Genomic DNA, 57,671 nt, shown 5'->3' on the forward strand with positions numbered 1-57,671 from the left:
CATAGACTGAATATCAAAACGGAGAGCCGGATACGCTGGAAGGTGTACGTCCGGTTCGGAGGCGAGTATTTGGAAACCGGTCATGATTATATGACACGGCGCCGGGTGCTTAGCCTACACTACCACCACCGAGTCATCGACCACAGTGCCGATGACGAGTACGAGTGCAAACAGTGTGAGCATATTGAGTGTAAACCCTACCGCGTAAATGAAGGCAAATGTGCCGGTGAGTGATGCCATAATCGACAGGGCGGGGATGAGGGTGGCGCGCAGATCGTGTAGAAATAGATAGACTATCAGCACTACCAGTATCAAAGCTATGACAAGAGTCTCGATTACTTTGCCGATAGATGCGTCGAGAAAATCTTTGGTGCTTGATATGTCGGTCAGCACCATGCCGGGAGGCAGCTTGCCGCGTATATCCTCAAGGGTCTTGTCGATTTCGGTGATGACTTCGTTGGCGTTGGAGCCTGCTGTCTGGGCTATCATTGCGTTAGCTCCCGGATGGCCCGAGGTCTCGCTGAGCATTGCATAGTTGACCGATCCGAGTTCGACGGTTGCCACGTCTTTGAGCCGAAGAAGGTTGCCGTCGGGGAGGGCTTTGATTACCATGTTTTCGTAGTCGGTGGCTTCTTCATAGCGTCCTCGATATTTTAGAACGTATTGAAACGTGTTCATCGACTCGGCTCCGAGTGTGCCTGTCGGTGATTCGAGGTTCTGTTGGGCGAGCACCTGGTTGATATCGGCCGGAGTGAGTCCATACTGTGACATTTTTGCTGGATCAAGCCATATGCGCATGGCATATTCGGCACTGAATATGTTGACCTCGCCTACGCCTGCGATACGTGAGATCTGCGGCTCGATGTTGATTTTCATGTAGTTGGTGAGAAAACTCGCGTCGAATGAGTCGTCGGGACTATAGAGGGTGATGGATTTGAGCGTACTGTTCTGACGTTTGCGTACGGTGACACCGCTTTTGGTCACTTCGGCCGGGAGGAGTCCCTGGGCCGACGCCACACGGTTCTGAACATTCACCACCGCCATGTCGGCATCGGTCCCCTGCTTGAAATAGATGGTTATCGAGGCGGTGCCGGTATTGGTGGCTGTAGATGTCATATACATCATATCCTCAACTCCGTTGAGCGACTCCTCAAGCGGCACGATCACACTCTTGAGCACAGTCTCGGCATTGGCTCCCGTGTAGGATGCGGATACTCTTACTGTCGGAGGAGCGATGTTGGGGAATTGTTCGATAGGTAATTGCACCAGTCCGATTACTCCGAGGATTACTATGAGCACTGATATGACTCCGGCCAGAATAGGGCGGTCAATGAATGTCTTTACTGTCATCACACGTTATGTTTTTTGGAGCAAAATTACATGATTAAACCTTTTGGCAATACAGCCGTCTATCATATATTGGCCAACTGCTCTTGAGTGATGGCTAACGACTCAGAACTTTGTAGGACGCTAATTATAAAATATTTAACTTTGTATCCGCAATCAGTTGTCACAGGACGAATGAAGAATGTATCGCTATATATCGACCTCGCTTTCTGCATAATCGTATTGCCGGTCATGGCAATGATTTTCCCTATAGAGCGATGGTGTCACAACTTTCCCTGGTATATTTTTACCGTGGGCGTGTGGTTGTATGCGGTATATTTCTTCAACCGTTTTCTGACGGTCCCGGCATTGTTTCGCGGAGGGCGTCTCATGGCGTTTGGCATTGTTATGATACTGGTGTCGGCTGCGGGCACTTTCGCACTAGCCCAAGTCAGTCTCTACAATCCCAAGCCCAATATACATGACGTCGGCATCACAAGAGTGTTTCCCAACATTCAGCAATATCAGCAGGCCGTGTGGTCGCTATTCATGATAGTCGAGGCGTTCAGTTTTGCAGTCGGGCTGCTGACTCAGGCCAATCTTCAGAAAGCCAGGCGTCGTGCAGTGGAAGCGGAGCGCGAAAAGGCCGAGATAGCTCTCTACAAGGCTCAGATAAAGCCACACTTCATGTTTAATACACTCAACTCGCTCTACGGGCTGTTTCTAACTCATAATGAAAAGGCTCTGGAGTCGCTTGAGAAGTTTATATCCATGATGCGCTATGTCCACACCACTTCGCAGCGTGATCTTGTGCCGCTGTCCGACGAGGCCGATTACATCAGACAATATGTTGGTCTTCAGTCGCTACGGCTTAATGAAATGACCGAAGTGTCGCTCGACATTGATGTGGCCCATGACGACCTTAAAGTGCCGCCGATGCTTCTTGTGACTTTTGTCGAGAACTGTTTCAAACACGGAGTCTCGCCGGTGGAGAAGAGTGTCATCACCATCGTGTTGAGAGAGTGTGACGGACGGCTCGAATTTGCCACTCGCAACCGCATATTTCCCGTAAGGCGCATAGGCGAACATATGGGCATTGAGAATTGCCGTAGACGGCTCGAACTGTTGTATCCGTCAGCCCATAAGATAAACATAGATAATGACGGCACCTTTTATCAAGTAAAATTAAGCATAGAACTGACCAGATGATCAAGTGTGTAGCCATAGATGACGAGCCGATAGCTCTGAGCATAATCGAGGAATACTGCAAGCGTTATGGCGATGTCGAGCTTCGGTGTTTCACATCGCCCGTCTCGGGTATGGAATGTGTGCGTGCCACGCGGCCCGATATAGTGTTTCTGGACATAGAGATGAACTCTCACAATGGCATTGAGCTGGCCGCCGAGCTGCCTCAAGGCACATGTCTGATATTCACGACTGCATTTTCGCAATACGCACTCGACGGCTTTAATGTCGATGCTGTCGATTTTCTCCACAAGCCTATTTTCTATCCCCGGTTTGAACGGGCTATGGAGAAAGCCGGAAAATTTATCCGTCCTGCATGGCAGGACGATGACCCCGGCAGTCTGACTCTGAAAGCGGAGCACAAGACTGTAATAGTCGGTCTCAAAGACATAATACTAATCGAAGCGATGGACAATTACGTGAAGGTCTACCGTAAGGACATGCCGATGCTGATGTCACAGATTACGATGAAGGAGATGGAGTCAGTGTTGCCGTCCGACAGATTTGTGAGGGTACATCGCTCATATATAGTATCGACCGCCGCCATCGAGCGGTTTTCCAACCGCACCATCTATCTGCGCAATCATCCTCGCCCCATCCCCGTAGGGCGCAAATACATCCAGGCGTTCAATAATCTCAGTAATATTTTTCAACCCAAATAAACAAACAAAAACGATGAAAAAATTCATGACACTGATGCTCGTGGCAATCGCAGCATCTGTAAGTTCGGCCATGTATGCCGGCTCACCGATCAATCAGTCTGAACTTCCCAAGGCGGCTCAGGCCTTTATCTCCAAGTATTTTCCCAAGGACCAGGTGAAAAAGGCCGAGAAGGACAATGGCCGTCGCGGCACCGAGTATGAGGTAGATCTTGTGAGCGGAGCCGAGATTGACTTCATGTCGGACGGACAGTGGAAGGAAGTCAAGGCCGCCCGCGGCACGGCTGTACCCTCCGAAATTATTCCTTCGGCTATCGTGAAATATGTCGATACCAACTTTAAAGGCCAGACCATCGTGGAAATATCGCGCAAGCGTGGCGGATATGAAGTGGAGCTTTCAAACGGATCGGAGCTCAAACTCACTGAGGATGCCAAGCCTCTGCCAGCACGCAAGGACCGTCAGGGTGGTCGTCAGGGCGACCGTCCGAGCGGCAAGTGATAAGAAATAAATAACGGCAAAAGCCGCAAGAGAGACACACGTCTTTAGTCAGTCGAGGATTAAAGGCTTGTGTCTCTCTTGCGGCTTTTTCTTGAAAATTTCATGGCCTGGAAACAAAAATAAGTCATAGAATGTTTATAATTTTGTGGACTATTTATTGTGAAGTATGACATCGCGAGAGAAGGAGATTTATAAAGTGACATTGATAGGGACTGTTGTAAATGCCCTGCTTATAGTATTGAAACTTGTTGCCGGAATCATCGGACGCAGTTCGGCGATGGTTGCCGATGCCGTTCATTCGCTCAGCGACTTTGTCACTGATGCGATAGTGCTTATATTTGTCAGGATAGCCGGATTGCCTTCCGACAAAGGTCACGATTATGGTCATGGAAAATACGAGACACTTGCCACGCTGATTATAGGTTGTATACTTGCCATGGCCGGCATAGGCCTGTTGATAAGCGGCATAGAGCAGGTGGTGCGTAGTTTTAACGGCGAACTGCTTCCGCGTCCTCGCATGGTGGCTCTGATTGTAGCCGTTTTGTCGATAGCATCAAAGGAGTGGCTTTACCGTTATACGGTCAAGGTGGGTCGGGCCACAGAGTCGCAGGCTGTGATAGCCAATGCATGGCATCATCGCAGCGACGCCATTTCGTCGGGAGGCACTTTGGTCGGTATAGCCGGAGCAATGTTTCTCGGAGAGCAGTGGCGTATTCTCGACCCGTTGGCTGCGGTGATGGTGAGCATGTTTATTATCAAAAGCGGTTATGACATCATACGCCCTTCGGTGGGCGAATTGCTTGAGGCGTCGCTGCCCGATAGCCAGGAACGTGAAATCAGGACTCTTGTGATGTCGATTGACGGTATCAAAAACGTGCACAATCTCCGCACTCGCCGCATCGGTTGCACCATTGCGGCCGACATGCACGTCAAGATGGATGGCGACATGAGCCTGTCGGAAGCCCATGCTCTTGCATCGCGGGCTGAACGGGCCATAAAAAGCCAGTTTGGCGAAAATTCCATTGTCACAATCCACATGGAGCCAATTTCAGAGCCTCAGTCACAGATGTAGCTCCGCTAGGTCAAACGGATCTCTTTTGTGAGTGATACGATTACGGGATCATGGCATGAGTTTATGATACGGTCGGCAGTCTCAGTAGCCTCTTCGGGCATAATCTCATGGAATAATTTTGCCGCCCAATACATTGACTCTTCGCGAGTGTTCATGAGACTTCTGATCATATCCGTTTCGTTATTGGCTATGAGCCACGCGGCCGCATTGTGGATGTCGTTGCTGCTGTGCAACTCTTCTTTCTTATTGCCGGAGGTCAATGCCGCAAAATATGACAGGGATGAACAGTCAAACACTGTAAACGCTTCGTCTTTGCTGTGATAATACGAACGCTGTTCCCACCGTGAATAAAAGGCTTCTTCGCTAATCAGAGTGTATGTACCCTCGGTCCAGTCGGGGTATCGTTCAAAGAAATAGTAGGCCTCATCGGAATAAAATCCGCAATCCGGGTCAATATGATATTCCTCACGGGGGGAGGTCCTGACAGCCCGCAGTATACCTCCGTGATTACATTCTACAAGTATTGAGCCCGATTCACCTTGATATTCGACATAATATTCTCCTTCGTAATTCATTTTGTCGAGTCGGGTAAAAGCCTCGCGAAATGCCGATAGTTTCGTTTTGTTCATCGTCTTGTAATCGGTTTCGGCAATGATGTCGGCATAGATGCATCCAGGTCTGTGCTCCAGAGTGCACTTCGCCTTGATACCAAGGCTCTCCAGTAGAGATTTAAAAGCTGTCAGGCGTCGTGACGCATCGGCTGCTATATCGGAAGGTTCAAACCATACTTTTGCACGTCCCTCAAATATTCGGTCAGCCGGGCGCAAACCATATTGGGCATTGGACTCATAATTATAGACCCAATAATACTTTTCCCGCAGTCCCCAGTCGGCGGGACGCACTGTTTCCCCGGGCATGAAAGATCTGAGAAATCTTACCCACCATCTCCGCCACCTTGCCGTATACCACGAAATGCCACCTATAATACCGGCTGATGTAAGCATGATTATACCCTGTAGATTACCCTCTGTGATGACTTGACAGATTGAATATCCAGCCAGCATCACAATATAAGCAATGCAGACAGTCACGATTATAGCAGTGCCTATTTTTTTCAGTATCGTAATCCGATTCATCCTGTCAGGTCTTCTTGTGTTTGAACTTGATGGTTTTCTTTGCATTGCGTTTGGGATATTTGACCTTGATTGTTATGGAATCGTCATAGCCCTCTGCCTCTATGCGGAGTGTCGCTTCTTTAAGAGGATTGCCGTCTTCATCTTGTAAGCCGCTTTGGTAATCCCAATAAATGCGACATGGGTGTTTTTCGTCAAAGTATTCAGGTGAAATATATTCCGAGTATTCATCTCCATCTTCGTCAATCCATATACGCTCGATATAAAGGTCTTCAGGGACAATTACGTTGCCTTTTCCATCATTTACATCAAGATTAAGATAGTGATTTTCTTTGCGAACTGGCATAGCCCCGACAAATACTACTTCACCCTGTAATGCTGATCGATCTTCAGTCAATACGATTTGAACTGTATCTGAGGGAGATTTTACGCAGATTGTTTCAGGAAAATAGCCAATAAATGAAATCCGTATCGAATCACCCTTGCAAGCTTCTATCTCAAATTTACCATCAATATCTGTTGCCGTACCTTTGCCGCTTGTAAGGTTTACTACTGTCGCACCAATTAGCTTTTCTGTAACGATTGAGTCGCTATCAGTCGTGTATTTAACCGTTCCTTTGACTTTTAAGGAATCGCTACGAGTCACGACAGTGCTATCACCCGGCAAGGCCTTAATATCTTTCAGTGTCTGTGCTCCGGAAGTCATCGGCATGAGCATGGCGAGGGATGCCGCCGAGATCCCGGCGAGGGCAATGGCTTTTCCGGCGAGAGAGCGGTCGCGTAGCTGCTGCTCAAGGTAGCGCACCTCGGACTCGCATTTGGGGCATGTGCCGAGGCAGTCGCCCTTATAGCGACACTCCGACGTGGCAAACTCGATGCCGTTAGCCTCGGCTATCTGCCGACGTATCTCTTTCAATATTTTGCAGGTCTGCTTTCCTCGTGCCATAGTGTCAGTGTTTTTGTGGATTGTCAAAAAGAAAATCGTCAACGTGCGAGCGGATATACGCCATCTGAATCTCTGCAATATTTTCGCCGTATTCATCCAGCGAATAAATGGCATCATCCGCACTCTCAAAATCAAGACTAGACTCGTTGATTATATCGACACGTTGCTCCAAGTTATATGCGGGTCTGTTAATCCCATCAAACTCAGAGCCCGCACTCTTGAGAATGTCAGCATATTTATTGGCACCTATAGCCTTGAGCCCCTCGATGGCATCAAGATACAACATGCCCACCGAGTCCGTAAAATAACCATAGTGGCCATCACCATACACTTCAGAGATATATAGGTTTACCGCGAGAATATGGCGTTGCGCGGTACTGAACTGCGATATGTCTTTAAGATAGTCATCATGACTACCCGATATATTCACATAAGGTCTTATGGGATCAATCACATGCTCCGGGGTTGTATCAGCCGTATTGATGAGTTGGACGGTCACATCATAACGGCACACGTCAATATCTCCGGATTGTTCAAGTATAACTTTTCCCAGAGTATTCTGAGCATCATTCAGACGTATATAACGTGTGAGTAAAAAGCCTTTAATCACAATCGTCACAATAAGTAAAATCCAGAAATAGATTGTGAATTTAGGACTGAAATATACCATGCCGACCCATAGTAAACAAAGGATAAACAATGAACCCACAGTGCGAAACCGCATGGCAAATGGGTTGAAAAAATCTTTTATGACTTTCCCATTGGAAATTGGAGTGACATTGTACTTCACTCCTTCAAACGTAGGACTTGGTTTGTTGTCCGGTTTGGAGAATAGGTGCATTAATCCACGATATATGCCGAATATCATCCATGCAGCGAAACCGGCAAAAACTATCTTTGTCGCCTCGCTATCCTTTCCCGAAGTGATGAAAATGAGAATGACAGTAATTATAGCCAGAATTGAGCATAAGATAGTTCCAATTATGTAAGTCGGTTTCTTGTTCATAGTCAGTGTTTGCGGATTTGGTAGGTGAATAAATCAAATCGGGTAAAGCCGAGGGCTTCAAGCGCAGAGCGGCTGTTCTCTCGGTCGGCATCGGTGTTGTAGCCGGGGATCAGCGGTATGCGGACGATGCAATCGATTTGCCGTCCGGCTTCTGCTATCAGGCGGAGATTTTCGAGTACAAGAGCGTTGCTCTGACCCGTGTAGTCGCGGTAAATGTCGGGGTTCATGTCCTTGATGTCGATAATCAGGGTGTTGACCACCGGGAGCAATGCCTCGATGTTGGCGGTCGGCACGTTGAGCGACGTTTCCAAGTTGATGCGCCACTCCGGACCGCACAACTCGCGGAACTCACTGATAAACTGCGGGCGCAGGCAAGGCTCTCCACCACCAAAAGTGATGCCTCCGTTTGTCGCTATGAAATAAAGCTCGTCAATGCGTGTCTCGGCATACAGCTTCTCCGGCGAATACTCGCGGAAACGCTCGGCATCGCCGAGCGACTGCGGGTTTAGGCAATAGCGGCAACGTAGCGGACAGCCATGAAAAGCCACAAGCGTTGTGACACCATCGCCGTCGGTCGAGAGACGATGTCGCGCAATACCTATTATCTTGGCTCGCGTAGTGTCCATGAAAGTCGTGAATTAATGTGTTGGCATGGTTGTACGCAAATATAATCAATTCAGGCGATTAATCCAAATGGCAGTCAAGTAAAATGTGATAAAATGATGTGTATTGGCGAAAAAATCGGAGATATAGGACAATATAAAACCATATCGGGCTATAATTTGTTAATATACAAATGAATGAGACGTGACAAATCTCAAAATGAAAAAGTTATGAAAAAGATTATTCTTATTTTGATGGCGGTGTTGGGACTCTCGGCTACCGCAATGGCTCGCGACACGTATGCTCATGATGCATCTGTGCTCCCTCAGTCGGCGCAGACAATGTTGTCATCCAATTTCAAGGCCAAAGTGAGTGTGGTAAAGATTGACAAGACTCTTGGCAGGATAGATGACTATGAGGTGATTTTGACTGACGGCACAGAAATCTCTTTTGACCGTAACGGCAATTGGGATAATGTGGAGACATCAAATGCCAAATCTGTACCCGCCGGCCTTGTACCGGAGATTATCCGTAGTTATGTGTCCCGAAATCATTCCGGGGTGCATATCGTTGGTATTGACAAGGAACATCATGGATATGATGTAGAATTGTCGGACGGCATTGATATGAAATTTGACAAAGACGGTCGTTTTTTACGTTACGACGATTAGTCAGATGTAGAGCATAAACAATAAAAACGAGGGCCATGTCGCAGATTTAACCGACATGGCCCTCGTTTTTATTGTTTATGCTCTCTGCTAACCATGGTTTACCAGCCTTCATTTTGGGTGAGGTTGGTGTTGCGTTCCATTTCGACGAGCGGAATCGGCCACATCTCGTGGCGAGGCTGGTAGGTGCGGGTATACATCAGGTCACCGAATATGTCGGTCGCATTTTTGACGGTCGACTCAAGCAGGCCCCAACGACGCAGATCCCAGTAGCGTTGACCCTCGCCTGCAAGCTCGAATGCACGTTCGCGCTGTATTCTCACCGCCATTTCCTCTTTGCTGCCGACAGCCAGCCATTCCGGGCCGGAATTAAGTCCTGGCATATTTACGCGGGCTCGTATTTTGTTGACTTCGGCTACGGCCTTGTCGGTGTCGCCGTTCTCGTTATAGGCCTCGGCCAGCATGAGGATTACATCGCCCAGACGTATTAGCGGAAATTCGTAGGGTGTGCGGTTATACTCTCCCCAATAGCCGTCGAGATTGCCTGTCGGTATCCATTTGCGCCAGAAGTAAGAGTTCCAGCCTTCGGAATTGCGTATGAATGCCATCGCTTCCATCGGAGCTCCTCCCTGTGAGGCATCGGCAAGCACAAATTGTTTATCCATAGGGTTGGAGCCGGCATCGGTGCCGAGATAGTGAGAGTAGGGGGTAATGACATTGAGACACAGACGCGGGTCGCGCAGACGGTAAGCGTCCATTACCAGAGAGGTGTCGCAGTCGAGAGTCGATGTGACCCTGGTGCTACCCTGGTCGATGGCCACGCTCATGTATTTGCGCCGCAACTGTGAGTCACCGTCGTTGAATCCGGGGAAGAGCTCGTCCCAGTCAAAAGGCGATCCGTCAAGCCGTTCATACATGTCTACGAGAGTGGTGGATGGCACTATACAGTTGCTTGCGATGAGGCGCATGGTGGATTTGTTGCCGAAATACGACACGATGTCAAGCGCGTAGCCGGCTGTGTTGCCGTCGATTGACTGTATGGAAAATATCATCTCCGGACTGTGGTTGCCGTTATAGAGACGAAACAGCTCGTTATAGTCGGGATGGAGCGCGTAGCCGTAATTAGCGGTCTTGTTATAGACTATCTCCTCAAAATCTTCGATAGCCTTGTCCCATTGGCGGTCATAAAGGTATACCTTGCCGCGCAGGGCGTAGGCCGCTCCTTTGGTGGCGCGTCCGAGGTCGGCTGCGTCCCAACTGACGGGGAGGGCGGCGATGGCGTCGGTCAGGTCGTCGATGATGTGGGCGCGTATTTCGTCGGGAGTGCTGCGGGGTGCATTGAGGGTGGCAAACTGCTCGTTGATGTCGCAGGTCTCGTCATAATAGGGCACTCCGCCCCAGCAGTTGAGCATGCGGAAATAGGCCATGGCGCGGAGAAATTTGGCCTCGCCTGTCACTCGGTCGATGGTCTCGGCACTGATGGGCATTGTAGAGACATTGCGTATGACTGTGTTACAGCGGTGTACGAGTTCGTAGAGATATTGCCAGTGGTTCTGCACGCCGCTGCTGTTGGATGCGAAAGTGGAACCTCGCGAGATGTCGGCCCAGGGACTTGTGCCGTCGGCTATGTCGCTGCACATGTCGAATGTAAATTCCAGTCCGAAACACCAGCTTGATTTCATAGCGGCATACATGCCCACAGCAGCCTGTCGGGCATGGTCTTCGGTCTGCCAGAATGTCTGGCCCGACATCTGGTCGCCGGGTGTATAGTCGAGGCTTTCGCAGCCACCGAGCATCAGCGCACATGCGGCAAAGAGGGTGGCGTATATTTTAGCTGTCTTGTTCATTTTATTGTCGGGTTTAGAAAGAAACGTTAATGCCTACGGAATATTGGCGTATGGCCGGATAGCCGACCGTTGCTCCGATCTCAGGGTCGAGTCCTGGAAATTTTGTTATGGTGAAAAGATTGTCGATGCTGCCGTAGATTTTAAGATTTTCCACAAAGAACCGGCGGGAGATGTCGCTTGGCACAGTGTAGCCGAGCTGTATGTTTTTGCATCTCAGATAGGCGGCGTTGTGTATGAAGGCATCGCTGGCGATGTTGTTCTGGCTATTGGAACTGTTGCGGAGTATGGGATATTTCGAGTCGTAAGGATTGTCAAGAGTCCATGCGTTATCGGTGATGTCCTTAATCAGAGACTGGCCCATTACGGTAACGAAGCGGAAGGCCTGGTTGTTATAGTAGACCTGGTGGTTGCCGACACCCTGGAAGAGCATGCTGAAATCGAAGTTGTTCCAACTCAGGCCGATGTTGGCACCGAATGTGAGACGTGGCAATGTGCCGTGGCCGATCTCCACACGGTCGTTTGTGTCGAGGCGTCCGTCGCCGTTGGCATCACGGTAGAGGAAGTCGCCGAGGCCGGGCCGCTGGTAGGTGGCGAAGTAGTCGGGATTTTTGTCGACAAGTGACTGCACGTAATCGAGGTCGGCCTGGTCGCGTACTATACGGTCGACTGTTATGACGTAGAGCTGATTGATGGGTTTCCCTTCCTGTGTTTTGTAGACGCCGTTGATTGAAGAGACGTCGCCTTGAAATTTTGTCACTTTGTTGTTGACAAAACCCATATTAAAGCCTATGTCATATCTTACTTTGCCTATGCGGTCGTTCCAGTGGATGTCAAATTCAAATCCCTTGTTGTTGACCTCGCCGGCGTTCTGGTTGGGGACCGTGCTTGTGCCGTGCTCCAGAGGGGCTGGCAGAGAGATGAGTATGCCTTTGGTGTTTTTGTTATAGATGTCGATTGAGCCGTTGAGCCGGCTGTTGAAGAAGGCATAGTCGATGCCGATATTAGTCATATAGGTCTTCTCCCAGGTAAGGTCCTTGTTGGCAAGAACTGTCTGGGCCATGCCGCCGGCAATGTTGCCGTTGAGTATGTAGTTGGCTGTTGTGAAGAGTGTCTGATACATGTAATAGCTTGTTGTCGCGTTATTGCCCAGCGAGCCGTATGATGCGCGTAGCTTCAGATTGTCGAGCCAGGCAGCCGCGTCCAGGAAATGCTCTTCCGAGATTCGCCATCCGGCCGAGACCGAGGGAAAGTAGCCCCAGCGGTGTTCGGGCGCGAATTTTGACGAACCGTCGGCGCGCAGATTGGCCTCGAGGAGATATTTGTCATCCCAGTTGAGATTGATGCGGCCGAAATAGGACCGCATGGCCCATTCATTATAGTTGCCTGTGATGCTCCCGTTGGTCATGCCGGCGTCGATAGCTCCGAGAGAGGGGTCGACGAGGTCATATTTGATGTAATAGTCCTGGTCATATTTATTATATTCCTGGCTCATGCCGGCAAAGATGCTTGTCTCGAGTTTTCCGATAGTGAAATCATATTTGGCGGTCAGCTCGGATGAACGGAAGCTGTTTTTGTAATTGTAGCGGCGGATGTAGGTGCGCACCACGCCTTCTCTTATCAGCACGGGACCTTCGGTGGTAAAGCGGAAGAGATCACGGTCGGTGAGATGGTGCTCTATGTTGCGTTCCCAATAGTTCATCGAGAAGGCTCCCTGTATGGTCAGACCTTTGACGGGTTTGAGGCGTGCATATATCTTTCCGACCATACGCTTGGTCTTGGTAGGATATTTGTCGTCATAGAACCATTGGCGACGGTAGGGGTTGGCATTGCTGACATTCTCCTCTTCAGGATTCTGAATGCCGCCGTAGAGGCCTGTGGCCGGGTCGTAGAGAGTCATGCCAGGCACGGTATTGAACGCTCCGTAACCGAATATCACGTCACCGCCGGCGGCTGCATTCTCGGCTGAAGGATTGTTGGTGTCATAGTAGCCAAACAGGTTGGTGCCAACAGTAATCCACGGCTTGATGTTGATGTCGAGATTGGTGCGTAGCTGATAACGCCGGTAGTCGGTGTTGTAGACCATGCCCGGATTGTTGATGTAGCCCAGCGAGATGTTGTATTGGGCCATCTGAGAGCCACCGCTTATGGCGAGGTTGTGATTCTGTACCACCGAAGGGTTGCGATATATGTGGTCTTGCCAGTCAGTGTTGGGATAGACGGTCGGATTGCGTCCGGCGTCATTGCGCCACTCGTCGATTTTGCCCTGCGAGAAGCGCGGAGCCTGACCGTTGGCGATGAGACCGGCGTTATGAATCTCCATGAAATCGGCATAGTCGGTCACAAGATTAAGGCGTTTGGCTACGGTCTCGAATGAAACGTTGCCGCTGTAAGTCACTCTCGGTGCACGTTCGGCCCCCTGGCGTGTAGTGACGAGTATGACACCGTTGGCTGCCCGTGAGCCGTAAATCGCAGCAGAGGCGGCATCCTTGAGCACGGAGATGTTTTCGATATCCTGCGGATTGATGTCGCTGAGTGCGATGCCTGTCATGCCGTCGACCACTACGAGCGGAGCGGCATTGTTGAGAGTGCCGAGACCTCTCACGGTGATGCTTTGCGACTCATAGCCCGGAGTGTTGCCGCCCGAGTTGGTCACCGTGAGTCCGGCTGCAAGTCCGGCGAGGGCGTTGGTGGCGTTGGTGACGGGACGGTCGGCAAGAGCCGACGCGCTGATTGAGGCTACCGAGCCGGTGAGGTCGGCTTTGCGTTGGGTGGCATAGCCCACGACCACGACTTCGTCAAGATTTGCAGTGACGGGCCGGAGTGTGACCGTGAGGTCGGAGGCGTTTTCGGCCGTAACGTTGATTACTGACGGGAGCGAGCCTACGGATGTAATCCTCAGTTTGCAGGGGATATTTATGCCGGAGATTGAGAAGTGGCCGTCAAGATCGGTCACAGTCATGTTTTTACGTTTGCCGGCTTGTGCTACTGTCGCTCCGATTACAGGTTCGCCACTTTCGTCAATGACGGTGCCTGTCGCGATGAAACTTTGGTTTGTAGATAACTGTACACCGACAGAGTCAGCCGGGGTCTGAGCCATCACGGCCGATGTAGTCAGGCAGAGCAGGGTGAATACGGTGTGTGATATTTTCATCAGATCAATGATTATTTTTCACACAAATTTATCATCATTTACCAATGCTTCAAAATGAGTGTAAACAGACAGCGTAAATCTGACAATGAACGCGGGACGGCCTGTGAGAGTGCCGTCCCGCGCGGGGCTACGAATATACTAATAAAGCAGGTTAAAGTGTCAGTCGGTTTGTATGACGAGATAATTTGTCAGACTCCAGAATTTTTCCGGGTCTAATATCACTAATATCTTTTTATTGTTTTCTTTTCGGATCGCATAGGAGTCCTCGGGATGATTGGTGTGTACGCGGGCTTTGTCGGAATTAAGCTCGATGGTGTGCATGTTGCGTTTGTCGCCTATCACGAAAAAGCCTTTGTCAAAGTCACCTTTGAGGAGCTTGGATTTGCGCAGAAAACCGGTCTCGAGTATCTGATGTTTCTTGAGCTCCGATTTGGATGTCACTATATAATAACAGGTGTTGAGCTCGTCCTCAAGCCGTATCGATGCGGCATTGGCCATGTCAAGATTGTCGTTTATAGTTGCCACGGTCGTGTTGAGCGAGTCGACAGCATTATTAAGCGAATCTATTCGGGCATTGGCCATGGTCAGTTGGCCGCGCAGATTCTCGATTTCGCGTGTCTGGGTGTCTATCTGGTTATAGAGCACTTTGACTGTGCTTTTGAGCTCATCGGTGTAGAGCGAAGATTCCTCGAGCCGGGTCTCGAGCTGCGCCAATTGTTCGCGACGCTGCTTTAGCGTGCGCTTGAGCGACGAGATGTCAGAGAGTATGCGTGTGCGCTGCGACGGGTTTTCCTTGGCGTGTGTGCCGGAGACTGTCATGATGTTCTCAAGATGTCTTATCTGATCCATGCTGACTGAAATCTCTTTGACAAGACACAGCAACTGGTCGCGCTCTTCGAGGGCTGTGGCAAGCTCCTGACGGGACGCCTCCATGAGCGATATCTGCTCGGTAGGGTCCTGCTTACCGGTGCAAGCCGAGAATAGTGCTGAAAGCGTGATGATGGTGACAATCAGATGTTTCATGGAGTCGGTTAAAAAACACAATGCAAATATAACATTTTTTATCGAGATTCGCACCATTTGTAAATGGAAGATGCAAATGTGTAAATGAACGTCATAGTCATGGCTTGTGGGAATTGATTGAGAGTGCTAACTTTGCAATATGAAATCCATCGAAAACAAGACATCACTTATTCTGGACCTGTTTTTCTGTCTGGTGTTTATGCCCATACTTGTCATTTTGGGCCCTGCGCACCACTGGCTGACACAGTGGCCTCTCTTCTTTATTCTTACGTGTGTCTATATGTATGGATGTTATTTCACGTTGCTGCATATCAATATCCCGAAGCTGCTGATTGACCGTCGTTATAAGAGAATAGGGGGGATAATCGCTGTGCTGGTGGCTTTGAACTATGTACTTTCGCTATACCCTCTACCCGACATGGATTTTGTCACTCCGGCATTGAGTGAATATCAGACGAAAGTGCGTAATTTTGGAGTCTCGGTCTCGCTCTGGCTGATGTTCTCGCTGGTGATGGGCTATTCGCTTTCCATAACTTTTGTAAAGGAGCTTTATGAACAGTTGTTGCTAAGACGTAAGATAGAGGCTCAGCGCGATAAGGCCGAACTGGCGGTGTTTAAGGCTCAGATAAGCCCTCATTTCCTGTTTAATACGCTCAATTCGTTGTATAGTCTGGTTATCGGGACTTCGGAAAAGGCCGAGGATGCGTTCATAAAGTTTACAGAGATACTTAAATATACCTATGTGACTATCGAAAAAGAGACTGTGCCGCTGGGCGATGAGGCTGCATATATACAGAATTATATCGACCTGCAGGCGATACGTCTCAACGGTCATACTCATGTAGAGTGGGTGTATGACGTTGATAACGGAGGGGTGATGGTGCCTCCGATGCTTATGCTTACATTTGTTGAGAATGCGTTCAAGTATGGAGCGTCGACAAGTAAGGACTGCCATATCTATATACGTCTCAGCCTGCATGACGGCAATCTTGAGTTTGAGACCCGCAACAGTATCATGAAGCATGCCGACGAGTTTCGTAAGGATATGCCCGTGGGCATAGAGAACTGTCGAGCGCGACTGGGCGGTCTGTTTCCTCAGCGTCACTCGCTCACGACGATAGAGGAGGACGGGATGTTTAGAGTGGTCTTAAACATCCGGCTTAACTGAAATAATGTATCAGGATGAATAACAATACAATCAAGTGTGTAGCAATTGATGACGAGCCGTTGGCTCTCGAGGTGATACGTAAGTTTTGTGAACGTATCGGAGGCATTGATGTCCAGACATTCTCTGACCCGGCAGCCGGGCTTGACGTGATAAAGAGAGAGAAGCCATCGATAGCGTTTCTTGATATAGAGATGGAAAATATCAGTGGGCTCACTATCGCGTCACAGTTGCCGCCGGAGACATGCTTTATTTTTACTACCGCTTATCTCAACTATGCGATGGACGGATTTGAGCTCGATGCGGTCGACTATCTTCATAAACCGTTTGCATTCTCACGTTTCCAGACCGCTTTTGCCAAGGCTGTGAGGCGTATAGAGGGAGCTTCCCGACCGCGTGAGGACAATCGCAGTCTGATGGTAAAGCAGGAATACAATACAGTAAACGTACCCCTGCGCAGCATCCTTTATATAGAGGCTATGGAGGGGTACGTAAAGATATTTCGTGAGGACGGCATCTGCACCGTGTCGCGTATCATATTGAAGAATGTAGGCTCGCAGTTGCCCGAGGAGGATTTCCTGCGCATCCATAGGTCGTTTATCGTCTCGAAGTCAAAAATCAAGAGTTTCAACCGACAGTCGGTCACTCTGAGTTCGGGGGTGACACTCCCGATAGGGCGTCAGTATGTCAACGATATGATGAGGATGCTTAATTGCTGAGTCCGGCCATCTGTTCGCGTATGAATGGTGCGGTGGGAGAGTCGGTTTTGGCTATCTGGGCCGGAGTGCCGGTCACGATGATGTTTCCACCGTTTTTGCCTCCGCCGGGTCCCATGTCAATCACATGGTCGGCCGCACATATTACGTCGAGGTTATGCTCGATGACCAATACGGTGTTGCCTTTGTCGACCAAGCGGTTGAGCACACCGAGCAGCACCCGTATGTCGTCGAAGTGCAGACCGGTGGTAGGCTCGTCGAGAATGAAGAGCGTATTGCCAGTGTCGCGGCGGGAGAGTTCTGCGGCGAGTTTGACGCGTTGGTTTTCACCACCCGAGAGGGTTGATGAGGGCTGACCGAGTTTTATGTAGCCGAGACCTATGTCCTGCAATACTTTGATCTTGCTGATAATCGACGGGATGTTTTGGAAGAATTCCACGGCCTGGTTGATGGTCATGTCAAGGACATCAGCTATTGATTTGCCCTTATAGCGCACTTCGAGAGTCTCGCGGTTATAGCGTTTGCCCCCGCAAGTCTCGCAAGGCACGAGCACATCGGGCAGAAAGTTCATTTCGATAGTCTTATAGCCGTTGCCGCTGCATGTCTCGCATCGTCCGCCTGACACATTGAATGAGAAACGCCCCGGACGATAACCTCGTATCTTGGCTTCGGATAGCGAAGCGAACAGGTCGCGGATGGCGGTGAATATTCCTGTGTAGGTAGCCGGATTGGAACGCGGCGATCGTCCGAGCGGTGACTGGTCGACGCGCACGGCCTTGTCGATATTCTCGATGCCTTCGATTGACTTGTAGGGAAGCGGCGGTGTGAGCGAACGATACAGCTTCTGACTGAGTATCGGCTGGAGAGTGGCGTTGACAAGTGTCGACTTGCCGCTGCCCGACACTCCCGCGACGCAGACGAGTTTGCCGAGCGGAAGGGTGAGCGTGACGTCACGAAGATTGTTGCCTGTGGCTCCGCGCAGCACAATCTTTTTGCCGTTGCCTTTGCGCGGACTGTTGTTGAAGGGCAATGAGAGTGTGCCGTTGAGATATTGCGCCGTGAGGGTGGTTGTGGCAAGCATCTCGGACGGAGAGCCTGAAAACACTACTTCGCCACCCTTGCGTCCCGCTTTGGGGCCTATGTCAACTATGTGGTCGGCCTCAAGCATGATGTCTTTGTCATGCTCTACGACAAGGATGGAGTTGGAAGCGTCGCGCAGACTTTTGAGCGAGTCGATGAGTCGTCGGTTGTCGCGCTGATGGAGTCCAATCGACGGTTCGTCGAGAATATAGAGGACATTGACCAACTGGCTGCCGAGCTGTGTGGCCAGGCGTATGCGCTGGCTCTCGCCGCCTGACAGTGTGGCGGATGCGCGTGACAGTTGGAGATAGTCGAGACCTACGTCAATGAGAAATCTCAGACGGCTTCGGACTTCTTTCATGATTTCGGCCGCAATGACCCTCGATGTTGGCGACAGGCGGTCTTCAAGCCCGTCACACCATTGATACAGGTCAGAGATGTCCATGCGGCAGAGGTCGGCTATGTTTTTGCCGTCGACAAAGAAGTGGAGAGCCTCTTTGTTGAGACGGTCACCGTTACATTCAGGGCATACACCGCGTGTAAAGAACCCTTCGCTCCATTTTTTAGCCGAAGCCGAAGCGTCGTCGGCCTGCTGCATCTCGATATATTTGACCAGTCCGTCATAACTCTGGAAGTAGTTGTTGGTGGCCATGGTCTCATTCTCGATTACGAGACGCTCGTTTGTGCCGTTGAGTATGTCGCCCAATGCTTCCTCGCATAAATCCTTGACAGGAGTCTTGAGCGTGTGGCCATACTTCTTGCATATGGCGTCAATCTGCCAGAATATCATCGAATTGCGATATTTGCCTAACGGGACAATGGCACCGTTGTAGATAGAAAGCGACGCGTCGGGTATAATCTTGTCGCGGTCGATGAGATTGACATATCCGAGTCCTTTGCAGCACGGGCAGGCTCCAAGGGGGGAATTGAAAGAGAAGTTGTGGGGTGCCGGTTCGCGGTATGATAGCCCGCCGTCCGGATCCATGAGTGTCTGGGAGAAGTAAGAGGCCTTGTCGCTGTCCACGTCATAGACCATCACCTGCTTGTCGCCCTGCTGGAGCGCGTCGGCCACTGTGGCCTCGAGTCGTGTCATGTCTTTGGGCGAGACTTTAAGGCGGTCGATTACAAGTTCAATGTCATGATTGCGGTATCGGTCTACCTTCATGCCGAGGGTGAGTTCGCGCAACTGGCCGTCAACCCGCGCTGTGAGAAACCCTTTTTTGCGCATCTGCTCGAAGAGCTCCTTGTAATGGCCTTTGCGGTTGCGCACCACAGGTGCGAGGATGTACACTTTTTTGCCATCGTAACGCTGCAATATCAGGTTGACTATCTGCTCACGGGTATATTTGACCATCGGCTCGCCTGTGATGTAGCTCACGGCTGTGCCGGCACGAGCATAGAGCAGTCGCAGGAAGTCATAGACCTCTGTGACTGTGCCTATAGTGGAGCGCGGGTTGCGGTTGATGGTCTTTTGCTCGATGGCTATCACGGGCGAGAGTCCTGTGATTTTGTCGACATCGGGACGCTCGAGGTTGCCAAGCATGTTGCGTGCATATGCCGAGAATGTCTCTATGTAACGACGCTGCCCCTCGGCATAGATGGTGTCGAAGGCGAGCGACGACTTGCCGCTTCCGCTCAGTCCGGTGACCACCGTGAGGGTGCCGTGAGGTATGCTGACGTCAATGTTTTTGAGGTTGTGCACGCGTGCGCCCATGACTTCGAGGGTCGGGGCGGCGACTGACTGCTGTATTGAAGGATTGCTTTTACATTCGGATGTACTGTTCATTGCATTAGGTGATTAGTCGGAAATCCATGCAGGATTGTAGACTTTGGTCTTTTGCTTTGAGCGTGAGAGTGAATCGGGTGTCGGAATACGCACGGTGTATGATTTGCCGGTCTTGTTGGTCAGAGATTTGGTGCGTATCCATGGGTTGTGCTCGCGTAGGGTCAGATAGTCGATGCCCTGGTTTTTGGCCCATTTTGACCAGTCGTCAACAGGGCCGTTGACCTTGACTGTAGTATATTCAATCGGCTGATAGAGCTGAGAGGCGGAGAGTATGAAACCATATTGTTGCGGTGACTCCATAATCATTTTCATGGCAAGCAGACGAAACATGTAACGCATCGTCTCTTCGGCAAGCCACAGATCGTAGGCCGATGTGGCCTGCTGGTCGGCAAGCTCCTTGGTGACACGTGCCATGCCTCCGTTGTAGCTTGCGGCTACCGACTCCCAGTTGCCATATTTTGCATATGCGTCTTTGAGGTATCGGCATGCGGCACGAGTGGATTTTTCGACATCGTAGCGTTCGTCGACTTCTGTGCCTACCTCGAGTCCGTATTCTTTGCCGGTGGTGGGCATGAACTGCCACATTCCGGCGGCTTTGGCGGGAGAAAGAGCCCGCGGATTAAGGGTCGATTCGATAGCTGCGAGATACATCATGTCGGCCGGAATACCCTGCTCCTTGAGTATCGGGGCTATGACGGGAAAATATCGGTTGGCGCGTTTAAGAGCCAGGAGCGTATTGCCATGGGTGTAACTCATGGCCGAAAGCTCGCGGTCGAGCCGTTCCCACATGTCGGTGTCGTCAAGCGAAATCTTTTTGCCTGCAAATGTCACGTGCTCAGGTATGACGGGTGATATGACAGGTGACAGTGGTGTGGGTTGTCGTGTGGACTCTTCGGCAGAAGCCGACGCGCTTTGTGAGGCTGTTGCGGTCTCGGTGGGGGCAAACATGGCCAGAAGGGCAAGGGCCGCAGCCGAGCCGAGAAATGATATGTGGTTGAGTTTCATTGTCGTTGCTTTATGATGATGTAAATGTGTGTATATTGTCGTTATTTGTAGTCAATGAGATTGATGTCGCCCGACAGCTTGTAGTCTTTGCCGTCAGCTCCGCGGGCCTTTATTACATAATAATAGGCTCCCGCAGGGACAAATTTGCCTCCGAAACGGCCGTCCCAGCCTTGTGACGGGTCGGTGAACGATATGATTTTTCGTCCGCTGCGGTTGAAGATGTGACATTCAAACTCGATGATCGACGAGTAGCTCACTTTCCAAATGTCGTTTACTCCATCCTGGTTGAAGGGGGTGAATGCGTTGGGACATTTGAGCATCGACTCGCCTATTGATATTTCATAGGTCGGGCCGTAGTATTCGCATGATGCGTCACTATTGGCACAGTATAAACGCACATACACGGTGCCGTGTTCGGTGAACGTGTAAGTAAAATCAAGTTCGGAAGCACGCATGGTTATGTCGTCAAAATCGGCATAGCGTGACATCTGCCATTCGTGAAAGATGGCTGCGTCGGTCACACTGGCCGAGAATGTGACGGTCTGCGGAGCCGAGCCTCCTAATGCTCCGGGCTGTGCCGATGAGATTTCGTTGTCGCCTGCGGTGTTGTCTGACACCGTTTCGGTGTGTGCCGAGATGGAGTGGGGGGCATACTCGGGCGATGTGAAGGATGAGCCGTGTCCCCATGCGCGCAGAAAGCGGTCGCCCTCAAGAGTATATGAGGTGGTGCATAACGGGGCATCGGCATGAATGAGCTGCGGGAGATATTCTAGGGTCTCGCTCGTGGCTGTCTCTACGTAGTTTTGCACCGAGTTGTCCCAGTCGAGTGTCGTATAAGAGAGGGTGATTTCGCGTGAAAGCGTAAGCCGGCGTCCGTTGATTGAATAATAGGCAATCTCGTCACCTGAACCGGTGCACTCCAAAGCCACGCGGCCACATTCCTGCTCGGGGGCGAGTGTCAATGTGCCGGGAGAGAATGTGTGTGTGCTGTAGTCCACAAGCCATATATATATGGTGGGCTGTCCGTCTGACTGTATGGCATAGCCCATGTCGCCTTGCGGAGAGTCGAGCCACGACGATGTGGCGTCATGTCCGGATGGAGCGACATCTTCGGCATAGGCTGCGCCGAGCGATGAAAACCGCTGCCATTTTACATTTTCAGGAGCATCGCTTGTACAGGTGATGCGCAGACCGGCGACCGAGGGGACTACGTATATGCCTCCGTTAAGGCCTGCCGAGGTCTGGGTGTCAACATGTATCGCAGGGTCTGAGGCCGGAGTGCCGACATAAGAGAGTGATATGTCGGCATATGCTGAGACTGCATAGGCTAATGCTAAAGCTGTGAGTCGGACGGATATCATGCGGTCTTGATTTTTGTAACTTACAAAGGTAATAATTTTTTGGTTCATGTCAAATAGTCCAACCGAGGCTTTAGGTTAAGTTAACCATACAGGGTGTGAAAATAAGTGTGCCGGAAACAGTGTCGAACGGCCGGAATGTGTGGTTGGTGAATTTTTGTGTTATTTTCCGCGAAAAATTTTGCAGATTGTAAAAATAAAACATAACTTTGCGGTGTATTTGTAAAAGAACAAATTAAAAAAGATGACTTCACGATTTTACGCATACTCGTATTTTTATTATTTTTATTTTGCCAAAAAATAAGAAGCGGGACATTGCGTGCATAATCCAATGAAAGAATCAAGATAGGACAAGCTAAGACTAAGCCACAATAAATCATCCCGCTTCCAGGAAAGAAGGAGGCGGGATGAAACTTTTTATATATGAATCTCAGAAGATGAAAAAGATTACGATTCAAGGTGTAGCCGGGTGTTTTCATGATGCGGCAGCCCATCTATATTTCGAAGGTGAAGATGTCGAGACAATTTCTTGCGAGACATTTCCCTCAATGTTTGAGACGCTTGCCTCAGACGCATCATTGCTGGGTATAGTGGCTGTGGAAAACACCATAGCCGGGCCTCTGCTTCAGAACCATGAATTGCTGCGCCAGAGCAATCTTCGTGTGATAGGCGAACTGAAGCTGCGCATCTCGCATGTGCTCTGTGCCCTCCCCGGACAGGAAATCGAGAATCTCACTGAAGTAAATTCTCATCCGATGGCACTCATGCAGTGTGAGCAATATCTGCGCCGTCATCCCAATCTCAAGATAGTGGAGCGGTTTGACACCGCGGGAAGTGCCGAGGAGATAGCCCGCGACAAGCTGACCGGCCATGCCGCCGTGTGCGGACAGTATGCCGCCGAGCTGTATGGCCTGCACATACTCGAGCGCGGCATCGAGACCAACAAGCGCAATTTTACCCGCTTTCTCATACTTGCCGATCCTCTTGTGGCGGCAGAGATAGGTCCGAAGGAGAAGGATGTCGACAAGGCTTCGATCGTGTTTACGCTTCCCCACACCCAGGGCGCGCTATCAAAGATTCTGACCATACTGTCGTTTTACGATGTAAATCTCTCCAAGATTCAGTCGACGCCGATTGTAGGCAGGGAGTGGGAATATCGCTTTTATGTCGACCTTACATTTGACAGCGTGCTTCGCTTCCATCAGGCGATTGATGCCGTAAGGCCTCTCATACGTGACCTGAGCATTCTCGGAGAATACACAGAGGCTAAAGTGACACATTAAACAAGTGACCCAAGGACACAGAGTATAAAGTTTTTAGGATATCTCTTCATTATGGATATACAACCCTCACAAAGAGTACAGCAGATCAAGGAATATTATTTCTCGACCAAACTTAAGGAGATTGCGGCCCTCAGAGCGCAGGGCGTTGACATCATATCGCTCGGCATCGGCGGTCCCGACCTGCCACCTCCGGCTTCGGTAATCGAAACAATGACCGAGGCGATACACAACCCCTCTAATCACGGCTATCAGCCACATGTCGGAGTGCCGGAGTTGCGCGAAGCGTTTGCCCGCTGGTACAAGCGTTGGTATGGCGTGGAGCTTGACCCCAAGTCGGAGATACAGCCGTTGATCGGCTCGAAGGAAGGTGTGACCCACATCTCGCTTACATTCATAAATCCCGGTGACAAGGTGCTGATACCCGACCCGGGTTATCCGACCTATTCGTCCATAAGCCGCATGGCCGGAGCCGAGGTGCTGACATACGACCTGACCGAAGAGAACGGATGGCAGCCCGATTTTGATGCCCTCGAGCGTCTTGATCTGAACGGGGTGAAACTCATGTGGCTCAACTATCCGCATATGCCCACCGGTGCACGGGCCCGACGTGAGACGTTTGAGCGGGCCATAGACTTCGGCCGCCGTCACGGCATAGTCATCGTGCATGACAATCCTTACTCGTTTATACTCAACAGCGAGCCTATGAGCATCATGTCGGTGCCGGGTGCGAAGGATATAGCCATAGAGCTTAACTCGCTGAGCAAAAGCCATAATATGCCCGGATGGCGTGTCGGGGTGGCGGTGAGCAATCCCACGTTCCTGTCATGGGTGCTCCGCATCAAGAGCAATATCGACTCGGGTCAGTTCAAGCCGCTGATGCTTGCCGCAGCCAGGGCTCTTGACGAGGGTCCCGAGTGGCACGACCGTCTCAACGAGGCCTATGCTTCGCGCAGGGCCATAGCCGAGGAGATTATGGCCGAGCTGGGCTGTACATTCGACCCAACGCAGTCGGGCCTGTTCCTGTGGGGCCGCATCACTGACCCGGATGTGACGTCGGAGCAACTGGCCGACCGCATACTCAAGGATGCCCGAGTGTTTATCACTCCGGGATTCATATTCGGCCGCAACGGCGACCGTTACATACGCATCTCGCTCTGTGCGCCCGAGGATAAGCTCTCGGAGGCGTTGAAGCGAATCAAAAACAGTTAATCGAAAAAAAAACAATAACACTTACTATAAAAATGGAAAATATAGAACCTCTCGCAATAGACGGCGTGGAACTCGGCCGTCCTCTCATAATCTCAGGCCCGTGCAGTGCCGAAACCGAAGAGCAGGTGCTCGCGACAGCGCGTGGGCTTGCACGTGCAGGCATCAAGATATTCCGCGCAGGCATCTGGAAACCCCGCACCAAGCCCGGAGGCTTCGAGGGAGTGGGTGTGCCCGGCCTTGCCTGGCTCACCAAGGTCAAAAAGGAGACCGGCATGAAGGTGTCGACCGAAGTCGCCAACCGCGGACATGTCGAGGCGGCTCTCGAGTATGGCGTAGACCTCCTTTGGGTGGGGGCAAGAACGTCGGCCAATCCTTTTGCCATGCAGGAGATAGCTGATGTGCTGTGTGAGAGCGGCAAGGATATTCCTGTCCTTGTGAAGAATCCCGTCAATCCCGACCTGGAGCTGTGGGTGGGTGCGCTCGAGCGTCTTTACAATGCCGGCATACACCGTCTCGGAGTGATACACCGCGGATTTTCGACCTATGGTCCTCAGATTTACCGCAATCATCCCCAGTGGCGCATACCTCTGGAGCTGCGCCGCCGTTTCCCCTCGCTGCCTATCATTTGCGACCCGAGTCACATCGGAGGCAAGCGCGAGCTTATCGCTTCGCTCTCGCAGCAGGCTCTCGACATGGGTTTTGACGGCCTGATTATCGAAAGCCACTGTGATCCCGACTGTGCTTGGAGCGACAGCAAGCAGCAGGTTACGCCCGAGGTGCTCGGGGTGATACTTGACAACCTCGTGTTTCGTGACGCTCCCGTTCCTACCGAAAATCTTGTGCATCTGCGTCGTCAGATCGACCAGCTTGACAATGAGCTTATCGAGATTCTCGGCAAGCGCATGAATATTTCGCGTGAGATCGGCGCATATAAGAAGGAGCACAACATGCCTGTGGTGCAGGCCGGACGTTATGACGACATCATGACCACCCGTGTGCTTGCGGCCAAGGCTATGGGCATGAGCGAGGATTTCATGCGGGCCGTGCTTTCGTCAATACATGAGGAGTCGGTGCGCATACAGGTGGAACTCAATAAATAAGACATGAAGATATTGATACTTGGAGCCGGCAAGATGGGGTCGTTTTTCTGCGACCTGCTTTCGTTTGACCACGAGGTGGCTGTCTATGACCTCAGGCCGGAAAAGCTGCGCTTCACGTTTAACGCCCAGCGTTTCTCGAGTCTTGATGAGATTGACGGATTCGAGCCTCAGCTTGTCATAAACGCTTCGACGGTCAAATATACGCTCGATGCGTTCCGGCAGGTGTTGCCCCATCTGCCCAAGGCGTGTATCATAAGCGATATAGCGTCGGTCAAGACGGGGTTGCCCGAGTTTTATGCCTCGTGCGGACATCCGTATGTGAGCACCCATCCCATGTTTGGCCCGACCTTTGCGTCGCTGAGCAATCTGAGCAACGAGAACGCCATCATCATCTCGGAGGGCGACTATCTGGGCAAGGTGTTTTTCCGCGACCTGTATTCGCGTCTGCGGCTCAATATCGTGGAGTACACCTTTGAGGAGCATGACGAGACCATAGCCTATTCGCTCTCCATCCCGTTTGCCGCCACGCTGGCGTTTGCGTCGGTCATGAAGCATCAGGAGGCTCCGGGCACTACGTTCAAGCGTCACATGCAGATAGCCGAGGGGCTTATGAGCGAGGATGAGTATCTTGTGAGCGAGATACTTTTCAATCCTCACACTCCCTCGCAGCTTGAGGGCATCGTGGGCAAGCTCAGCGAGCTGCTTGAGATAGTGAAGCGCAGAGACTCGCAGGCCATGTCGGCATATCTTGCCCAGGCGCGCGAGCATATCAAGTGATGTGGCTGTGAGCCGGATATTATGAAATAGAGAGTCATGCGGAGCTTCGGGCTTATCTGCTGTCGGCGGATGATGCCGGGGCTCTGCGTGTATCTCTTGACGGGCGGCCCGGATGAAAGTTGCGGGGCCGTATAATAAAGCGGCGGTCAGATTCGTTACAAACAGTATGAGGCTGTCTCGGATTCATATCATAGGGTTGGCTCTTGTGTCGGGCGTGCTGTCGTCGGCCGGAGCTTATGCTCAGAGTGGCGGTGACACGTTCTACTCGTTTCTCAACATACCCTCGTCCACCCTGGCTTATGGTCTGGGCGGAATGAACATATCGAATATCGACGATGACATAAATGCGTCGGACCGCAATCCCGGTCTGCTCGGCCCCGAGGTCGACATGCAGATCGGGATTAACTATATGCGCTATGTGGGTGAAAGTAATTTTGCCGGGGTGAAGTTTGGCCGCAGGGCCGGCGATCACGGCGCGTGGGCGGCCGGAGTGCAGTATTTCGGCTACGGGTCAATCAAGGGTGCCGATGTCAACGGTGTGCTGACGGGTGATTTTTCGCCCAAGGACATGGTGTTTTCGGCCACTTATGCCCATGATATCACTGACACATGGCGTGGCGGTGCGAGTGTGAAATATATTTACTCCACATATGATGCCTATACGGCCATGGCGGTTGCCACTGACCTGGGTGTCAATTATTATGACGCCGAGCGAGACTTCTCGTTCTCGGCCATGCTTGCCAATCTCGGCGGTCAGATCAAGCGGTTTGACCGTCGTTATGAGCGTGTGCCCGTCGACCTGCGTGTGGGCATGAGCAAGGGGCTGAGCGGAGTGCCTCTTGTGCTGTCGGTGACCGCTCATGATCTCACCAGGTGGCATCTGCCGTTTTATGACAACGGTGACGGCACCGAGGGTGACACTCCGCAGCTCAAGGATAAGTTTATGAGCAATCTTTTCAGGCATCTCGTGTTTGGGGCTGATTTCCGTCCGTCCGACAGCTTTCATATCGGCCTTGGCTACAATTACCGCACACGCACGGATATGTCGACCTACAAGCGCAGTTTTCTGTCGGGGTTTTCGGCATGTCTGGGGCTGAATGTGAGCAGTTTCGGGCTGGGGCTTGCCTTGTCGCAGCCTCACACGGGGGCTACAACCATTATGCTAAACATATCAACACGTCTATATGAGTTCTGATTCAAAGATTATCATAGCCATCGACGGGTATTCCTCGTCGGGCAAAAGCACTATGGCCCGTCAGCTTGCGTCGGCCATAGGTTACCGTTATATCGATTCGGGTGCCATGTACAGGGCGGTGACCCTCTGGGCCATGCGTCACGGGTATGTGTCGCCGGGTGTCGAGCCGGAGGTCGGGCCTATCGTGGCCGCTCTTGCTGACATCAGGATTGACTTTCTGGTCGACGGACCGCGCCAGCTCACGACTCTTGACGGCGAGGTGGTCGAGAATGAGATACGCTCGCTCGAGGTGAGCAACTGTGTGTCGCCCATAGCGGCTATTCCCGAGGTGCGTCGCGCGCTGGTGAGGATGCAGCAGGCGATGGGCGAGAGCAAGGGCATAGTCATGGATGGCCGCGACATCGGCACGGTGGTGTTTCCGCAGGCTGAGATGAAGGTGTTTTGCGACGCGTCGGCCGAACGCAGGGCCGAACGCCGCTATAAGGAGTTGCTCGGGAAAGGGGCCGAGGTCACTTATGAGGAGGTGCTCGAGAATGTGCGCACCCGCGACCACATAGACGAGACTCGCTCGGAGGGCCCGCTGAGGTGTGCCGCCGACGCGGTGCGTCTTGACAATTCGGCCATGACCATCGAGGAGCAGAACGCGTGGCTGCTCGACCTTTACCGCGAGCGTACAGCCCAATCAGACCGTTGAGCATGAAGAGTAATCCGGTGGTTGAGATTGATGCCAGTTCGGGCTTCTGTCACGGAGTGGTCGGTGCCATACGCAAGGCCGAGGAGGAGCTGGAGCGCACGGACGCCCCTCTCTATTGTCTTGGCGACATAGTGCACAACAATGATGAGGTGGAGCGGCTCGAGCGCAAGGGGCTTTCCACCATCACCCATGATGACCTGCCTCGGCTTGCCGGGGCGAGGGTGTTGCTGCGTGCCCACGGCGAGCCGCCGTCGACCTATGGCCTGGCCCGGAGGCTGGGCATAGAGATTGTCGACGCGACGTGTCCGGTGGTGCTGAGGCTGCAGCGTCGCATAAAGGAGACTTATGACAATGATGCGTCGCGTCCGCAGATAGTGATTTACGGCAAGGCGGGACATGCCGAGGTCAACGGCCTGGTGGGTCAGACCAACGGCGAGGCCATTGTGGTGGAGAATGTGTCGCAGCTCGACGACCGCATCGACTTCGGGCGTGACATCGCTCTCTATTCGCAGACCACAATGTCGCTGAGCGGATTTGCCGAGATGACGCGCGAGATAGAGCGTCGCAAGGCCGATGGCGTGGAGTTCAGATATTTCGACACCATATGCCGTCAGGTGGCCAACAGGGTGAATCACCTGCGCGACTTTGCGGCGGCCCATGGTGTGGTGCTGTTTGTGGCGGGTGTCAAGAGCAGCAACGGCAAGGTGCTTTTCAAGGAGTGTCTTGACGTGAATCCGCGCACGTATCTTGTGTCGGGGTCGGCCGATTTTGACCCCGCGTGGATCGACGGGGCCTCGTCGGTAGGCATCTGCGGGGCTACTTCCACTCCGCGCTGGCTCATGGAGCAGGTGCGCGACACTGTGATGAACCATCTGAGCGACAGGTCATGAGAGGGCGTGGCACTAAAGGATTGCTGACGGCGGCGACTGTGGCTGCCGTGATGCTGGCCGCCATGGCGGTGTCGTGTGGAGGCTCGGACGGTGTGAGCCGTCATGTGCGTGACCGCAAGGCTTATGCTCTGGGGCAGGAACATGGCGAGCGTGCGGTGGGTCTGCGTGACAATGAGGCCGCTCTGCAGGATGCTCTGCTGGATGTGCGTGCGCGCATCACCAATATTCACGACAGGCTCGGGGCGCAGGCTTCGGCCGATTATGAACGTGGTTTTACGGATTACATTAAGGCCAATGACGACTCATTGGCCCGGGTTTTATTCTGAAACGTATCAGCATGAAGTTATATAGCACAAACCGACAATCGCCGACCGTGGGGCTGAGAGAGGCCGTGATGACGGGACTGGCACCAGACGGTGGACTGTATATGCCCGAGCGTATACCTGTGATACCGGCGGCTTTCTTCAACAATATATCCGGGATGAGCGTGCGCGACATAGCGTTTGTCGTGGCCGACCTCATGCTGGGCGACGAGATAGACTCTGCCGAGATAAGGCAGATAGTGAACGATACATTTACCTTCGACATCCCTCTGGTCAAGGTCGAGGACAACATCTATTCGCTCGAGCTGTTTCACGGCCCGACGTATGCTTTCAAGGATGTTGGGGCGCGATTTCTGGCCCGCATCATCGGGCATTACTCCTCGCGCCAGGGCTCGGGCAAGGTCAAGGTGCTCGTGGCCACTTCGGGCGACTCGGGCGGGGCGGTGGCCGCCGGCTTCAAGGATGTGCCGGGGGTGGAGGTCTACATTCTCTATCCCTCGGGACGGTTGTCGCGCATGCAGCGCGAGCAGCTCGACGTGGCCGCAGGGGCGGTGCATCCCATCGAGGTGCTGGGCACGTTTGACGACTGCCAGCGGCTTGTGAAGGAGGCGTTTGGCGACGGGGAGTTGCGCAGGGAGTTTGAGCTCACGTCGGCCAACTCCATCAACATCTGCCGCCTGTTGCCCCAGATGTTTTACTTCTTTCACGCTTATGGAGTGCTTGCCGGGCGTGAGGAGGGCGACATGCACGGGCGTGTGGTGATGTCGATACCATCGGGCAATCTCGGCAATCTGACGGCCGGACTGCTTGCGTGGCGCATGGGGCTCCCGGTCAAGCGTTTTGTCGTGGCCAACAATGTCAACGATGTGACGGTCGACTATCTGCTCACGGGCAAATTCATCCCGCGGCGGGCTGTCAGGACGGTGGCTTGCGCGATGGATGTGGGCAATCCGTCAAACATCTCGCGCATCCTCGACATGTTTGCGGGCGACTACGGGCCCATCTCGCGTCTGGTCAAGGGGCATTCCTACAGTGATGACGACATACTTGCCTCGATGTCGCGCACCTATTCGGCCGACTCGTATCTTCTCGACCCTCACGGGGCGTCGGCCCTTGCGGCCCTGCGCGATGACATAAAGGAGGGGGAGACGGGCATATTTCTTGCCACGGCCCATCCCGCCAAGTTTGCCCGCACCGTATGTGACGCCACAGGCGTGGAGCTTAAGAGCCCTCTGCGGGCCGCGGGCACGCACCGCGGGGCGCAGCATCCGCGCATATCGGTGTCATACGAGGCTCTTAAAAAGATATTGACCCACACAACCAACGGCTGACCTCAGACGTTGTAACCGTAGACAGACAGAGAGAGAAAGAATAACACAGATTTAATCATCCATTCTAAACATATACTTATTTATGGCAGCCAACAAACGACTCCTGAAGAAAGAGATTCATCGCATATGCGGAGCACTTGCGGGTGAATGTGTATTAGCCAAAATCGCCATTCCCGGCATCGACCGCGAGAAGCTCAACGAGATTATCTATCAGCTTGCCGACCTCCAGGCGTCGGCTCTGCGGCTGGTGAGCGTGGAGTTTCCGCGCACGCCCCGGTCGTTTGACAACAGGAAAGAGTATGCCGACGCGCGCCGTGCCTATTTCAAGGCCTCGTTCGCCAAGCTGCGCGAGCACTTCAACGCACGCGTGCAGGAGATACTCAAGGAGATGAACGCTACAGTGCCCGACGCCTCGACCCCCGAGCAGCGCAAGGCTCAGATGAAGCATATACTCGAGCTCGGATTTGCCGAGGAGAGCAAGTAAGAACCCCACTCGTATAGAAAATAGACTTCCCAAAGCATAACTATGGGATTTTGTAAAAGCATATTACGACTCTTCGGATGGCGGGTGCTCTGCACAGTGCCCGACTATCCGAAGAGCATTATCTGTGTGGCCCCTCACACGTCCAACTGGGACTTTGTGCTGGGTAAATTTGCCTGGTGGTCGCTCGGACGCAAGGCGGGCTTTCTGATGAAGGAAGCATGGTTTTTCTTCCCCATGAAATATCTGTTCAGAGCCATGGGAGGCATCCCTGTGTCGCGCCGACGCGGGTCGTCGCTCAGCGAGGCCATCATACACAAGTTTGACACCTCCGAGAGCCTCTGCATAGCCATCACGCCCGAGGGCACCCGCGCGCGCGTCAGCCAATGGCGCACGGGCTTCCTGCACATCGCCTATGAGGCCCGCGTGCCCATAGTGCTCGGAGCCATCGACGCCGCCAACAAGCTGGTGCATCTCGAAAAGACCTTTACCCCCACGGGCGACATCGAGGCCGACATGCGTGCCATCAAGAGTTATTACCGACAGTTTCAAGGCATCATACCCGAAAACTTTTCAGCCGAATGAAAATCTGCACCATCCCCCTCGACATAGCGTATGCCTCGGTCGAGGACAATCTACTCACGGCCGCCAAGGCTCTCAACGACGTGGAGCGCGACACCGATGTAGTGGTGCTGCCCGAGCTCTTCACCACCTCGTTTGTGCCCGATCAGAAGACCGTCTCGCAGCTTGCCGAGCCCAACGACGGACGCACCGTCGCGGCTCTCCGACGCTGGGCCGAGTTTTTCGGCTTTGCCATAGCGGGCAGTTTTCTGGCCACCGACGGAGGAGGCCGTTATTTCAACCGCGGCTTCTTCATGGAGCCGGGGGGCGACGTGACGTTTTATGACAAACGCCACCTCTTCCCGCTGTCGACCGAGGACAAGGTCTATACCCCCGGCCGCGAGATGCCGGCACGCATACGTTATCGCGGCTGTGAGTTCATGCTGGTGTTGTGTTTCGACCTCCGTTTCCCCGTGTGGACGCGCAACAGGCCCGAGTCGATGTATGACGTGCTGATTGTGCCGGCCAACTGGCCCCACTCTCGGGCCGAGCAGCTCAAGACGCTGCTTGCCGCCCGCGCTATCGAAAATCAGGCCTATGTCATCGTGGCCAACTGCTTGGGCTCTGACAAGTATGGCGAATACAAGCTGTCAGACTCAGGCATGTATGACAATCTCGGCGTCAATATCCAGGAGACGCGCCGCAACGGCTATCACTACGCTCTGCTCGACCTCCGCGCGCTTGCCCAGGGCCGTGCCCGCTTTCCCGCCTATGCCGCGTCGGACAAGTGGAGCATCGAACTCCCCTGAACTTTCTGCGGGGGGAGATACAAAAGGACATAAGTCTGCGGGGGGGAGATACAAAAGGACATAAGTTTCATAAGAAACAAAAGTTTTTTTAATCATCTATATGGCTGTCGGTTATATAGATAAATGACTTTTGTTTCTTATGAAACTTATGTCCTTTTGTATCCCCCTGTGCGGGGTCTCAGTCTCACAAAGGTGACACTACTGTGAGACTGTCTCATTACAGTGTCAAAATCGTGAGACTGAGACTGCTTGTCTCACTCGTCCTGTTTTTTCAGTAGTCTGAAAGCTGTGGCGCGGCTCACCCCGAGAGCCGTGGCTATCTGTTCGGCACTCTTGCCCGCGGTCTTAAGCTCGTCGGCTGCTTTGCGGAGGTCGTCGCGCGAACGTCGGTTGCTCTGACGCTCGGCCAGATGGGAGTCCTCGCTGTCGGTGCCTATGGATGAGAAGCCCACAAAGTTTTCGTAAATCTTGCCTATGGTGCATGATAGCACATTGTCGCGGTCATAGACCTGCTCGCAGTTGCGCTGCTTGATCTGCTTGATATAGCGCAGGTCCTTACCGCGGTTGCTCTCGCCGATGGCAAAGGCCGAGTCGGCAAAGTTGATAAGCATCTTGGAGCCTTGGAGGTCATTGCGGGTGAGAGGGTTGCAGAGAGCGCGCTTAGGCGTATGGGCCAGCAGGAGTATACTCAGGTCGTGACGCTTTTTGAGAGCTACGAGCTTCTTCATGAGCGGCATGGCGTCGGCGGCCGACTCGGTGCCCGAGGCCATGAAGGTGATATTGTCGATGATGAGCACTCGGGCCATTGCCTCCTCGATGCGCATCTCGAGGTCGGAGATAACCTGGTCGGCAAACGCCTGGGTGGCGTAATCGTCGGTAAAATCGTCGGACGACATGTCGTAACACAGCTCTACGCGGTTGAACTGCTGGCTGAAATCGTAATACACCTTGCGCCCCGGCTCGTCGGGATGCGGACACGAATAGCGTCGGCCAAACTGTACGAGACTCAGCTCAAAGTCGGCATATACCACGGACTGCGACAGTGTCTCGGGTCTGAGTTCGGGCAGAGTCGTAGTGCAGTGCATGCCGTTGGCCACCATGTCGGCTATCTGCACGGCGAGTATCGACTTGCCCACATTGGTGTCGGCAAACAGTATGCATATCTCTCCCTCATACCATAGCGGACCACACAACTGCTTCTGGTCGATGGTCACGGCTGCGTGGCGGGCCCAGTCAGACCCCGACAGCATGCGAGTGATGGCAGGTCGGCGTGACGCAGGTGCAGGTCGGGGCTTTACAGCCGCCTGCTTCTCTTTCTTAGGAGGATTACAGGCGGCCGTCTGAGCCGCATTGGCCGCGGCAGTAGCGGCCTCGGCCCTAATGTCAGACAATATCTTGCTCAAGGAAGATATGTGAAGAGGTTTCCCGCTTTTTTTAGCGAGAGCGACGTGACGTTTGTTTCGTACATCAGACATAATATTTAGGGTGAGGGGGATGTTAAGGCCTCACGCTGCAAAGTTACGTCACGCCAAGGGCCCTAAAGGTGCGATAATGTCGCATGGTGTCGATAATAAGGGAGCAACTGAGGTTTTTTGTCCTCGTGTGCAGTCTCAGTCTCACAAAGTTGACACTCTTGTGAGACTGTCTCATGTCAGTGTCAAAATAGTGAGACTGAGACTCGGGGGGGGAAAACATGGGTTGGATAACAGGATTTTCGTTATTTACATTCCTTGTCGCCTGTTCCCTATTTTCCTATTTTACATTTATTTGTTTTGGAGATTTCTCGGATAATGCGTATCTTTGCACTGCATTTGATGCATGTCTGCCTTGGTAGTTCAATGGATAGAATGGGAAATTCCTAATTTTCAGATAGGGGTTCGATTCCCCTCCGAGGTACGAAATACATTATTTGTTCGTTCATTTTTTGTTTGTTAGGCCGTCGGTCACAGTGGTTGTGGCTGACGGTTTGTCGTCTCTATATCTCTATGGGCTCGTCGGGCTCGAAGTCGCGTATGGCGCGGGTGCCTGTGACGGAGTCCCAGAGCATGGGGCTTAGCCCGGTGCCTGGACGTTTGGCCGCGAGATTGCTGTCGGAGAGGGTCTCGCCCTTGGAGATGTGGCGCGAGGCCACGATGCTCTTGCGCGCCACGGCTATGTTGGGCCGCTCGGCCTCGGTGACGGTCTTGTCGGGGTGTCCGAGAGCCAGCTCCGTCTCGCGTATGGCCGAGACCATGGCTGCGAGCTCGTCGGGCGTGAGCGACGCCTTGTGGTCGGGCCCCGGCATGGAGCGGTCGAGCGTGAAATGCTTCTCTATAATCATGGCTCCGCGGGCTGCTGCGGCTATGGCCACGGTGATGCCGCGCGTGTGGTCGCTGTAGCCTGTGCCGCCACATCCGAGCGTGGCGAGCGTGTCCATGGCGCGGAGATTGACGGCTTCGGGCGGGGTGGGGTATTGGGTGGTGCAGTGCAGCAGGTAGATGTCGGAGCGTGTGATGAGTCCTCGCTCGCATAGAGCGGTCACGGCACTCTCCACCTCGGGGAGCGTCGACATGCCTGTCGAGAGGATGACGCGTCCCCCCTTGGATGCTATGTGGCGCAGATAGGGCAGATTGGTGATTTCGCCCGAGGGTATCTTCCAGTAGTCCATGCCGAGGGCCGCGAGCTGCTCGATGGATTCGTGGTCAAACGGGGTGCTCATGAAGCCCACCCCATGACGGCGACACTCTTCGGCCAGCCGGGCAAAGTCGGCCGCGGACAGTTCGAGCCCCTTGAGCATAGCCAGTTGAGAGTTGTCGTCGCCCTCGCGGTCACCGCAGTTTTCCTGCTGATAGCGGGCCTTGGGGGCTGAGGCCGACACGAGATTTTCGGCCTTGAAGGTCTGAAACTTCACATAGTCGACTCCGGCACGGGCCGCGCGGCCCACCATCTCGAGGGCCGTGTCGAGCGAGCCGTTGTGGTTGACGCCCGCTTCGGCTATTATTATGGTGTGGGGAGGTGTTGTCATGAGGTGTGTTTATCGTTTTTGATGAAGAGGTCGGGCCGGCACTCCGGCATAAGTGCCCGCGGCGGGGATGTCGGCTGTCACTACGGCTCCGGCCCCCACGGTGACGCCGGCTCCGATGCTCACGCAGGGCTTTATGATGACGCCCGCGCCTATATATGTGTCATCGCCTATGGTGACGCCTCCGCATATGACGGCTCCTGGGCCTATGAACACGTTGTCGCCCAGCGTGCATCCGTGCTCCACGATGGCCCCGGTGTTGATTACGCAGTGAGCTCCGGCGGTGGTGGCGGCGTTGACCGTCGCGCGGTGAAACACGGCCGTGCCTCCTCCCAGCCGTGCCGAGGGCGACACTATGGCCGAGGGTGCCACCGTCACGGGCGAGCCGTAGCGGCCGTAGCGGTCTATGACCCTGCGCCGTGCCCTGAGCGAGCAGTCGGCTCCGCTGACGAGGGTCACGATGATGTCGGTCGAGTCGGGGGCGCAGTCCGCCATAAAGGCCGCGTCGTCGCCAAGCCACCCGAGGGGCATGGACGGGACGGGGGCCAAATCAACGTATCCCGCCACCTTTGCAGATGACGGGAGTATGTCGAGCAGCGAAAGGGCGTGTCCCCCTCCGCCTATGAGTGCTATGGGTCGGGCCATCAGAAGAGATAGGCCACCGACACGGTCCAGTAGCGGTTTTTGCCCTCGATGCCGGCCTCGCTTGTGGAGGAGCTTACGGTGTTGACGGCTTTGGTCAGACCGAGACCGTAGCGGGCGTTGACGTCGAGACGGCTCAGGAGCTGTACGCCTATGCCGAAGTTGAGAGCCCAGTCGACCGACTTGTTGCGGAAGTTTTCATAAGTCTTGCCGCTTGTGAGCACCGACACGCTCGGGCCTACACCGATGTAGGGCACGAGCACCTTGCTCACCACGGGGAGCGAGAAGTTGTAGCGGAGATTGAGGGGTATCTCGATATAGTCGCGGTTGTCCTTGCTGAGATTGTTCTGATACATGTATTCCGAGTTGCGGCGCACATACATGAGCGAGAGGTCGGCTCCGATGCCTATCACGGGCACCTTGAACTCGGTCATCAGACCTGCGGTCCATCCCGTCTGGTTGCTGCTGTCAAAGAGGTCGTTGTTGAAGTGGAGGGCATTGACGGTGAGTCCGACCTTGGGGCCGAACTTGAAGAGGCCGCCTGCCTGTGCCGCCGATGCGCCCAGCATGACGGCGAGCATGGCGATTGCGATTCTGATGTGTTTCATACGTCTTTTAAATAGTGTTGATTACGTGTTGTGACTGCAAAAATAGCAATTATTTCCTTGATAAAAAATGAATTGTCAATGAATTTTACGCCTGTTGAGCTCCTGCTGATACCTGCGGGCGTTGGCCTGGTGGGTGGCATAGTCGGAGGCAAAGTTGTGATAGCCCGAAAAATCCTCCTTGGCACACATATATATATAATTATGATGCGGAGCGTTGAGCACATCGTCCATGGCCGCGCCTGTCGGCACCCTGATGGGGCCCGGGGGCAGGCCGTCGACCTGATAGGTGTTGTAGGGCGAGCGGCATTTGAGATGCTCGCCCCTGATGCGGCGCAGCGTGAAGTCGCCCACGGCATACTTGACCGTCGGGTCGGCCTGCAGACGCATACCCTTGTGCAGACGGTTGAGATACAGACGCGCCACCATGGGCCGCTCGTCGCGCTTGGCCGTCTCCTCCTCGATGATTGACGCCACCGTGGCCACCTCGGTCTTGCTCAGCCCGAGGGCGCGGGCCTTGGCCTTGCGCTCGTCGGTCCAGAAAGCGTCGCGATAGTCGAGCAGACGTTTCACGACATTGGCCGGCGACGCGCTCCAGTAAAATTCGTAGGTGTCGGGCAGAAAGGCCGCAGGAAAGGTGGCACGGGTGAAGCCGCGGTCGGGCAGCACCTCGAGACACGCGTCCATAAACTCCTCGGGCGTGCACTGCAACTGCGAGGCGATGCGCTCGGCCAGCATGGGCATGGTGCGTGTGCCGTTAAAGGTCACCTTCACCGGAGTCTGACGCCCTGTGGCCATGCGGCGGGCTATGCCGAGGGCCGTCTGCCCGCGGTCAATGCGATAGGCCCCTTCGGTGCGGGCGGGATTGTTGCCCATGAGCTTCCACATCACATATACGCGTGTGCCCATCGGAGACCCCAGCCGTGTCTTGAGGCTGTCCTTGACCTGCGAGGGGGTGGCACCATGGGGCACGTAGACCCACTCGCCGTCCTCCGACCCTCCCGCATAGGGGATGAAGGCAAAGGCCAGCACCGAGCCTATGGCCACAATCACGGCTATGACGGCTATCATGACCCCCATCGAGTGGCGGCGCAGCCATGTGTCATTGCCCTTGGCTTTTTTCTTCTTGCGGAGAGAGGGCTTGCGTGTGGTAGATGTCGCGGTCATATATATAATGTCATATATATAATTAAGGTGTCAGCGTAATTTGTGGAGCGAGTCGATGAGTGTCTGCAGGCGGTCGCGCACCACCCCGAGCCGTCTGAGAGCCTCGGCCTTGCGGGTGATGCCGTCGCGGTTGATGCGCAGCTCCTCGCGTGCGGCCTCGATTTTCAGACCCTTGTCGTGGAGCAGATACTTGATCATATTGATCGTGTCGATGTCGGCCGGCGTGTAGAAACGCGTCCCGCGGTCGTTGCGCTTGGGCGAGAGGATGGAAAACTGTGTCTCCCAGAAGCGCAGGGTCGATGCCACGACTCCGGTCATGTCCACGACTTCGCTTATCTTATAATAACGTTTGCTTGTCGATTCTTTCATAGCTGTGCAAAGGTAATAAGAAACTGGCAAATATCCATCCCGACGCTCAATCTTGTTAAAAAATGTCGGTCGGATTTACGAAAATTTAAATATTTTCACAAAAAATCCGCGTATCGCAAAAAAAACCATAAAAAAAGTTTGGTATGTAAGTTTTTTGTCTTAACTTTGCACTGTTTTTGAAGCTTAAATATTGTTCAATAATTTAACGAGAAAAGAAAAAATGAAAAAGTTAGTTTTAGTTGCCGCTGTTGCTTTCAGCGCATCTTTGTTCTCCTGCGGTTCTTCTGACAAGGCTGCTCAGGAAACTACCGAGCCCGTTGTAGAAGAGGCCGTTGTTGAGGAAGTTGCTACTGTTGACAGCGTAGCTGCTGACAGCACTGTTGCTCCCGTTGACAGCGTAGCTGCCGCTGAATAATTTTTGCGGTAACACCTAACAAGGAAGGTCCGGCCCGATTCATACCCCCCCCCGGACACTTCAAAGGTATTAAGCTGATTGCCCGTAGCTATTACGTGCGACCAGCTTTCCTTATTTTCAAGCCCTTCCTGTCATCAAAGATATGCAACACACATCGCGCCATGCGGGGCTCGACGACCGGCAGGTCATGCAAAGCCGCCTTGAGCATGGCTCCAACATTCTCACCCCGCCTCGTAAGGCATCGGCCTGGAGCAAGTTTCTGGCCAAATTCTCCGACCCGCTCATCATCATCCTGCTCATAGCGGGAGTCATGTCGGTGGGCATCTCGTTTTACGAATACTTCGCCCTCGGGTCAGGCCCCGGAGTGTTTTTCGAGCCGACAGGCATATTCATAGCCATAATGCTTGCCACCGGCCTCGCATTTTACTTTGAGGAAAAAGCTGACAAAGAGTTTGCCCTGCTCAACCGGGTCAACGACGACACCCCCGTCCAGGTGATACGCGGCGGCCTGAGCATCGAGATAGCACGCAAGGACGTGGTGGTGGGCGACATCGTGTTGCTCAACACGGGCGAGGAAGTTCCGGCCGACGGACAGTTGCTCGAAGCCGTGTCGCTCAGTGTGGACGAGTCATCGCTCACAGGCGAGCCCATAGCCCGCAAGACGGTGGTGCCGAGCGACTTTGACCCCGAAGCCACATTTCCCTCCGACCAAGTGTTGCGTGGCACCAAAATCATGGAAGGCCACGGAGTCATGGTCGTCACAGCCGTAGGCGACCACACCGAGAACGGCAAAGTGTTTGTCGCATCGCAGATTGACGACAGCGTGCGCACGCCGCTCAACGAGCAGCTCGACGGACTCGGCTCACTCGTCACCAAAGCCAGCTATGCCGTGGCCGCGCTCATCGTCGCCGGCCGTCTGCTCGTCTACTTCACCGCGTCGGGCATGCTGTTTGAATGGGTGTCGTTTGTAGCCTATCTGCTCCAGACACTGATGATAGCCGTCACCCTCATAGTGGTCGCAGTGCCCGAAGGACTCCCGATGGCCGTGACGCTCTCGCTTGCCTACTCGATGAGACGCATGTTCAAGGCCGGTAACCTCGTGCGCCGCATGCACGCGTGCGAGACCATGGGAGCCACCACGGTGATATGCACCGACAAGACCGGCACCCTCACCCAAAACCGCATGCAGGTGGCCGAAGCCTGCTTCCCCTCATTGCCCGACGGGCAGCTTGACGGCTCCGGAGCGGCCCATACCATAGCCGAAGGGATAGCCGTCAACAGCACGGCTCAGCTCGACATGACCGACCCCTCTCATCCCGTGGCTCTCGGCAACCCCACCGAGGGCGCGCTGCTCCTGTGGCTCCACTCGGCCCGGATTGACTATCTCGCCCTGCGCGATGGAGTGCGGGTGGTGGAGGAATTGCCCTTTACGACCGAACGCAAATACATGGCCACGCTCGTGCGAGACCGTCGCGGCCGTCATATAATATATGTAAAAGGCGCGCCCGAGATTGTGGCGGCCATGTGTGGCATATTCCCGCAAGGCATGGATGCGGCGTCGGTCGACTCACGCCTGCTCGGCTATCAGCGTCAGGGCATGCGCACACTCGGTTTTGCCTGCGTGGAGTTGCCCGACGGCCATGTCTCGGGGCTCGACAGCCTTGCCGCGCTCCGGCCGCATGTGAGGCTGCTCGGCATAGTGGCCATAGCCGACCCTGTGCGTCCGGATGTGCCCGACGCCGTGCGCCTTGTGCGCCATGCGGGCATAGACGTGAAAATAGTCACAGGCGATACTCCTGCCACCGCCCGCGAGATAGGGCGCGGCATAGGCCTGTGGAGCGATGCCGACACAGACCGTAGCATTATCACGGGCAGCGAGTTTGCCGCATTGTCCGACGCCGAGCTGCGCAGCCGTGTGGGCGACCTCAAAATCATAGCCAGGGCTCGCCCGATGGACAAGAAGCGTCTTGTCGAAGCTCTGCAGGCCAACAATGAGGTGGTCGCAGTCACAGGCGACGGCACCAACGACGCCCCCGCGCTCAAAGCCGCCCATGTGGGCCTCTCGATGGGCGACGGCACAGCCGTGGCCAAGGAGGCGAGCGACATCACCATCATCGACAATTCCTTCTCGTCGATAGGCAAGGCCGTCATGTGGGGCCGCTCGCTCTATCTCAACATACAGCGTTTCATTCTCTTCCAGCTCACGGTCAATGTCGTGGCCTCGCTCATAGTGCTTGCAGGCGCGTTTATGGGCATGCAGTCACCCCTCACGGTCACCCAGATGCTGTGGGTCAACCTAATCATGGATACCTTTGCGGCCATAGCCCTCTCCACATTACCCCCGTCGGCCGACGTGATGGACGAGAAGCCCCGTTCGCGCACGGCATTCATCATCAGCCCCGCCATGGGATGGTTCATAGCCGTTGTGGGCGGACTCTTTTTCGCCCTGCTCTTCGGGCTGCTGTGGTATCTGCGTCACACCGACCTCGACTCGCTCACGCAACTGTTCCGTCTCCCGTTGCTGTCGTCCGACAAAGGCCTCTCGCCCTACGAGCTGTCGCTCTTCTTCACCACATTCGTCTTCCTCCAGTTCTGGAATCTTTTCAATGCCAAAGCCTTTGCGACAGGCCGTTCGGCCCTGCATTTCAAAGGTTGCTCCGAATTTGTCACCATCGCCCTCTTTATCCTTGTGGGCCAGGTGTGTATCGTCGAGATAGGACGGCAGTTCTTCAACGTCCAGCCGCTTCGGCTCTCTGACTGGGTAATTATAATCTGCGGCACATCCATCGTGTTTTGGGCCGGCGAAATCATCCGACTCTTTGGCCGAAAAAGAAAAAATGTGTAACTTTGTGCCCGTAATTTTTCAAAAAATACGATAATAACAAGCTAATCATATAATCATGTTGACAGCAAAGGAGATACGTGAATCATTCAAGGAATTTTTCCGTACCAAAGGTCATCACATCGTGCCCTCGGCTCCGATGGTGATAAAGGACGACCCCACACTCATGTTCACCAACGCCGGTATGAACCAGTTCAAGGACATCATCCTCGGCAACAAGGCGGCGAAATATCAGCGTGTGGCCGACTCTCAGAAATGCTTGCGTGTCTCCGGCAAGCACAACGACCTCGAGGAAGTGGGCATGGACACCTATCACCACACCATGTTCGAGATGCTCGGCAACTGGAGCTTTGGCGACTATTTCAAGAAAGAAGCCATCGACTGGGCGTGGGAATATCTTGTAGACGTGCTCGGTCTTGACCCCGACCGTCTCTATGCCACAGTGTTTGAAGGCTCGCCCGAGGAAGGCCTTGCCCGTGACGACGAAGCCGCGTCCTATTGGGAGAAGCATCTGCCCGCATCTCACATCATCAACGGCAACAAGCACGACAACTTCTGGGAGATGGGCGACACAGGCCCCTGCGGACCCTGCTCGGAGATACACATCGACCTCCGTTCGCCTCAGGAGCGCGCCGAGATAGACGGTGCCTCGCTCGTAAACCATGACAACCCCCTCGTCATAGAGATATGGAACCTCGTGTTCATGCAGTACAACCGCAAAGCCGACGGCTCGCTCGAGCCGCTCCCTGCCAAGGTCATCGACACCGGCATGGGCTTCGAGCGTCTCTGCATGGCTCTTCAGGGCAAGAAATCCAACTATGACACCGACGTATTCACTCCCCTCATCGACACGATATCGCGCCTCTCGGGCAAAGAATATGGCAAAGACCGCCAGGTCGACATCTCAATGCGCGTTATCGCCGACCATGTGCGCACCATCGCCTTCTCCATCGCCGACTCACAGCTTCCCGGCAATGCCAAGGCCGGCTATGTGATACGCCGCATCCTGCGTCGCGCCGTACGTTACGCTTACACCTTCCTTGACCAGAAACAGGCGTTCATGTACAAGCTCGTCAACACACTCATCGACTCGATGGGCGAGGCTTATCCCGAGATTGCAGCCCAGCGCGAGCTCATAATGAAAGTAATCAAAGAGGAAGAGGACGCTTTCCTCCGCACTCTCGACAAGGGTATATCCATTCTCGACAATGCCATTCAGACGGCACGCAAGGAGGGCAAGACCGAGATTTCGGGCAAGGATGCCTTTGTGCTCTATGACACATACGGCTTCCCCCTCGACTTGACCGAGCTGATTCTCAAGGAAAACGGCATGACGCTCGACAAGACTGAGTTTGACAAGGAAATGGAGGCCCAGAAGACCCGTGCACGCAATGCGGCAGCCGTCGAGGCTACCGACTGGGTAGTGCTCAGCGAGGGTGAGACCGAGTTTGTCGGCTATGACAGCACCTCGGCCCTTACACGCATCCTCCGCTATCGCAACGTGAAGCAGAAAGGCAAGAGCTTCTATCAGATAGTGCTCTCCGTAACCCCGTTCTATGCAGAGATGGGCGGACAGGTAGGCGACAGCGGCTGGCTCATAAACGGCGACGAGAAGATTGAAGTCTACGACACCAAGCGTGAGAACGGCCAGGCCGTACACCTCACCACCTCGCTTCCCGCCGATGTCAACGCCGAGTTCGAGGCCCGCATCAACGAGGCCGCACGTCGTGCCACCGAGTGCAACCACTCAGCCACCCACCTGCTTCACGCAGCTCTGCGTCAGGTGCTCGGTACACACGTCGAGCAGAAAGGCTCGTTCGTATCGCCCAACGTGCTCCGTTTTGACTTCAGCCACTTCCAGAAACTCACACCCGAGGAGATTCGCGCGGTCGAGCACATAGCCAATGCCAACGTGCGCAAGGCCATACCTCTCGACGAACACCGCTCACTCCCCATAGCCGAGGCCCGTGCGATGGGTGCCATGGCTCTTTTCGGTGAGAAATACGGTGAAGAGGTACGTGTCATAAAATATGGCGACTCGGTCGAGCTGTGTGGCGGTACACACGTGCCCAACACCGGCAATATCGGCATCATCCGCATCGTGTCGGAGTCAAGCATCGCGGCCGGCATACGTCGTATCGAAGCCATCACAGGCGAAGTGGCCGAGGAGGCTATCGACAGCCTCACCGACACTCTGCGTGCCGTAGGCGAGATGTTCCACAACGCACCCGACATCCGTCAGGCCATTCGTAAAGCCATTGAGGAGAACAACGAGCTGCGCAAGGAAGTCGAAGAGTTCATGAAAGAGCGCACCCGCAACGTTGCCAAGGAGCTTCTTGAGACAGCCGAGTCATACGGCGGCATGAAGATTGTCTCGCTTGCAGGCGTGCGCACACCCGACATGGTCAAGAACGTAGCCTTCCTCGTGCGTCAGATGTCATCGACCGCAACAGCATTCATCGCAGCCACAGCCGACATTGCCGGCAAGCCGCTTCTCACAGTGGCTCTGACCGACGACCTCGTGTCGGGCGGACTCAATGCGTCGACCATCGTCCGCAATGCAGCCAAGGCTATCAAGGGCGGCGGTGGCGGACAGCCGGGCTTCGCACAGGCCGGAGGCAAGGATGCCGACGGACTCTCGATAGCGTTTACATCGATGCACGATGCCTTGAAAGGAAACTAACCGTAAACATACAGTCAACCTATGGTTAAACATATAGTCACATTCAAGCTCTCAGGCTCGGCCGAGGAGCGCAGGGCGGTGGCCGAGCGTTTTCGTGACGCACTTCTCGCGCTTCCCGCACAGATAGATGTCCTGCGTTCGATGGAAGTAGGCATCAATGAAAACCCCTCCGAGGATTGGGACGTCGTGCTTACGGCTGTAGTCCCCGACATGGAGTCGGTCGACGTCTATGCCAAGCATCCCGCTCATGTGGCCGCAGCATCCATTCTTGCCGGTCACAAGGAGTCGCGCGCATGCGTTGACTACTGTTTTTAGTCCGATTCAGGAGATTTAGCAAACATCCAAAACGGCAGGCTGTCACAATGTGATGGTTTGCCGTTTTGGATTATGATTTATTTTTACAAAATCGAAAAGTTGCCCGAAAGTATCACGTAGTATACTTGTAATCAGTAATATATGTATTTTGTTGTGGTGAAAAGTTGTCCAAAATGGAAAATTATTGATATAATTTCGCGCGGTTTTATTTGGAAAATATATAGTTTGGGCGTAACTTTGCATCACAATAATCCCCCTCAACATAAAACCCAAATGATACATACAGTGGTTAAGCGCGACGGACGTATCGTCGGCTATAATGAAGAAAAAATCAAGGCTGCAATTCGTAAGGCTATGCTGACAACCGAGATGGGCGAGGACGAGTCGCTCATAGCACGTATAGCCGACATCATAACCATGACAGGCGGTGAGCAGATGACTGTCGAGCAGATACAGGACCGCGTAGAGCTCGAGTTGATGAACTCGCCCCGCAAAGAAGTTGCCAAACGTTACATCGCCTATCGCGACCAGCGTTCTATCGCACGTCGAGCCAAGACTCGCGACATGTTTCTTGAGATTATCGAGGCTAAAAACAACGACATCACACGCGAGAACGCCAATATGAACACCGACTCGCCGGCCGGCATGATGATGAAGTTTGCCAGCGAGACCACCAAGCCTTTTGTGGACGACTATCTGCTCTCGCCCCAGGTGCGTGAGGCTGTCAACAACGGCTATATCCACATCCACGACAAAGACTATTATCCCACCAAGAGTCTCACCTGTGTGCAGCATCCTCTTGACCGCATTCTCAAGTATGGTTTCGTCGCAGGTCATGGCGAGTCACGCCCGGCCAAGCGCATAGAGACCGCAAGCATCATTGGCTGTATCTCACTCGAGACCGCCCAGAACGAAATGCACGGAGGTCAGGCAATCCCGGCATTTGACTTCTATCTCGCACCGTTTGTACGCTCATCCTATATCGAGGAAATCAAGACCCTCGAGCGTCTCACAGGCTCCAATCTCTCACATCTCTATAATATCGACATCAAGGATTATATCAAGGAAGATGTCGAAAAATATTCCGGTGACGAGCGTTACATGCACCATGCCATCAACCAGACTGTAGCCCGAGTGCACCAGTCAATGGAGGCGTTTATTCACAACATGAACACCATCCACTCGCGTGGAGGCAACCAAGTGGTGTTCAGCTCCATCAATTATGGAACCGATACTTCGGCTGAGGGACGTTGCATCATCCGTGAACTGCTGCGCACCACCTATGAAGGCGTTGGCAATGGCGCGACAGCCATCTTTCCCATTCAGATATGGAAGAAAAAGCGTGGCGTGAGCTATCTTCCCGAAGATCCCAACTATGACCTCTATCAGCTCGCATGCAAGGTGACTGCACGCCGATTCTTCCCCAATTTCGTCAACCTTGATGCCACATTCAATCATCACGACAAGTGGGATGCCAATGACCCCGAGCGTTACAAATATGAAGTTGCGACAATGGGATGCCGCACACGAGTCTTCGAAAACCGTTTTGGCGAAAAGACTTCGATAGGCCGCGGCAACATCAGCTTCACCACAATTAATATCGTGCGTCTTGCCATCGAGTGTATGAACATTCTCGATCGCGAGGAGCGTGTGGCACGATTCTTCAGCAAACTTGATGACATCCTTGAGATTACAGCCCGTCAGTTGTGCGAGCGATTCGACTTCCAGAAGACCGCTATGGCCAAGCAGTTCCCGCTGCTCATGTCGCGTCTGTGGAACGGTGCCGAGAATCTCGCTCCTACCGATACCATAGAGAGCGTCATCAATCAGGGTACACTCGGCATCGGATTTATAGGTCTGGCCGAATGTCTCATAGCCCTCACCGGCAAGCATCATGGCGAGAGCGAGGACTCGCAGAAGCTTGGACTTCGCATAATCTCCCACATGCGCTCGCGTGTCAATGACTTCTCGGAGCGTTATCAGCACAACTTCTCAGTCCTTGCGACTCCGGCCGAGGGCCTTTCGGGCAAATTCACTTCGCGTGACCGTCGCTCGTTTGGAGTCATACCCGGTGTGACCGACAAGATTTATTATACCAACTCCAATCACGTCCCCGTCTACTACAAGTGCTCGCCGCGCCACAAAGCTCAGGTCGAGGCTCCCTATCATGAACTCACGGGAGGCGGTCACATATTCTATGTGGAGATTGACGGAGATGCAACCCACAATCCCAAGGCTATCAGCGACATCGTTGACCTCATGGATCAGTATAACATCGGCTATGGCTCGGTCAATCACAACCGTAACCGTTGCATGGATTGCGGCTACGAGGATGCGCAGGAAAATCTCACCGAGTGTCCCAAGTGTCACAGCCATAATATCGACAACATACAGCGCATCACGGGCTACCTCGTAGGCACGACCGACAGGTGGAACAATGCCAAGCTCGCCGAACTCAAAGATCGTATAGTGCACAAGTAATACCTCCCACATGCGCATACTCGACATTGTCCCGGGGACATCGGTTGATGGCCCCGGGCTTCGTACTTCAATTTATTTTGCCGGATGTGCCCACGCCTGTCCACAGTGTCACAATCCTCAGTCGTGGGACTTCTCATCCGGACGTGAGATGTCGGTCGACGAGGTATTGCGGATAGTCGAGGACAACGGCTTTGACGTCACATTTACAGGGGGAGATCCGCTTTATCAAGCTGCCGATATACTTCCACTTGCCATGGAATTACGCCGGCGAGGCTATGCTATATGGTGTTACACAGGATATCGCTATGAATCCATTGCGGAAGATTGTAATATCTCGCCTCTGCTTGCATGTTGCGACGTGCTTGTTGATGGTCCTTTTATGGCGGATAGACGCGATGTGCATCTGCTTTTTCGCGGCTCTTCCAATCAGCGGCTGATTGATTTGCAACGCTCTACGCCTGCCGATGTCCATTTGTGGGAGCCCGAGACGGTTGTATTCTGAACAAATTACATGTTTCGTGTGTTGAGTTCATAGATAACCTAAAAAATAAACACCTATGGAATTTTTGACCAACGATAAGCTCGTCATAGTCGGAGCAGCCGGCATGATTGGCTCTAACATGGCGCAGACAGCTATCATGATGCATCTCACCCCTAATATATGTCTGTATGATACCTATGCCCCCGCACTCGAGGGCGTGGCCGAAGAGATGCGCCATTGTGGCTTTGAAGGCGTCAATATTACATATACCTCCGATGTAGCAGAGGCTTTCAAGGATGCGAAATACATCGTGTCTTCCGGAGGAGCTGCCCGTAAGGCCGGCATGACACGTGAGGATTTGCTCAAGGGCAATGCCGAGATTGCCGAGCAGCTTGGCAAGGATATCAAGACCTATTGTCCGGATGTGAAACATGTGGTAGTCGTGTTTAATCCGGCCGATATTACAGGCCTCGTGACATTGATTTATTCAGGCCTCAAGCCCTCGCAGGTGTCTACGCTTGCTGCTCTTGACAGTACTCGACTGCGTAGCGAACTTGCCAAATACTTCCACATTCCGGCCGACGAAATCGTCAATTCGCGTACGTATGGCGGACATGGCGAGCAGATGGCCGTCTTTGCATCGACAACAACTGTCGCCGGACAGCCGCTTTCACAGATTATAGGCACTGACGCTCTTCCCGAAAAGGCCTGGGAGGAAATGAAGCAGCGCGTCATACAGGGTGGTAAGAACATCATCGACCTGCGTGGCCGTTCATCGTTCCAGAGTCCGGCCTATCTGTCAATCGAGATGATTGCCGCCACAATGGGAGGCAAACCGTTCTCATGGCCTGTAGGTACATATGTCAACGATGGCACATACAACCATATTATGATGGCCATGGAGACTACGCTTGACAAGAACGGTGTGACTGTGCATCCGGTAGGCGGAACTCCCGAGGAGAGAAAAGAACTTGATCAGAGCTATCACCATCTCTGCAAACTGCGTGATGAAGTCATATCTCTCGGCATCATTCCACCCATCAGTGAATGGTCTAAACTTAATCCTAATCTCTAAGGTTTTAATCGATCCTCTATATCAGACAGCCGCCACTTCCCCGTATGTATCATCGGGAAATGGCGGCTTTATCGTTGCGTCATTGTTGTTGTCAGTTTCTGGCTCTGCGGCGGAATACGGGTGCGGCAGTCTCCTCTTTGTTGCCTATAAGGGCGGCAAAGGGTGCAAACTGGGCGGCACGCGCTTCCATCGGCATCGGTTTCCGAGTCTTTGACACGTGATGTGGCAGGTCTATTATGTCGTCATATTTATTACTCATGATGTCCTCCTATCTGACTGTTACGTTCACGTTGAGTTGCGCCCTCCGCATAGTTGAGTCCGCGCAATATGGCATTTTTGCCATACATTTTTTTGATTTTAAGGATTGCCTCTTGCCTGTGTCTTTCTTTCTCGAGAGCTTCTGTCTCGGCTTGGTTGCGTCGTCTCACTTCGTCATAGTCGGTAAACAGGTCAAGTTGTACGGGTTTCTGCACGCGTTTGACATCTGCTTCACTCTTCAGTTTGCATGCCGACAGTGTGATGCGTCTCACAAGCAGGTCGGGGTTTATGATTCGGTCATAGAGTCGGCCGATATGTTGCATCATTATACATGACGACGATGTCGGCGGGTCGATATTGGCAGTGCCGTGGGCATGGGCCGGTACCTGACGCCCGTAATGGTCGGTGGTTATAAGGCCATCATATCTCGCTCTTGCCGTCGGATTGTCCAGAGAAGTCACGTCATACCCGATTTCCAGGACTATCTGGTCGGATACAACCCCCATGTCAAACAGTTCGAGAGCCATCGCATCGGCCATTTCAAGCACGACGATTCTTGCTTTGTCAGTAGAGTAGGGGCATGTGAGCACTTGTCCGGTACTTATAGAGCGGTTCTCGGGACGGTATGACTTTACCATATCCATAGTCACCGGCTCCCATCCCCACGCATGGTCGATAAGCAACTCTGCGTTTACTCCGAATATGCGGTAGAGCAGTCCTTCGTGCGACAGTGAGAAACGGGCTATGTCGCCCATTGTATGGATGCCATATGGCGCAAGCCGTCGGGCAGTCCCTCGTCCGACACGCCAGAAGTCGGTGAGCGGAGTGTGGTCCCACAACTGACGCCGATAGCTCATCTCGTCAAGTTCGGCTATGCGTACTCCATCCTTGTCGGGCGGCATCTTTTTTGCCACAATGTCCATCGCCACTTTACACAGATACATGTTTGTGCCAATGCCGGCGGTAGCTGTAATGCCTGTCTCGGCAAGCACCTCGCGTATCATCTTCATGGCGAGATCATGAGTCGAGAGCTTATAAGTGTTTTTATAAGACGTGACATCGATAAACACCTCGTCAATCGAATAGACGTGTATATCCTCGGGTGCGATATATCGGAGATACACCTGGTAGATGCGCGAGGAGTATTCAAGATACAGGGCCATTCGGGGCGGGGCCACTATGTAGTCGACCGCATAGTCAGTTCTTGTCTTTAATACAGACCCTGATGTCGATTTGCCATTACGTCCGCGGGCGCGGTTTACTTCCCGTACGCGTGATGATACTTCAAACAATCGCGGACGGCCGCCGAGCCCGAAGGCTTTGAGGGCCGGAGACACGGCCAGGCATATGGTCTTTTCAGTCCTGCTCATATCTGCCACGACAAGACAAGTGTCAAGCGGGTCCAATCCCCGCTCGACACATTCGACTGAAGCGTAAAACGACTTCAGGTCAATAGCTATATACTGTCGTGGCTGTTGATCCAAACAGTCTGTATTCCGATTAGATTTCTCCGATTATTTCGTTGATATCATTAATGCCGTGGCGGGCGCAATAGTCCTCCATGTAATCGATGACTTTCATGGTGACAGCCGGGTCGATAAAGTTGGCTGTGCCGATTTCTACAGCAGTAGCTCCGGCAAGCATAAACTCTATAGCATCACGTCCGTCCATGATGCCTCCGAGACCGATAACGGGGATTTTCACGGCTTTGGCTACCTGCCATACCATTCTTACAGCCACGGGACGTACTGCCGGTCCCGAAAGACCGCCTGTGATTGTCGAGAGATGCGGGCGTCTGCGCTCTACGTCGATCGACATGCCCATGAGTGTGTTGATGAGTGATACCGAATCGGCTCCTTCGGCCTCGACAGCTCTGGCAATATCGGCAATCGATGTCACGTTAGGGGAAAGTTTTACGATCAGGGTCTTGGGATAGACTTCTCGTATCGCACGTGTCACTTCGGCGGCTCCGGCAGTTGTGGTGCCGAATGCCATGCCTCCTTCTTTCACGTTGGGACATGAAATGTTGACCTCTATGGCATTGACTTTGTCAAGTGAGGCGAGCCGGCGAGCTGTCTCCACGTAATCCTCCACCTTGGCTCCTGACACATTGACTATGAGCTCCGAGTCATAGCCTTTGATGCGCGGATATATGTTGTTGATGAAGTAATCGACACCTTTGTTCTGTAGTCCCACGGCATTGAGCATGCCTGAAGGTGTTTCGACCATACGTGGATAGGGGTTCCCTTCACGGTGCTCGAGGGTTGTGCCTTTGATTATATATCCGCCCAGGCGGTTAAGGTCTATAAACGGGGCAAACTCTTCTCCGTAGCCAAATGTACCCGATGCTGTGAGAACGGGATTCTTAAGGGCAAGCGAGCCTATGTTTACTGATAATTTTGCCATTGTTATTGCCAGTTGAGGAGGTTAATGTTAAACACCGGGCCTTCTGTACATACACACACATTGCCTTTGACCGTGTTTTCCACACAGCAAAGACACGCGCCAAGGCCGCAGGCCATCATGTTTTCGAGCGAAACCTCACAATTGATTGCACGTTCGCGGGCTATTGAGGCCACGGCTTTCATCATTGGAGCAGGTCCGCAGCAATAGATAGTGTCAATGTTGCCTTCAAGGGCTGAATGGTGTGTCACAAGTCCGTGTTCACCCATTGATCCGTCTTCCGTGGACACATGCACAGTGCCTATGGCTGCGAAATCGTCTAGTTCGAGCAGATCGGCGGCCGAGCGTGCGCCGAGCAGAAATTCCGGTTTGTGTCCGGCCTCTTTGAGCTTGCGCCCGAGATAGAGTAACGGAGCCACACCGACACCTCCGCCTATCAGCAGCAGACGTGAGCCGGATGCCACATCAAGAGAGAACCCGTTGCCGAGCGGCAGCAATATATTGAGTTTGTCACCCTCTTTGAGAGCCACAAGAGTTGAAGTGCCTTTGCCGGCCTTGCGTATGAGCAGGTCTATCGTGTTCTGATCATAATTTACATCATTGATAGAGATGGGGCGGCGCAGAAAGACACCGGGGGTGTTTGCTGCCACCTGCACAAACTGGCCCGGAAGTATGGCCGGGAGCATCGAGCCGTCGGCCGGGGCGAGTGTGAGACGCGAATACATGTCGTTATATCGCGTCATGCGTGTGATTATAAAATCGTTTACCTGTTTCACTGTGATATGGTTAGTATATCGTGGTTGGCTTATAAAAATTCTTTGGCTCTTGCCGGGTCTACTCCGAGCTCGATGGCCTTGCTGGCATCTTTGCGGGCGTCATCCGGCCTGAAATGCATTTTGTTGAGTGCTGCTCTGTAAAGATACAGTTCGCCGTCATCCGGTGCAAGTTCAAGTGCTGCGGCTATATCGTCGGCGGCATCCTGAAGATTGCCCGTCATGAGATAGCAGTATGCACGGGCCCCGTAATATTCCGGCTCTTTCATAGTGCGGAGTATTTCGGTATAAAAAGGTATGGATTCCTCATATTCACCAAGCGAACTATGCATGGTCGCCTGTGCTATGAAGGCCTCGTCGGATGACGGATAATGCTTGGTGAGATAGTCAAAATCGGTTTTTGCGACATCAAACATCCTGTGCTTCAACGCCAATAGCCCGTGATGATAACGAGCTGTGATATAGGTTGAGTCAAGTTGCATTATGCGTCCGTAATCGTCAAACGCTTCCTGCTCATGTCCCATTGCGGTATATACTTTTGCCCGGTTGGCGAGAATGGTCACGCTCGACGGAGCGATACTCAGTGCGCGATTGAACGATTCGATGGCCAGCGAGTCAAGACCGAGATTATAGCGCACCATGCCGAGATTGCTGAGCAATAATACATTGCCCGGATTTGCCGGCTCTGAATCAATGGCATTTTGCAGTAATGATGCAGCCTCTATCCATTTCCCGTCGGCACAGGCCTTGTCGGCTTTTTCCACGAGATCAAGGTAGGGGGTGTCGGCAAGTATCCATGACGGTATCATTGTCATGAATGTGAGAAGCAGGATTTTATGCCACATCATTGGTCGGTGGTTTTTGTGCGGTAGTCGCGTGGCGACATGCCTGTCAGATGTTTGAAATATTTGCCGAAAAATGATTGGTTGGCAAAGTTAAGTTTCGCGCTTATCTCCTGGATATTAAGGCCCGTGGAGCGCAGCAGCAGTTTGGCCTCGAGGATTACTCGCTGGTCAATCCACTCTCCGGCAGTCTTGTCACTGATTTCTTTCAATACAGCCGATAAATGCTTGGAGGTCACAAACAATTTGTCGGCATAGAAACTCACCGACCGCTCTGTCTTGTAATTATTCTCAAGTAGCTCTATGAACTGGGCCAGAAGTTCTTCGCGACGTGATTTGTGTACCGATTTCTTTACACGGGTGGAGTAAATACCCAATGTGTTGTAAAACAACACCTCACATAGCGACCCGAGGGCCATCGACTGATAGGGACGGCTGGGATTGGACAAGTGGCGGCAAAACAGGTCATAGATCAGTTTCAGCGACTCGATTTCCTCTTCGGTGACATTTATTATCGGGTTAGAGACAAATCTTAGACTGTAAGGCACCACATAGCGCATCGACGGGAGCAGTTGGTTGAGCTTTTCCTGTGTGACTGTGATGAAAAATCCGGCAAAATCCTCAGCGACTTTACATCCTGATATAAGATGTCCGGGTCTGAGCACCAGAATGTCGTTTTGATGTACTATGCGTGTCTCAACGTCAATGGTCGCGGATATTGAGCCGGCCGTGCACACCACCATGAGCATGCGGTCAAGACGTGTGGGAAACGTGATAAAGGGTATTTCAGTCAGTGACTGAAATACCGCAATATCACGTTGTGGGGATATTAATGGGGAGTTTTGCTCCATTAACTTAACGGGTTAGTCCTGAAATTCGATGAGGGGTGCATTGGTGCTTACCACATCGCCTTCGCTTACAAGGACGCGCTTCACCACATCGTCCTTTTCTGCTTCCACATCATTTTCCATCTTCATTGCCTCATATACGAGCAACAGATCGCCTTTCTTCACAGTCTGGCCGTCCTTCACGTTGACCGAGATGATGCGTCCGCCCATTGGTGCGACGAGAGTCGGGCCGGTGATAGGCTCGGTGGTTTCTTCTTCCACGACTTCGGCTACAGGTGCCGATGCGGCTTCATCCTGGCGGCGTGCCTCATACTCTTCGGCGCGGCGTTTGCGCAGGAATCCGTTGGCTACCGAGGGAAGAAGTTCAAGCAGAAGCATTTCCTCGTTGTTGGATGCAAGAGGCATGCCACCCATATCTTCGAGCACAGGATTCTGAGGTCTCTTGTATGACGATACATCATAGGCTTTTTCCTCAGGCGAGCCGGTGATTTTTTCGCGGAATGTCGGGTCAATGGCTACCGGAGTCTTGCCATATTCACCCTTTACGAGCGAGATGAACTGATTGTTGGTGGTCGTATAGTCCGGCTTGCCGTTCTTGCGGTCGAGGGCCACAAGTACAGCCTGGCTACCTACAATCTGGCTGGTGGGAGTCACGAGAGGTATCAGACCGGCGTCGCGACGCACCATGGGGATGAGGCGCATGGCATCTTCGAGCAGGTCTTCGCTCTTGAGCTGCTTGAGCTGGGCCACCATGTTGGAATACATGCCGCCCGGCACCTCGGCGTTCTTGACAAGTTCGTTGGGCTTGGGGAAGTTGAAGTAGGCCTCAATCTTGTGGCAAGTCTCGAGCAGGCCCTCTTCGTCGTCGGCAAAAGCAAACTGTATTGCCGTATCAAACAATGCTGCCACTTCTGCGGGCAGAGTATCGTTTAGCGGGTCAAACTCAATGGGCATCTTGTCGCGATTGAGGTCAAAGTCGGCAAGTGCTTTGCGTGCGTTGAACAGTTCCTTGCGTATGCGTCCTACGGCCTCCATGTTGGCTTCGACTTCTACGCCCAGACGCTGGCAGAAGATGTAGATGAGTTCGATGGCGGGAGCGGCTGAACCTCCTCCAAACCACCAGATATTAGTGTCAAGGATGTCCACACCCTTGATGATGGCCATGAGCGATGATGCGAGACCGTAGCCGGGTGTGCAGTGAGTATGGAAGTCGACAGGAACTTTCACCGCCGACTTTAGGGCTGATATGATTGATGCGGCCCGCAAGGGATTCACGAGACCGGCCATGTCCTTGAGTGTGATGATTTTCGCACCAAGAGCCTCCATGGCCTTGGCTTTACTTACGAAATAGTCATCGGTAAATATCTTTTCCGGCTCTTTGGGCTTGTTGCCAAACATCGACTTGAGTTTGCCCATAAATCCCGAGGGCTGCTCGGGGGCCTCGGCTTTGGGGTCGACGGTGTAGCATACGGCACCGTCAGCTATACCGCCGAGCTGATTGATGAGACGTATCGACTCGCGCACATTGTCAATGTCATTGAGCGCGTCAAAGATACGCATTACGTTCAGACCATTGTCGATAGCTTCTTTGTAAAATCCTTCAAGCACCGAGTCAGGGTAGGGTACGTAGCCAAACAGGTTGCGTCCACGAGAGAGAGCCGACAACAGTGCCTTGGGATGCTCGCTCTTTGAGTCCATTGCTTTGGAGACGATGCGGAGTCGGTCCCAGGGCGACTCGTCAAGGTAGCGCATCACCGAGTCAGGTACTGCACCGCCCCATACCTCCATGATATAGAAGTGGGCGTCCTCATAATAAGGGAGCAGTTTGTCGATAGTCTCCTGGTTCATGCGGGTTGCAAACAGGGACTGCTGACCGTCACGTAATGTCAGGTCGCGAATCTTCAAAGCGGGTCGTGTTAGTTTTGCCATGATTGATTACTTTGGTTGAAACTTTTGGCAAAGATACATGTATTATTTTAATTAATGAAATTTTTCTTTAATTAATTTAACTGTAATTTTACCACTATTTTTTACCTCGGTTATCTTATGTAGGGATTAGTGTTTCTTTCATGTCCGACCGATGTCTCTGGACCGTGTCCGGGAAGGATTGCTGTGTCATCAGGCAGAGTCAGGAGTCGTTGGCGTATCGAGTTGACAAGTGTCATGAAGTCACCTTTCGGGAGGTCGGTGCGGCCGATGGAGCCTTTGAGAAGAGCATCTCCTGTAATCACAAACTTTGATTCCGGACAATACAAGGCTATGCTTCCCGGCGAATGGCCCGGCACTGCGATTACGTCGATAGGCTCCTTGCCAAGATAGAGGCGTTCTCCATCTGAGAGCTCTACATCAAGCCCGTGGTTTTTGGCACGGACCGGTATGTGAAATCTTGCTATCTGCTCTTCAAGTGACCGGCCGAGAAAATCGTCCTCGCGGTTGGCTTTGATATCCAGCCCATATTTGTTTTTGATATATTGGTTGGCAAATATGTGGTCAAGATGCATGTGGGTGTTTATGAGATGAATCGGCTTAAGATGTTCACGCTCGATAAACGACTCGACAGCCTTGAACTCCGCATCATCGGTCATGCCCGGGTCTACTATAGCTGCTTCACGCGACTCCGGGGCCCACATTATATATGTGTTTACTCCGAAAGGGTTTACTACAAATCGGCTTACTTTCATGACAAACGGTGTTACAGCTCTACGTATATAAGATCTTTGGTCGTAAAATATTCCTGTGGAAAGTAGTCGCTCAGAGGCACGTCAATGAGCGGCTGGCTTACACGGCCAAGCTCCGAACGGAGGTCTCCGCCTTTCAGGCATATCAGACCGTTGGGCATTTTGTTGACAGATTTTGTGGAAATGTTGCGGCGTATGAGCTTGATAAGTTCCTCAAGTTGCATCACGGCACGTGACACCACGAAGTCAAATTTCTGATGGCACTCTCCGCTGTCGCCATGTTGAAATGTGACGTTTTTAAGCCCGATGGATTCAGCTATCGACTGGGCCACCTTTATTTTTTTACCTATGCGGTCAATGAGGTGAAACTTGCACTCGGGCCATAATATAGCCAGAGGGATTCCCGGGAAACCACCGCCTGTGCCGAGATCAAGAAATGTCGTGCCGTCCACAGGGGTGATGAATTTGCCTATCGACAGAGAGTGTAGTATGTGATGGACATACAGGTTGTCTATGTCCTTGCGCGATATGACGTTGATTTTCTCGTTCCACTCGGGATAGAGATTGCCCAGAGCCGTGAACTGTTGCTGTTGTTCGGCGGTTAAATAGGGAAAATATTTGAGTATTTCTTCCATAAGATGGTTGTGATGTCTTTATCATACAAAGATAGCTCAAATTTCGAGTAAAAATGACTACTTTTGTCAAAAAGTTTTTCACACAATGGTAAAAATAGGAAGATACAACAAGTTGCGGGTGGTCAAGAATGTCGATTTCGGGGCTTACCTTGACGGTGGTGACGGAGTGGAGATTCTGCTCCCGGCACGATATATCGACGCTCCGCTCCATCCCGAC

The 57,671-nt window shown here is 52.9% G+C and carries 52 protein-coding genes, 1 tRNA gene and 1 pseudogene (1 of these 54 running past the window's edge); 28 read left to right on the plus strand and 26 right to left on the minus strand.

The window, feature by feature from the left end:
• Positions 1-117: 117 nt before the first annotated feature.
• Positions 118-1,350, minus strand: a pseudogene (locus QGT73_RS04465) (efflux RND transporter permease subunit); the annotation flags it as partial.
• 171 nt (positions 1,351-1,521) lie between these two features.
• On the opposite strand from QGT73_RS04465, the gene QGT73_RS04470 reads away from it, so the two are divergent.
• From QGT73_RS04470 to QGT73_RS04485, 4 genes are all read left to right on the plus strand, one after another.
• Positions 1,522-2,535, plus strand: a complete 1,014-nt coding sequence (locus QGT73_RS04470) for a sensor histidine kinase (protein ID WP_280121601.1) — start codon at positions 1,522-1,524, stop codon at positions 2,533-2,535.
• Positions 2,532-3,233: a LytR/AlgR family response regulator transcription factor gene (locus tag QGT73_RS04475; RefSeq protein ID WP_280121602.1), complete on the plus strand. Its 702-nt coding sequence runs from the start codon at positions 2,532-2,534 to the stop codon at positions 3,231-3,233. The genes QGT73_RS04470 and QGT73_RS04475 overlap by 4 nt, the downstream gene beginning before the upstream one ends.
• Positions 3,234-3,246: 13 nt before the next feature.
• Positions 3,247-3,729 carry a PepSY-like domain-containing protein gene (locus QGT73_RS04480; protein WP_280121603.1) on the plus strand — a complete coding sequence of 161 codons (483 nt, stop codon included), beginning with the start codon at positions 3,247-3,249 and terminating at the stop codon, positions 3,727-3,729.
• Between the two features lie 166 nt (positions 3,730-3,895).
• Positions 3,896-4,801, plus strand: coding sequence for a cation diffusion facilitator family transporter (locus tag QGT73_RS04485; RefSeq protein WP_280121604.1), 906 nt, complete (start codon positions 3,896-3,898; stop codon positions 4,799-4,801).
• Positions 4,802-4,806: 5 nt separating this feature from the next.
• Here QGT73_RS04485 and QGT73_RS04490 read toward each other — a convergent pair whose 3' ends face one another.
• The 4 genes from QGT73_RS04490 to QGT73_RS04505 all read right to left on the minus strand — a co-directional run bounded on the left by QGT73_RS04490 (position 4,807) and on the right by QGT73_RS04505 (position 8,512).
• Positions 4,807-5,805, minus strand: a complete 999-nt coding sequence (locus QGT73_RS04490) for a hypothetical protein (RefSeq protein ID WP_280121605.1) — start codon at positions 5,803-5,805, stop codon at positions 4,807-4,809.
• Positions 5,806-5,941: 136 nt separating this feature from the next.
• On the minus strand, positions 5,942-6,880 hold the full coding sequence (locus QGT73_RS04495) for a carboxypeptidase-like regulatory domain-containing protein (protein WP_280121606.1): 939 nt from the start codon (positions 6,878-6,880) through the stop codon (positions 5,942-5,944).
• Positions 6,881-6,884: 4 nt separating this feature from the next.
• A complete protein-coding gene (locus tag QGT73_RS04500; RefSeq protein WP_280121607.1) occupies positions 6,885-7,886 on the minus strand; it encodes a DMP19 family protein in 1,002 nt (333 codons plus the stop codon).
• Positions 7,887-7,888: 2 nt separating this feature from the next.
• A complete protein-coding gene (locus tag QGT73_RS04505) occupies positions 7,889-8,512 on the minus strand; it encodes a radical SAM protein (RefSeq protein ID WP_280121608.1) in 624 nt (207 codons plus the stop codon).
• A 207-nt stretch (positions 8,513-8,719) separates the two neighbouring features.
• Between QGT73_RS04505 and QGT73_RS04510 the strand changes: the two genes are divergently transcribed.
• Positions 8,720-9,160, plus strand: a complete 441-nt coding sequence (locus tag QGT73_RS04510; protein ID WP_280121609.1) for a PepSY-like domain-containing protein — start codon at positions 8,720-8,722, stop codon at positions 9,158-9,160.
• A gap of 98 nt (positions 9,161-9,258) precedes the next feature.
• Here the strand turns inward: QGT73_RS04510 and QGT73_RS04515 are convergent, their stop codons facing one another.
• From QGT73_RS04515 to QGT73_RS04525, 3 genes are all read right to left on the minus strand, one after another.
• On the minus strand, positions 9,259-11,004 hold the full coding sequence (locus QGT73_RS04515) for a RagB/SusD family nutrient uptake outer membrane protein (RefSeq protein WP_280121610.1): 1,746 nt from the start codon (positions 11,002-11,004) through the stop codon (positions 9,259-9,261).
• A gap of 13 nt (positions 11,005-11,017) precedes the next feature.
• Positions 11,018-14,155: a SusC/RagA family TonB-linked outer membrane protein gene (locus QGT73_RS04520; RefSeq protein WP_280121611.1), complete on the minus strand. Its 3,138-nt coding sequence runs from the start codon at positions 14,153-14,155 to the stop codon at positions 11,018-11,020.
• A gap of 159 nt (positions 14,156-14,314) precedes the next feature.
• Positions 14,315-15,178: a Cbp1 family collagen-binding glycoprotein adhesin gene (locus QGT73_RS04525; protein ID WP_280121612.1), complete on the minus strand. Its 864-nt coding sequence runs from the start codon at positions 15,176-15,178 to the stop codon at positions 14,315-14,317.
• 139 nt (positions 15,179-15,317) lie between these two features.
• Between QGT73_RS04525 and QGT73_RS04530 the strand changes: the two genes are divergently transcribed.
• Both QGT73_RS04530 and QGT73_RS04535 read left to right on the plus strand, forming a co-directional pair.
• Positions 15,318-16,346, plus strand: a complete 1,029-nt coding sequence (locus QGT73_RS04530) for a sensor histidine kinase (protein ID WP_280121613.1) — start codon at positions 15,318-15,320, stop codon at positions 16,344-16,346.
• Between the two features lie 14 nt (positions 16,347-16,360).
• Positions 16,361-17,062, plus strand: coding sequence for a LytR/AlgR family response regulator transcription factor (locus QGT73_RS04535; RefSeq protein WP_280121614.1), 702 nt, complete (start codon positions 16,361-16,363; stop codon positions 17,060-17,062).
• Here the strand turns inward: QGT73_RS04535 and uvrA are convergent.
• The 3 genes from uvrA to QGT73_RS04550 form a co-directional block, all read right to left on the minus strand.
• A complete protein-coding gene (gene uvrA, locus QGT73_RS04540) occupies positions 17,052-19,853 on the minus strand; it encodes an excinuclease ABC subunit UvrA (RefSeq protein WP_280121649.1) in 2,802 nt (933 codons plus the stop codon). The genes QGT73_RS04535 and uvrA overlap by 11 nt on opposite strands.
• Positions 19,854-19,937: 84 nt before the next feature.
• On the minus strand, positions 19,938-20,930 hold the full coding sequence (locus QGT73_RS04545) for a lytic transglycosylase domain-containing protein (protein ID WP_280121615.1): 993 nt from the start codon (positions 20,928-20,930) through the stop codon (positions 19,938-19,940).
• A 41-nt stretch (positions 20,931-20,971) separates the two neighbouring features.
• Positions 20,972-22,291, minus strand: coding sequence for a T9SS type B sorting domain-containing protein (locus QGT73_RS04550; RefSeq protein WP_280121616.1), 1,320 nt, complete (start codon positions 22,289-22,291; stop codon positions 20,972-20,974).
• Positions 22,292-22,725: 434 nt separating this feature from the next.
• Between QGT73_RS04550 and QGT73_RS04555 the strand changes: the two genes are divergently transcribed.
• From QGT73_RS04555 to QGT73_RS04610, 12 genes are all read left to right on the plus strand, one after another.
• The gene (locus tag QGT73_RS04555) at positions 22,726-23,571 is read left to right on the plus strand and encodes a prephenate dehydratase (RefSeq protein WP_280121650.1); all 846 of its coding nucleotides are present in this window, start codon (positions 22,726-22,728) and stop codon (positions 23,569-23,571) included.
• Positions 23,572-23,622: 51 nt separating this feature from the next.
• The gene (locus QGT73_RS04560; RefSeq protein ID WP_280121617.1) at positions 23,623-24,780 is read left to right on the plus strand and encodes a pyridoxal phosphate-dependent aminotransferase; all 1,158 of its coding nucleotides are present in this window, start codon (positions 23,623-23,625) and stop codon (positions 24,778-24,780) included.
• Between the two features lie 32 nt (positions 24,781-24,812).
• Positions 24,813-25,880, plus strand: coding sequence for a bifunctional 3-deoxy-7-phosphoheptulonate synthase/chorismate mutase type II (locus QGT73_RS04565; protein ID WP_280121618.1), 1,068 nt, complete (start codon positions 24,813-24,815; stop codon positions 25,878-25,880).
• Between the two features lie 3 nt (positions 25,881-25,883).
• On the plus strand, positions 25,884-26,657 hold the full coding sequence (locus QGT73_RS04570) for a prephenate dehydrogenase/arogenate dehydrogenase family protein (protein ID WP_280121619.1): 774 nt from the start codon (positions 25,884-25,886) through the stop codon (positions 26,655-26,657).
• 166 nt (positions 26,658-26,823) lie between these two features.
• On the plus strand, positions 26,824-27,852 hold the full coding sequence (porQ, locus tag QGT73_RS04575) for a type IX secretion system protein PorQ (RefSeq protein ID WP_280121620.1): 1,029 nt from the start codon (positions 26,824-26,826) through the stop codon (positions 27,850-27,852).
• Positions 27,842-28,546, plus strand: coding sequence for a (d)CMP kinase (cmk, locus tag QGT73_RS04580; protein WP_280121621.1), 705 nt, complete (start codon positions 27,842-27,844; stop codon positions 28,544-28,546). The genes porQ and cmk overlap by 11 nt, the downstream gene beginning before the upstream one ends.
• Before the next feature lie 2 nt (positions 28,547-28,548).
• A complete protein-coding gene (locus QGT73_RS04585; RefSeq protein ID WP_123617060.1) occupies positions 28,549-29,436 on the plus strand; it encodes a 4-hydroxy-3-methylbut-2-enyl diphosphate reductase in 888 nt (295 codons plus the stop codon).
• Positions 29,433-29,762 (plus strand): hypothetical protein, encoded by a 330-nt coding sequence (locus tag QGT73_RS04590; protein ID WP_280121622.1) that lies wholly within the window; start codon positions 29,433-29,435, stop codon positions 29,760-29,762. Before QGT73_RS04585 ends, QGT73_RS04590 begins: the two co-directional genes overlap by 4 nt.
• An 11-nt stretch (positions 29,763-29,773) precedes the next feature.
• Positions 29,774-31,090, plus strand: a complete 1,317-nt coding sequence (gene thrC / locus QGT73_RS04595) for a threonine synthase (RefSeq protein WP_280121623.1) — start codon at positions 29,774-29,776, stop codon at positions 31,088-31,090.
• Positions 31,091-31,172: 82 nt separating this feature from the next.
• On the plus strand, positions 31,173-31,574 hold the full coding sequence (locus QGT73_RS04600) for a hypothetical protein (RefSeq protein WP_123617063.1): 402 nt from the start codon (positions 31,173-31,175) through the stop codon (positions 31,572-31,574).
• 42 nt (positions 31,575-31,616) lie between these two features.
• Complete coding sequence (locus tag QGT73_RS04605; RefSeq protein ID WP_280121624.1) at positions 31,617-32,156, plus strand: lysophospholipid acyltransferase family protein; 540 nt, start codon at positions 31,617-31,619, stop codon at positions 32,154-32,156.
• Entirely contained in the window at positions 32,153-32,941 is a 789-nt protein-coding gene (locus QGT73_RS04610; protein ID WP_280121625.1) for a nitrilase-related carbon-nitrogen hydrolase, read from the plus strand. The genes QGT73_RS04605 and QGT73_RS04610 overlap by 4 nt, the downstream gene beginning before the upstream one ends.
• A 254-nt stretch (positions 32,942-33,195) precedes the next feature.
• On the opposite strand, the gene QGT73_RS04615 is transcribed toward QGT73_RS04610, so the two are convergent.
• The gene (locus QGT73_RS04615) at positions 33,196-34,332 is read right to left on the minus strand and encodes an AAA family ATPase (RefSeq protein WP_280121626.1); all 1,137 of its coding nucleotides are present in this window, start codon (positions 34,330-34,332) and stop codon (positions 33,196-33,198) included.
• A 433-nt stretch (positions 34,333-34,765) separates the two neighbouring features.
• Between QGT73_RS04615 and QGT73_RS04620 the strand changes: the two genes are divergently transcribed.
• Positions 34,766-34,837, plus strand: a tRNA-Arg gene (locus QGT73_RS04620).
• A 79-nt stretch (positions 34,838-34,916) separates the two neighbouring features.
• On the opposite strand, the gene neuB is transcribed toward QGT73_RS04620, so the two are convergent.
• The 5 genes from neuB to QGT73_RS04645 all read right to left on the minus strand — a co-directional run bounded on the left by neuB (position 34,917) and on the right by QGT73_RS04645 (position 38,725).
• Positions 34,917-35,945: an N-acetylneuraminate synthase gene (neuB, locus tag QGT73_RS04625; protein ID WP_280121627.1), complete on the minus strand. Its 1,029-nt coding sequence runs from the start codon at positions 35,943-35,945 to the stop codon at positions 34,917-34,919.
• A gap of 9 nt (positions 35,946-35,954) precedes the next feature.
• Positions 35,955-36,587 (minus strand): NeuD/PglB/VioB family sugar acetyltransferase, encoded by a 633-nt coding sequence (locus QGT73_RS04630; RefSeq protein WP_280121628.1) that lies wholly within the window; start codon positions 36,585-36,587, stop codon positions 35,955-35,957.
• Entirely contained in the window at positions 36,587-37,192 is a 606-nt protein-coding gene (locus tag QGT73_RS04635; RefSeq protein WP_280121629.1) for a porin family protein, read from the minus strand. The genes QGT73_RS04630 and QGT73_RS04635 overlap by 1 nt, the downstream gene beginning before the upstream one ends.
• A 75-nt stretch (positions 37,193-37,267) precedes the next feature.
• Positions 37,268-38,356 carry an endolytic transglycosylase MltG gene (gene mltG / locus QGT73_RS04640; RefSeq protein WP_280121630.1) on the minus strand — a complete coding sequence of 363 codons (1,089 nt, stop codon included), beginning with the start codon at positions 38,354-38,356 and terminating at the stop codon, positions 37,268-37,270.
• Between the two features lie 30 nt (positions 38,357-38,386).
• The gene (locus tag QGT73_RS04645) at positions 38,387-38,725 is read right to left on the minus strand and encodes a MerR family transcriptional regulator (protein ID WP_280121631.1); all 339 of its coding nucleotides are present in this window, start codon (positions 38,723-38,725) and stop codon (positions 38,387-38,389) included.
• Between the two features lie 220 nt (positions 38,726-38,945).
• Between QGT73_RS04645 and QGT73_RS04650 the strand changes: the two genes are divergently transcribed.
• The 7 genes from QGT73_RS04650 (at position 38,946) to QGT73_RS04680 (ending at position 49,017) form a co-directional block, all read left to right on the plus strand.
• Positions 38,946-39,140, plus strand: coding sequence for a hypothetical protein (locus QGT73_RS04650; RefSeq protein ID WP_280121632.1), 195 nt, complete (start codon positions 38,946-38,948; stop codon positions 39,138-39,140).
• A 142-nt stretch (positions 39,141-39,282) separates the two neighbouring features.
• Positions 39,283-41,985, plus strand: a complete 2,703-nt coding sequence (locus tag QGT73_RS04655; protein ID WP_280121633.1) for a calcium-translocating P-type ATPase, PMCA-type — start codon at positions 39,283-39,285, stop codon at positions 41,983-41,985.
• A 55-nt stretch (positions 41,986-42,040) separates the two neighbouring features.
• Positions 42,041-44,665 (plus strand): alanine--tRNA ligase, encoded by a 2,625-nt coding sequence (gene alaS / locus QGT73_RS04660; protein WP_280121634.1) that lies wholly within the window; start codon positions 42,041-42,043, stop codon positions 44,663-44,665.
• Between the two features lie 21 nt (positions 44,666-44,686).
• Positions 44,687-44,980, plus strand: a complete 294-nt coding sequence (locus tag QGT73_RS04665) for a Dabb family protein (RefSeq protein ID WP_280121635.1) — start codon at positions 44,687-44,689, stop codon at positions 44,978-44,980.
• 273 nt (positions 44,981-45,253) lie between these two features.
• A complete protein-coding gene (locus QGT73_RS04670; protein WP_280121636.1) occupies positions 45,254-47,461 on the plus strand; it encodes an anaerobic ribonucleoside triphosphate reductase in 2,208 nt (735 codons plus the stop codon).
• 10 nt (positions 47,462-47,471) lie between these two features.
• On the plus strand, positions 47,472-47,963 hold the full coding sequence (nrdG, locus tag QGT73_RS04675; RefSeq protein ID WP_280121637.1) for an anaerobic ribonucleoside-triphosphate reductase activating protein: 492 nt from the start codon (positions 47,472-47,474) through the stop codon (positions 47,961-47,963).
• 55 nt (positions 47,964-48,018) lie between these two features.
• Positions 48,019-49,017: a malate dehydrogenase gene (locus tag QGT73_RS04680; RefSeq protein WP_280121638.1), complete on the plus strand. Its 999-nt coding sequence runs from the start codon at positions 48,019-48,021 to the stop codon at positions 49,015-49,017.
• 91 nt (positions 49,018-49,108) lie between these two features.
• On the opposite strand, the gene QGT73_RS04685 is transcribed toward QGT73_RS04680, so the two are convergent.
• From QGT73_RS04685 to rsmG, 9 genes are all read right to left on the minus strand, one after another.
• Entirely contained in the window at positions 49,109-49,276 is a 168-nt protein-coding gene (locus QGT73_RS04685; RefSeq protein WP_280121651.1) for a hypothetical protein, read from the minus strand.
• On the minus strand, positions 49,269-50,759 hold the full coding sequence (locus tag QGT73_RS04690) for a Y-family DNA polymerase (protein ID WP_280121639.1): 1,491 nt from the start codon (positions 50,757-50,759) through the stop codon (positions 49,269-49,271). The genes QGT73_RS04685 and QGT73_RS04690 overlap by 8 nt, the downstream gene beginning before the upstream one ends.
• A gap of 16 nt (positions 50,760-50,775) precedes the next feature.
• Complete coding sequence (locus QGT73_RS04695; protein WP_280121640.1) at positions 50,776-51,681, minus strand: dihydroorotate dehydrogenase; 906 nt, start codon at positions 51,679-51,681, stop codon at positions 50,776-50,778.
• A gap of 2 nt (positions 51,682-51,683) precedes the next feature.
• Positions 51,684-52,421 carry a dihydroorotate dehydrogenase electron transfer subunit gene (locus tag QGT73_RS04700; protein WP_425278382.1) on the minus strand — a complete coding sequence of 246 codons (738 nt, stop codon included), beginning with the start codon at positions 52,419-52,421 and terminating at the stop codon, positions 51,684-51,686.
• 62 nt (positions 52,422-52,483) lie between these two features.
• Positions 52,484-53,299, minus strand: a complete 816-nt coding sequence (locus QGT73_RS04705) for a tetratricopeptide repeat protein (protein ID WP_280121642.1) — start codon at positions 53,297-53,299, stop codon at positions 52,484-52,486.
• Complete coding sequence (locus QGT73_RS04710) at positions 53,296-54,144, minus strand: helix-turn-helix domain-containing protein (protein WP_280121643.1); 849 nt, start codon at positions 54,142-54,144, stop codon at positions 53,296-53,298. The genes QGT73_RS04705 and QGT73_RS04710 overlap by 4 nt, the downstream gene beginning before the upstream one ends.
• 12 nt (positions 54,145-54,156) lie before the next feature.
• Positions 54,157-56,070 carry a biotin/lipoyl-containing protein gene (locus QGT73_RS04715; protein WP_280121644.1) on the minus strand — a complete coding sequence of 638 codons (1,914 nt, stop codon included), beginning with the start codon at positions 56,068-56,070 and terminating at the stop codon, positions 54,157-54,159.
• A gap of 110 nt (positions 56,071-56,180) precedes the next feature.
• Positions 56,181-56,822, minus strand: coding sequence for an MBL fold metallo-hydrolase (locus QGT73_RS04720; protein WP_280121645.1), 642 nt, complete (start codon positions 56,820-56,822; stop codon positions 56,181-56,183).
• A gap of 11 nt (positions 56,823-56,833) precedes the next feature.
• Positions 56,834-57,454 carry a 16S rRNA (guanine(527)-N(7))-methyltransferase RsmG gene (rsmG, locus tag QGT73_RS04725; protein ID WP_280121646.1) on the minus strand — a complete coding sequence of 207 codons (621 nt, stop codon included), beginning with the start codon at positions 57,452-57,454 and terminating at the stop codon, positions 56,834-56,836.
• Positions 57,455-57,539: 85 nt separating this feature from the next.
• On the opposite strand from rsmG, the gene QGT73_RS04730 reads away from it, so the two are divergent.
• Positions 57,540-57,671, plus strand: partial view of a CvfB family protein gene (locus QGT73_RS04730; RefSeq protein WP_280121647.1) — the 5' portion only. It continues 702 nt past the right edge of the window; only the first 132 of its 834 coding nucleotides appear in the window; it begins with the start codon at positions 57,540-57,542; the stop codon falls past the right edge of the window.

Origin of the sequence: Duncaniella muricolitica, from assembly GCF_910574735.1 — a bacterium.
In the GTDB taxonomy this organism is placed as follows: domain Bacteria; phylum Bacteroidota; class Bacteroidia; order Bacteroidales; family Muribaculaceae; genus Duncaniella; species Duncaniella muricolitica.

Coding starts and splice junctions, on each gene's coding strand:
- QGT73_RS04470 (WP_280121601.1), top strand. CDS start 1,522: ATGAAGAATGTATCGCTATATATCGACCTCGCTTTCTGCATAATCGTA.
- QGT73_RS04475 (WP_280121602.1), top strand. CDS start 2,532: ATGATCAAGTGTGTAGCCATAGATGACGAGCCGATAGCTCTGAGCATA.
- QGT73_RS04480 (WP_280121603.1), top strand. CDS start 3,247: ATGAAAAAATTCATGACACTGATGCTCGTGGCAATCGCAGCATCTGTA.
- QGT73_RS04485 (WP_280121604.1), top strand. CDS start 3,896: ATGACATCGCGAGAGAAGGAGATTTATAAAGTGACATTGATAGGGACT.
- QGT73_RS04490 (WP_280121605.1), bottom strand. CDS start 5,805: ATGCTTACATCAGCCGGTATTATAGGTGGCATTTCGTGGTATACGGCA.
- QGT73_RS04495 (WP_280121606.1), bottom strand. CDS start 6,880: ATGGCACGAGGAAAGCAGACCTGCAAAATATTGAAAGAGATACGTCGG.
- QGT73_RS04500 (WP_280121607.1), bottom strand. CDS start 7,886: ATGAACAAGAAACCGACTTACATAATTGGAACTATCTTATGCTCAATT.
- QGT73_RS04505 (WP_280121608.1), bottom strand. CDS start 8,512: ATGGACACTACGCGAGCCAAGATAATAGGTATTGCGCGACATCGTCTC.
- QGT73_RS04510 (WP_280121609.1), top strand. CDS start 8,720: ATGAAAAAGATTATTCTTATTTTGATGGCGGTGTTGGGACTCTCGGCT.
- QGT73_RS04515 (WP_280121610.1), bottom strand. CDS start 11,004: ATGAACAAGACAGCTAAAATATACGCCACCCTCTTTGCCGCATGTGCG.
- QGT73_RS04520 (WP_280121611.1), bottom strand. CDS start 14,155: ATGAAAATATCACACACCGTATTCACCCTGCTCTGCCTGACTACATCG.
- QGT73_RS04525 (WP_280121612.1), bottom strand. CDS start 15,178: ATGAAACATCTGATTGTCACCATCATCACGCTTTCAGCACTATTCTCG.
- QGT73_RS04530 (WP_280121613.1), top strand. CDS start 15,318: ATGAAATCCATCGAAAACAAGACATCACTTATTCTGGACCTGTTTTTC.
- QGT73_RS04535 (WP_280121614.1), top strand. CDS start 16,361: ATGAATAACAATACAATCAAGTGTGTAGCAATTGATGACGAGCCGTTG.
- uvrA (WP_280121649.1), bottom strand. CDS start 19,853: ATGGGCGCACGCGTGCACAACCTCAAAAACATTGACGTCAGCATACCT.
- QGT73_RS04545 (WP_280121615.1), bottom strand. CDS start 20,930: ATGAAACTCAACCACATATCATTTCTCGGCTCGGCTGCGGCCCTTGCC.
- QGT73_RS04550 (WP_280121616.1), bottom strand. CDS start 22,291: ATGATATCCGTCCGACTCACAGCTTTAGCATTAGCCTATGCAGTCTCA.
- QGT73_RS04555 (WP_280121650.1), top strand. CDS start 22,726: ATGAAAAAGATTACGATTCAAGGTGTAGCCGGGTGTTTTCATGATGCG.
- QGT73_RS04560 (WP_280121617.1), top strand. CDS start 23,623: ATGGATATACAACCCTCACAAAGAGTACAGCAGATCAAGGAATATTAT.
- QGT73_RS04565 (WP_280121618.1), top strand. CDS start 24,813: ATGGAAAATATAGAACCTCTCGCAATAGACGGCGTGGAACTCGGCCGT.
- QGT73_RS04570 (WP_280121619.1), top strand. CDS start 25,884: ATGAAGATATTGATACTTGGAGCCGGCAAGATGGGGTCGTTTTTCTGC.
- porQ (WP_280121620.1), top strand. CDS start 26,824: ATGAGGCTGTCTCGGATTCATATCATAGGGTTGGCTCTTGTGTCGGGC.
- cmk (WP_280121621.1), top strand. CDS start 27,842: ATGAGTTCTGATTCAAAGATTATCATAGCCATCGACGGGTATTCCTCG.
- QGT73_RS04585 (WP_123617060.1), top strand. CDS start 28,549: ATGAAGAGTAATCCGGTGGTTGAGATTGATGCCAGTTCGGGCTTCTGT.
- QGT73_RS04590 (WP_280121622.1), top strand. CDS start 29,433: ATGAGAGGGCGTGGCACTAAAGGATTGCTGACGGCGGCGACTGTGGCT.
- thrC (WP_280121623.1), top strand. CDS start 29,774: ATGAAGTTATATAGCACAAACCGACAATCGCCGACCGTGGGGCTGAGA.
- QGT73_RS04600 (WP_123617063.1), top strand. CDS start 31,173: ATGGCAGCCAACAAACGACTCCTGAAGAAAGAGATTCATCGCATATGC.
- QGT73_RS04605 (WP_280121624.1), top strand. CDS start 31,617: ATGGGATTTTGTAAAAGCATATTACGACTCTTCGGATGGCGGGTGCTC.
- QGT73_RS04610 (WP_280121625.1), top strand. CDS start 32,153: ATGAAAATCTGCACCATCCCCCTCGACATAGCGTATGCCTCGGTCGAG.
- neuB (WP_280121627.1), bottom strand. CDS start 35,945: ATGACAACACCTCCCCACACCATAATAATAGCCGAAGCGGGCGTCAAC.
- QGT73_RS04630 (WP_280121628.1), bottom strand. CDS start 36,587: ATGGCCCGACCCATAGCACTCATAGGCGGAGGGGGACACGCCCTTTCG.
- QGT73_RS04635 (WP_280121629.1), bottom strand. CDS start 37,192: ATGAAACACATCAGAATCGCAATCGCCATGCTCGCCGTCATGCTGGGC.
- mltG (WP_280121630.1), bottom strand. CDS start 38,356: ATGACCGCGACATCTACCACACGCAAGCCCTCTCTCCGCAAGAAGAAA.
- QGT73_RS04645 (WP_280121631.1), bottom strand. CDS start 38,725: ATGAAAGAATCGACAAGCAAACGTTATTATAAGATAAGCGAAGTCGTG.
- QGT73_RS04650 (WP_280121632.1), top strand. CDS start 38,946: ATGAAAAAGTTAGTTTTAGTTGCCGCTGTTGCTTTCAGCGCATCTTTG.
- QGT73_RS04655 (WP_280121633.1), top strand. CDS start 39,283: ATGCAACACACATCGCGCCATGCGGGGCTCGACGACCGGCAGGTCATG.
- alaS (WP_280121634.1), top strand. CDS start 42,041: ATGTTGACAGCAAAGGAGATACGTGAATCATTCAAGGAATTTTTCCGT.
- QGT73_RS04665 (WP_280121635.1), top strand. CDS start 44,687: ATGGTTAAACATATAGTCACATTCAAGCTCTCAGGCTCGGCCGAGGAG.
- QGT73_RS04670 (WP_280121636.1), top strand. CDS start 45,254: ATGATACATACAGTGGTTAAGCGCGACGGACGTATCGTCGGCTATAAT.
- nrdG (WP_280121637.1), top strand. CDS start 47,472: ATGCGCATACTCGACATTGTCCCGGGGACATCGGTTGATGGCCCCGGG.
- QGT73_RS04680 (WP_280121638.1), top strand. CDS start 48,019: ATGGAATTTTTGACCAACGATAAGCTCGTCATAGTCGGAGCAGCCGGC.
- QGT73_RS04685 (WP_280121651.1), bottom strand. CDS start 49,276: ATGAGTAATAAATATGACGACATAATAGACCTGCCACATCACGTGTCA.
- QGT73_RS04695 (WP_280121640.1), bottom strand. CDS start 51,681: ATGGCAAAATTATCAGTAAACATAGGCTCGCTTGCCCTTAAGAATCCC.
- QGT73_RS04700 (WP_425278382.1), bottom strand. CDS start 52,421: ATGACGCGATATAACGACATGTATTCGCGTCTCACACTCGCCCCGGCC.
- QGT73_RS04705 (WP_280121642.1), bottom strand. CDS start 53,299: ATGATGTGGCATAAAATCCTGCTTCTCACATTCATGACAATGATACCG.
- QGT73_RS04710 (WP_280121643.1), bottom strand. CDS start 54,144: ATGGAGCAAAACTCCCCATTAATATCCCCACAACGTGATATTGCGGTA.
- QGT73_RS04715 (WP_280121644.1), bottom strand. CDS start 56,070: ATGGCAAAACTAACACGACCCGCTTTGAAGATTCGCGACCTGACATTA.
- QGT73_RS04720 (WP_280121645.1), bottom strand. CDS start 56,822: ATGAAAGTAAGCCGATTTGTAGTAAACCCTTTCGGAGTAAACACATAT.
- rsmG (WP_280121646.1), bottom strand. CDS start 57,454: ATGGAAGAAATACTCAAATATTTTCCCTATTTAACCGCCGAACAACAG.